The sequence below is a fragment of the Streptomyces sp. KL116D genome (assembly GCF_030766975.1).
Lineage (GTDB): Bacteria > Actinomycetota > Actinomycetes > Streptomycetales > Streptomycetaceae > Streptomyces > Streptomyces longispororuber_A.
Window position 1 is genome coordinate 1 of record NZ_JASERH010000146.1, and the last position, 56,128, is coordinate 56,128.

Annotated in this window: 45 protein-coding genes and 21 pseudogenes (1 of these 66 cut by a window edge); 41 read left to right on the forward strand and 25 right to left on the reverse strand. The window is 73.4% G+C overall.

Annotation, left to right across the window (positions count from 1 at the left end; genetic code table 11):
- Positions 1-259: pseudogene (locus tag RBJ77_RS57335) on the reverse strand (hypothetical protein); the annotation flags it as partial.
- A gap of 204 nt (positions 260-463) precedes the next feature.
- Here RBJ77_RS57335 and RBJ77_RS57340 point away from each other — a divergent pair.
- The 4 genes from RBJ77_RS57340 to RBJ77_RS57355 all read left to right on the forward strand — a co-directional run bounded on the left by RBJ77_RS57340 (position 464) and on the right by RBJ77_RS57355 (position 5,371).
- On the forward strand, positions 464-1,411 hold the full coding sequence (locus tag RBJ77_RS57340) for an SCO0930 family lipoprotein (protein WP_372352228.1): 948 nt from the start codon (positions 464-466) through the stop codon (positions 1,409-1,411).
- 296 nt (positions 1,412-1,707) lie between these two features.
- Positions 1,708-2,523, forward strand: coding sequence for an SAM-dependent methyltransferase (locus RBJ77_RS57345; protein ID WP_372352229.1), 816 nt, complete (start codon positions 1,708-1,710; stop codon positions 2,521-2,523).
- Positions 2,520-4,667, forward strand: a complete 2,148-nt coding sequence (locus RBJ77_RS57350; RefSeq protein WP_372352230.1) for a putative bifunctional diguanylate cyclase/phosphodiesterase — start codon at positions 2,520-2,522, stop codon at positions 4,665-4,667. Before RBJ77_RS57345 ends, RBJ77_RS57350 begins: the two co-directional genes overlap by 4 nt.
- Complete coding sequence (locus tag RBJ77_RS57355; RefSeq protein WP_372352231.1) at positions 4,664-5,371, forward strand: VOC family protein; 708 nt, start codon at positions 4,664-4,666, stop codon at positions 5,369-5,371. The genes RBJ77_RS57350 and RBJ77_RS57355 overlap by 4 nt, the downstream gene beginning before the upstream one ends.
- 414 nt (positions 5,372-5,785) lie before the next feature.
- Here the strand turns inward: RBJ77_RS57355 and RBJ77_RS57360 are convergent, their stop codons facing one another.
- Positions 5,786-6,676: a LysR family transcriptional regulator gene (locus RBJ77_RS57360; RefSeq protein ID WP_372352232.1), complete on the reverse strand. Its 891-nt coding sequence runs from the start codon at positions 6,674-6,676 to the stop codon at positions 5,786-5,788.
- A gap of 97 nt (positions 6,677-6,773) precedes the next feature.
- Here RBJ77_RS57360 and RBJ77_RS57365 point away from each other — a divergent pair, with 97 nt between their 5' ends.
- The 7 genes from RBJ77_RS57365 to RBJ77_RS57395 all read left to right on the forward strand — a co-directional run bounded on the left by RBJ77_RS57365 (position 6,774) and on the right by RBJ77_RS57395 (position 14,983).
- Entirely contained in the window at positions 6,774-7,481 is a 708-nt protein-coding gene (locus RBJ77_RS57365; RefSeq protein WP_372352233.1) for a succinate dehydrogenase, read from the forward strand.
- A 5-nt stretch (positions 7,482-7,486) separates the two neighbouring features.
- Complete coding sequence (locus RBJ77_RS57370) at positions 7,487-9,445, forward strand: fumarate reductase/succinate dehydrogenase flavoprotein subunit (protein ID WP_372352234.1); 1,959 nt, start codon at positions 7,487-7,489, stop codon at positions 9,443-9,445.
- On the forward strand, positions 9,442-10,188 hold the full coding sequence (locus tag RBJ77_RS57375; RefSeq protein ID WP_255980953.1) for a succinate dehydrogenase/fumarate reductase iron-sulfur subunit: 747 nt from the start codon (positions 9,442-9,444) through the stop codon (positions 10,186-10,188). Before RBJ77_RS57370 ends, RBJ77_RS57375 begins: the two co-directional genes overlap by 4 nt.
- 106 nt (positions 10,189-10,294) lie before the next feature.
- Complete coding sequence (locus RBJ77_RS57380; RefSeq protein WP_372352235.1) at positions 10,295-11,332, forward strand: hypothetical protein; 1,038 nt, start codon at positions 10,295-10,297, stop codon at positions 11,330-11,332.
- A 17-nt stretch (positions 11,333-11,349) separates the two neighbouring features.
- Positions 11,350-12,009 carry a hypothetical protein gene (locus tag RBJ77_RS57385; protein WP_372352236.1) on the forward strand — a complete coding sequence of 220 codons (660 nt, stop codon included), beginning with the start codon at positions 11,350-11,352 and terminating at the stop codon, positions 12,007-12,009.
- Complete coding sequence (locus tag RBJ77_RS57390) at positions 12,006-13,331, forward strand: nucleotidyl transferase AbiEii/AbiGii toxin family protein (RefSeq protein WP_372352237.1); 1,326 nt, start codon at positions 12,006-12,008, stop codon at positions 13,329-13,331. Before RBJ77_RS57385 ends, RBJ77_RS57390 begins: the two co-directional genes overlap by 4 nt.
- A 125-nt stretch (positions 13,332-13,456) precedes the next feature.
- The gene (locus RBJ77_RS57395; RefSeq protein WP_372352238.1) at positions 13,457-14,983 is read left to right on the forward strand and encodes an acyl-CoA synthetase; all 1,527 of its coding nucleotides are present in this window, start codon (positions 13,457-13,459) and stop codon (positions 14,981-14,983) included.
- On the opposite strand, the gene RBJ77_RS57400 is transcribed toward RBJ77_RS57395, so the two are convergent.
- Complete coding sequence (locus RBJ77_RS57400) at positions 14,960-17,329, reverse strand: ATP-binding cassette domain-containing protein (protein ID WP_372352239.1); 2,370 nt, start codon at positions 17,327-17,329, stop codon at positions 14,960-14,962. The genes RBJ77_RS57395 and RBJ77_RS57400 overlap by 24 nt on opposite strands.
- A gap of 81 nt (positions 17,330-17,410) precedes the next feature.
- Complete coding sequence (locus RBJ77_RS57405) at positions 17,411-18,151, reverse strand: SDR family oxidoreductase (RefSeq protein ID WP_372352240.1); 741 nt, start codon at positions 18,149-18,151, stop codon at positions 17,411-17,413.
- Positions 18,152-18,279: 128 nt separating this feature from the next.
- Here RBJ77_RS57405 and RBJ77_RS57410 point away from each other — a divergent pair, with 128 nt between their 5' ends.
- The 3 genes and pseudogenes from RBJ77_RS57410 to RBJ77_RS57420 all read left to right on the forward strand — a co-directional run bounded on the left by RBJ77_RS57410 (position 18,280) and on the right by RBJ77_RS57420 (position 21,605).
- A complete protein-coding gene (locus RBJ77_RS57410; RefSeq protein ID WP_372352241.1) occupies positions 18,280-18,762 on the forward strand; it encodes an Rrf2 family transcriptional regulator in 483 nt (160 codons plus the stop codon).
- 185 nt (positions 18,763-18,947) lie between these two features.
- Positions 18,948-20,543 carry a phosphodiester glycosidase family protein gene (locus tag RBJ77_RS57415; RefSeq protein WP_372352242.1) on the forward strand — a complete coding sequence of 532 codons (1,596 nt, stop codon included), beginning with the start codon at positions 18,948-18,950 and terminating at the stop codon, positions 20,541-20,543.
- Positions 20,544-20,612: 69 nt separating this feature from the next.
- Positions 20,613-21,605, forward strand: a pseudogene (locus RBJ77_RS57420) (alpha/beta hydrolase).
- Positions 21,606-21,618: 13 nt separating this feature from the next.
- On the opposite strand, the pseudogene RBJ77_RS57425 reads toward RBJ77_RS57420, so the two are convergent.
- Positions 21,619-22,587, reverse strand: a pseudogene (locus RBJ77_RS57425) (MsnO8 family LLM class oxidoreductase).
- A 240-nt stretch (positions 22,588-22,827) separates the two neighbouring features.
- Here RBJ77_RS57425 and RBJ77_RS57430 point away from each other — a divergent pair.
- Positions 22,828-23,238 (forward strand): annotated as a pseudogene (locus RBJ77_RS57430) (hypothetical protein).
- A gap of 60 nt (positions 23,239-23,298) precedes the next feature.
- Here the strand turns inward: RBJ77_RS57430 and RBJ77_RS57435 are convergent.
- A pseudogene (locus RBJ77_RS57435) lies at positions 23,299-23,510 on the reverse strand (dodecin); the annotation flags it as partial.
- 214 nt (positions 23,511-23,724) lie between these two features.
- Between RBJ77_RS57435 and RBJ77_RS57440 the strand changes: the two are divergent.
- A pseudogene (locus tag RBJ77_RS57440) lies at positions 23,725-24,972 on the forward strand (extracellular solute-binding protein).
- Between the two features lie 42 nt (positions 24,973-25,014).
- On the opposite strand, the pseudogene egtD reads toward RBJ77_RS57440, so the two are convergent.
- The 3 pseudogenes from egtD to RBJ77_RS57455 form a co-directional block, all read right to left on the reverse strand.
- Positions 25,015-25,989 (reverse strand): annotated as a pseudogene (gene egtD, locus RBJ77_RS57445) (L-histidine N(alpha)-methyltransferase).
- Positions 25,986-26,741 (reverse strand): annotated as a pseudogene (gene egtC, locus RBJ77_RS57450) (ergothioneine biosynthesis protein EgtC). The pseudogenes egtD and egtC overlap by 4 nt, the downstream one beginning before the upstream one ends.
- Before the next feature lie 19 nt (positions 26,742-26,760).
- A pseudogene (locus RBJ77_RS57455) lies at positions 26,761-28,083 on the reverse strand (SUMF1/EgtB/PvdO family nonheme iron enzyme); the annotation flags it as partial.
- Between the two features lie 5 nt (positions 28,084-28,088).
- On the opposite strand from RBJ77_RS57455, the gene RBJ77_RS57460 reads away from it, so the two are divergent.
- Positions 28,089-28,256: a hypothetical protein gene (locus tag RBJ77_RS57460; protein ID WP_372352243.1), complete on the forward strand. Its 168-nt coding sequence runs from the start codon at positions 28,089-28,091 to the stop codon at positions 28,254-28,256.
- A 340-nt stretch (positions 28,257-28,596) separates the two neighbouring features.
- On the opposite strand, the gene RBJ77_RS57465 is transcribed toward RBJ77_RS57460, so the two are convergent.
- From RBJ77_RS57465 to RBJ77_RS57475, 3 genes are read right to left on the reverse strand one after another with little or no spacing between them, the layout of a single operon-like run.
- A complete protein-coding gene (locus RBJ77_RS57465; RefSeq protein WP_372352244.1) occupies positions 28,597-28,950 on the reverse strand; it encodes a hypothetical protein in 354 nt (117 codons plus the stop codon).
- 33 nt (positions 28,951-28,983) lie between these two features.
- Positions 28,984-29,292: a glutamate-cysteine ligase family protein gene (locus RBJ77_RS57470; RefSeq protein WP_372352279.1), complete on the reverse strand. Its 309-nt coding sequence runs from the start codon at positions 29,290-29,292 to the stop codon at positions 28,984-28,986.
- Positions 29,187-29,438, reverse strand: coding sequence for a hypothetical protein (locus RBJ77_RS57475; protein ID WP_372352285.1), 252 nt, complete (start codon positions 29,436-29,438; stop codon positions 29,187-29,189). The genes RBJ77_RS57470 and RBJ77_RS57475 overlap by 106 nt, the downstream gene beginning before the upstream one ends.
- A 352-nt stretch (positions 29,439-29,790) precedes the next feature.
- Here RBJ77_RS57475 and RBJ77_RS57480 point away from each other — a divergent pair, with 352 nt between their 5' ends.
- Positions 29,791-30,036, forward strand: a complete 246-nt coding sequence (locus tag RBJ77_RS57480) for a poly(ADP-ribose) glycohydrolase domain-containing protein (protein WP_372352280.1) — start codon at positions 29,791-29,793, stop codon at positions 30,034-30,036.
- A complete protein-coding gene (locus RBJ77_RS57485; RefSeq protein ID WP_372352281.1) occupies positions 30,021-30,179 on the forward strand; it encodes a hypothetical protein in 159 nt (52 codons plus the stop codon). The genes RBJ77_RS57480 and RBJ77_RS57485 overlap by 16 nt, the downstream gene beginning before the upstream one ends.
- A gap of 351 nt (positions 30,180-30,530) precedes the next feature.
- Here the strand turns inward: RBJ77_RS57485 and RBJ77_RS57490 are convergent.
- The 4 genes and pseudogenes from RBJ77_RS57490 to RBJ77_RS57505 all read right to left on the reverse strand — a co-directional run bounded on the left by RBJ77_RS57490 (position 30,531) and on the right by RBJ77_RS57505 (position 33,569).
- Positions 30,531-30,985 (reverse strand): annotated as a pseudogene (locus RBJ77_RS57490) (type II toxin-antitoxin system PemK/MazF family toxin).
- Between the two features lie 9 nt (positions 30,986-30,994).
- Positions 30,995-31,354 (reverse strand): hypothetical protein, encoded by a 360-nt coding sequence (locus RBJ77_RS57495; RefSeq protein WP_372352245.1) that lies wholly within the window; start codon positions 31,352-31,354, stop codon positions 30,995-30,997.
- A gap of 477 nt (positions 31,355-31,831) precedes the next feature.
- Positions 31,832-32,341 (reverse strand): hypothetical protein, encoded by a 510-nt coding sequence (locus RBJ77_RS57500; RefSeq protein ID WP_372352246.1) that lies wholly within the window; start codon positions 32,339-32,341, stop codon positions 31,832-31,834.
- A gap of 394 nt (positions 32,342-32,735) precedes the next feature.
- Positions 32,736-33,569 carry an amidase family protein gene (locus RBJ77_RS57505; RefSeq protein ID WP_372352247.1) on the reverse strand — a complete coding sequence of 278 codons (834 nt, stop codon included), beginning with the start codon at positions 33,567-33,569 and terminating at the stop codon, positions 32,736-32,738.
- 105 nt (positions 33,570-33,674) lie between these two features.
- Here RBJ77_RS57505 and RBJ77_RS57510 point away from each other — a divergent pair.
- A pseudogene (locus tag RBJ77_RS57510) lies at positions 33,675-34,710 on the forward strand (LacI family DNA-binding transcriptional regulator).
- A gap of 72 nt (positions 34,711-34,782) precedes the next feature.
- Here the strand turns inward: RBJ77_RS57510 and RBJ77_RS57515 are convergent.
- Positions 34,783-35,171 (reverse strand): annotated as a pseudogene (locus RBJ77_RS57515) (thioredoxin family protein).
- 76 nt (positions 35,172-35,247) lie between these two features.
- Here RBJ77_RS57515 and RBJ77_RS57520 point away from each other — a divergent pair.
- Genes RBJ77_RS57520 through RBJ77_RS57530 form a run of 3 tightly spaced genes read left to right on the forward strand, consistent with a single transcriptional unit; the run spans position 35,248 to position 36,736 of the window.
- Positions 35,248-35,694: a hypothetical protein gene (locus RBJ77_RS57520; RefSeq protein WP_372352248.1), complete on the forward strand. Its 447-nt coding sequence runs from the start codon at positions 35,248-35,250 to the stop codon at positions 35,692-35,694.
- Entirely contained in the window at positions 35,691-36,437 is a 747-nt protein-coding gene (locus RBJ77_RS57525; RefSeq protein WP_372352249.1) for an FAD-dependent oxidoreductase, read from the forward strand. The genes RBJ77_RS57520 and RBJ77_RS57525 overlap by 4 nt, the downstream gene beginning before the upstream one ends.
- Complete coding sequence (locus tag RBJ77_RS57530) at positions 36,389-36,736, forward strand: hypothetical protein (protein ID WP_372352250.1); 348 nt, start codon at positions 36,389-36,391, stop codon at positions 36,734-36,736. The genes RBJ77_RS57525 and RBJ77_RS57530 overlap by 49 nt, the downstream gene beginning before the upstream one ends.
- A gap of 201 nt (positions 36,737-36,937) precedes the next feature.
- Here the strand turns inward: RBJ77_RS57530 and RBJ77_RS57535 are convergent.
- Positions 36,938-37,471 (reverse strand): annotated as a pseudogene (locus tag RBJ77_RS57535) (AIM24 family protein); the annotation flags it as partial.
- 687 nt (positions 37,472-38,158) lie between these two features.
- On the opposite strand from RBJ77_RS57535, the gene RBJ77_RS57540 reads away from it, so the two are divergent.
- The 4 genes and pseudogenes from RBJ77_RS57540 to RBJ77_RS57555 all read left to right on the forward strand — a co-directional run bounded on the left by RBJ77_RS57540 (position 38,159) and on the right by RBJ77_RS57555 (position 39,860).
- Positions 38,159-38,302: a hypothetical protein gene (locus RBJ77_RS57540; protein ID WP_372352251.1), complete on the forward strand. Its 144-nt coding sequence runs from the start codon at positions 38,159-38,161 to the stop codon at positions 38,300-38,302.
- A 190-nt stretch (positions 38,303-38,492) separates the two neighbouring features.
- Positions 38,493-39,116 (forward strand): annotated as a pseudogene (locus tag RBJ77_RS57545) (TOPRIM nucleotidyl transferase/hydrolase domain-containing protein).
- Positions 39,117-39,202: 86 nt separating this feature from the next.
- Positions 39,203-39,379 carry a hypothetical protein gene (locus tag RBJ77_RS57550; RefSeq protein WP_255976577.1) on the forward strand — a complete coding sequence of 59 codons (177 nt, stop codon included), beginning with the start codon at positions 39,203-39,205 and terminating at the stop codon, positions 39,377-39,379.
- 301 nt (positions 39,380-39,680) lie between these two features.
- Complete coding sequence (locus tag RBJ77_RS57555; protein ID WP_372348648.1) at positions 39,681-39,860, forward strand: hypothetical protein; 180 nt, start codon at positions 39,681-39,683, stop codon at positions 39,858-39,860.
- A gap of 41 nt (positions 39,861-39,901) precedes the next feature.
- Here RBJ77_RS57555 and RBJ77_RS57560 read toward each other — a convergent pair whose 3' ends face one another.
- Both RBJ77_RS57560 and RBJ77_RS57565 read right to left on the reverse strand, forming a co-directional pair.
- Positions 39,902-40,186 carry a hypothetical protein gene (locus RBJ77_RS57560; RefSeq protein ID WP_372352252.1) on the reverse strand — a complete coding sequence of 95 codons (285 nt, stop codon included), beginning with the start codon at positions 40,184-40,186 and terminating at the stop codon, positions 39,902-39,904.
- Positions 40,186-40,644, reverse strand: a complete 459-nt coding sequence (locus RBJ77_RS57565; RefSeq protein ID WP_372352253.1) for a hypothetical protein — start codon at positions 40,642-40,644, stop codon at positions 40,186-40,188. The genes RBJ77_RS57560 and RBJ77_RS57565 overlap by 1 nt, the downstream gene beginning before the upstream one ends.
- A 350-nt stretch (positions 40,645-40,994) precedes the next feature.
- On the opposite strand from RBJ77_RS57565, the gene RBJ77_RS57570 reads away from it, so the two are divergent.
- The 4 genes from RBJ77_RS57570 (at position 40,995) to RBJ77_RS57585 (ending at position 42,352) form a co-directional block, all read left to right on the forward strand.
- The gene (locus RBJ77_RS57570; protein ID WP_372352254.1) at positions 40,995-41,243 is read left to right on the forward strand and encodes a hypothetical protein; all 249 of its coding nucleotides are present in this window, start codon (positions 40,995-40,997) and stop codon (positions 41,241-41,243) included.
- Entirely contained in the window at positions 41,186-41,554 is a 369-nt protein-coding gene (locus RBJ77_RS57575; RefSeq protein WP_372352255.1) for a hypothetical protein, read from the forward strand. The genes RBJ77_RS57570 and RBJ77_RS57575 overlap by 58 nt, the downstream gene beginning before the upstream one ends.
- Positions 41,555-41,933: 379 nt before the next feature.
- Positions 41,934-42,086, forward strand: coding sequence for a hypothetical protein (locus RBJ77_RS57580; protein ID WP_372352256.1), 153 nt, complete (start codon positions 41,934-41,936; stop codon positions 42,084-42,086).
- Entirely contained in the window at positions 42,083-42,352 is a 270-nt protein-coding gene (locus RBJ77_RS57585; protein WP_372352257.1) for a hypothetical protein, read from the forward strand. Before RBJ77_RS57580 ends, RBJ77_RS57585 begins: the two co-directional genes overlap by 4 nt.
- Positions 42,353-42,762: 410 nt before the next feature.
- On the opposite strand, the gene RBJ77_RS57590 is transcribed toward RBJ77_RS57585, so the two are convergent.
- The 3 genes and pseudogenes from RBJ77_RS57590 to RBJ77_RS57600 all read right to left on the reverse strand — a co-directional run bounded on the left by RBJ77_RS57590 (position 42,763) and on the right by RBJ77_RS57600 (position 44,397).
- A complete protein-coding gene (locus tag RBJ77_RS57590) occupies positions 42,763-43,362 on the reverse strand; it encodes a class I SAM-dependent methyltransferase (RefSeq protein ID WP_372352258.1) in 600 nt (199 codons plus the stop codon).
- Positions 43,363-43,637: 275 nt separating this feature from the next.
- On the reverse strand, positions 43,638-43,826 hold the full coding sequence (locus RBJ77_RS57595; protein ID WP_372352259.1) for a hypothetical protein: 189 nt from the start codon (positions 43,824-43,826) through the stop codon (positions 43,638-43,640).
- Positions 43,827-44,106: 280 nt separating this feature from the next.
- A pseudogene (locus tag RBJ77_RS57600) lies at positions 44,107-44,397 on the reverse strand (tetratricopeptide repeat protein).
- Between the two features lie 344 nt (positions 44,398-44,741).
- Between RBJ77_RS57600 and RBJ77_RS57605 the strand changes: the two are divergent.
- The 3 pseudogenes from RBJ77_RS57605 to RBJ77_RS57615 form a co-directional block, all read left to right on the forward strand.
- A pseudogene (locus RBJ77_RS57605) lies at positions 44,742-47,901 on the forward strand (amidohydrolase family protein).
- Between the two features lie 188 nt (positions 47,902-48,089).
- Positions 48,090-48,837, forward strand: a pseudogene (locus tag RBJ77_RS57610) (N-formylglutamate amidohydrolase).
- A pseudogene (locus tag RBJ77_RS57615) lies at positions 48,834-49,326 on the forward strand (flavoprotein); the annotation flags it as partial. The pseudogenes RBJ77_RS57610 and RBJ77_RS57615, both read left to right, overlap by 4 nt.
- Positions 49,327-49,356: 30 nt before the next feature.
- Here the strand turns inward: RBJ77_RS57615 and RBJ77_RS57620 are convergent.
- Together RBJ77_RS57620 and RBJ77_RS57625 are read right to left on the reverse strand one after the other, a co-directional pair.
- A pseudogene (locus RBJ77_RS57620) lies at positions 49,357-50,490 on the reverse strand (alpha-hydroxy-acid oxidizing protein); the annotation flags it as partial.
- Positions 50,491-50,669: 179 nt separating this feature from the next.
- A pseudogene (locus RBJ77_RS57625) lies at positions 50,670-51,926 on the reverse strand (phytase).
- A 661-nt stretch (positions 51,927-52,587) separates the two neighbouring features.
- On the opposite strand from RBJ77_RS57625, the gene RBJ77_RS57630 reads away from it, so the two are divergent.
- The 7 genes and pseudogenes from RBJ77_RS57630 to RBJ77_RS57660 form a co-directional block, all read left to right on the forward strand.
- Positions 52,588-52,872 (forward strand): FCD domain-containing protein, encoded by a 285-nt coding sequence (locus RBJ77_RS57630; protein WP_372352260.1) that lies wholly within the window; start codon positions 52,588-52,590, stop codon positions 52,870-52,872.
- Complete coding sequence (locus RBJ77_RS57635; protein ID WP_372352282.1) at positions 52,820-52,978, forward strand: FCD domain-containing protein; 159 nt, start codon at positions 52,820-52,822, stop codon at positions 52,976-52,978. The genes RBJ77_RS57630 and RBJ77_RS57635 overlap by 53 nt, the downstream gene beginning before the upstream one ends.
- Positions 52,979-53,014: 36 nt before the next feature.
- On the forward strand, positions 53,015-53,401 hold the full coding sequence (locus RBJ77_RS57640) for a PIG-L family deacetylase (protein WP_372352261.1): 387 nt from the start codon (positions 53,015-53,017) through the stop codon (positions 53,399-53,401).
- 394 nt (positions 53,402-53,795) lie between these two features.
- Positions 53,796-54,362 (forward strand): annotated as a pseudogene (locus RBJ77_RS57645) (4-carboxy-4-hydroxy-2-oxoadipate aldolase/oxaloacetate decarboxylase); the annotation flags it as partial.
- 147 nt (positions 54,363-54,509) lie between these two features.
- Positions 54,510-54,989, forward strand: coding sequence for a PrpF domain-containing protein (locus RBJ77_RS57650; protein WP_372352262.1), 480 nt, complete (start codon positions 54,510-54,512; stop codon positions 54,987-54,989).
- Between the two features lie 25 nt (positions 54,990-55,014).
- Entirely contained in the window at positions 55,015-55,614 is a 600-nt protein-coding gene (locus RBJ77_RS57655) for a PrpF domain-containing protein (protein WP_372352263.1), read from the forward strand.
- Positions 55,611-56,128, forward strand: the 5' portion of a protein-coding gene (locus RBJ77_RS57660) for a catechol 2,3-dioxygenase (RefSeq protein WP_372352264.1). The gene runs 436 nt beyond the window's last position; 518 of the gene's 954 nt are visible here — the first part of the coding sequence; it begins with the start codon at positions 55,611-55,613; the stop codon falls past the right edge of the window. Before RBJ77_RS57655 ends, RBJ77_RS57660 begins: the two co-directional genes overlap by 4 nt.

Here is a 56,128-nt window from a genome sequence, read left to right on the forward strand (position 1 = left end):
GCGGTGCGGGTTTCGGCGGCGGCGCGGGGGCCGGCTTCGTCGGCGGGGGCGTGCTCGGGCCCGCGCTGCAGGTGACGCCGTCGCCGGAGACCGCCACGGCGCCGCCCGTCGCGCCGCCGTCGATCGAGGCGTACGCACAGCTGTCGGCGGGGGCCAGCGCCTGGGCCACGGGCGCGGCGGCGCCGCACAGCCAGGCGGTGGCCAGCACCGCGAGGACTCGTGTGACCAGGGCGGACCTGGCCCGACTGGTTCGATCCACGACCGAGATCATGGGCGGCACTGCCGTCCGGCACGCCCGCGTCGCCGTGGATTGCCCCGAACGTGGGGAGTGGGGGCACACGAGGTTTGCGCGCAAGAAATCTTGAACCGCGTTGAACGCACCCGCCGTCCACGCCCGTACCTAGGGCCATGTGCGGACCCGACCGGGATCGCACAACACCCAAGTAACAAGCGGGAGTTGACGATGAAGACCTCCTGGCGGAGCGCCTCGCTCGTAGCGACAGCTGCGGCCTTGCTGGCGCTGACGACGGCGTGCGGTCAGGACAAGGGCGACCAGAGCACGAACGGCCAGAACGTGGGCAACGCGGCCCCGGCGCAGGGCGGTTACGGCTCCGACGGCTACGGCGACGCGGGCGGCGGCGCCGAGAAGGACGCCGCCAAGGCCAAGTCCGCCGGACAGCTCGCCGTGTGGGACAGCAAGAAGCTCGGCCGGGTCCTCACGGACAGCGCCGGATTCACCATGTACCGCTTCGACAAGGACACCGCGCAGCCGCCCAAGTCGAACTGCGACGCCGCCTGCCTCAAGGCCTGGCCCGCCGTCCCCGCGAGCGGCGCGAAGGCCGCGCCGGGCGTCGACCCGGCCCTGATGGGCGAGGTGACGGCGCCGGACGGCACCAAGCAGCTGACCATCGACGGCTGGCCGATGTACCGGTACGCGATGGACACCGCGCCGGGCGACGCCAAGGGGCAGGGCGTGGGCGGCACTTGGTACGCCGCGGCGCCCGACGGGAAGAAGGCGAGCCCGGCCTCCGCCGCGCAGCCCGCCGACCTCAAGGGCCTGTCCACGCGCAAGGACCCCAAGCTCGGCGAGATCGTCGTCGACAAGAACGGCATGACCGTCTACCGCTTCCTCAAGGACTCGGCGTGGCCCATCAAGTCCAACTGCGTGGGCGCGTGCGCGCAGAAGTGGCCGGCGGTCCCGCCGGTCGCGAAGAACGACACCGAGAACATTCCGCTCAAGGGATACATGACCTTCGCCCGGCCCGACGGCACCAAGCAGCAGACCCTGAACTGCTGGCCGGTCTATACGTTCTCCGGTGACAAGAAGCCGGGTGACACCAACGGTCAGGGAGTCGGTGGTACTTGGTACGCCGCGGCTCCGGACGGAAAGCCGGTGGGCGCTCCCAAGTAACAACCGAGGAGGGGCCGGTGCGTCCGGCAAGCGGCTCACAGTAGAGTCGTCAAGGATTTGGCGAATCGCCGGTCCGTTCCTCACATGGCCCAGTGATGGTCATGTGCCGGGAACGGACCGGTTCTTTTCGGTTGGGAAAGAGATGGTTTCGGGGTGGTTTCGGATCACGGCCAATTGGCACGTGCCGCAGGCAGTGACCGAGAACGGACGGTCAATTTCCGTTTTGACTCGCTCCTTTGGCAGCTGATCAGTAGCCTCAGCTCGAACACCGGCTCGCCTACGCCTTGGAGAGATTGATGGAGCGTCCTGCCTGGGCCCCGCAGGGCATCGACATCTCGGTGCCCAGTGTGTCCCGGATCTACGACTATTACCTGGGCGGTTCGCACAACTTCGAGGTCGACCGGGACGCCGCCCGCAAGGCCATGGAGTTCATGCCGGGCCTGCCCAAGATCATGCAGGCGAACCGGGCGTTCATGCGGCGGGCGGTGCGGTACGCCGTCGACGAGGGCATCACCCAGTTCCTCGACATCGGCTCCGGCATCCCGACCTTCGGCAACGTGCACGAGGTGGCCCAGCAGGCGAGCCCCGGTGCCCGCGTCGTCTACGTCGACCACGACCCGGTCGCCGTCGCCCACAGCAGGGCCGTGCTCGAAGGCAACACGGACACCGCGGTCCTCACGGCCGACCTGCGCAAGCCGCGGGACGTCCTGAGCGGCGTCGAGGTCACCCAACTCCTCGACCTGCGGCGGCCGGTGGCACTGCTCCTGGTCGCCGTACTGCATTTCGTCGAGGACGCCGACGACCCGTACGCGGCCGTGGCCGAACTCGGCGAGGCGCTCGCACCCGGCAGCCTGTTGATCGTGACGCACGCCTCCTACGAGGGAATGCACATCTCGACGGAGCAGGCCGACGGTGCGGTCGACGTCTACCGGAAGGACGTCCGCAATCCGCTGATCATGCGGAGTCCCGCGGAGATCGGACGCTTCTTCGAGGGCTACGAGGTGGTCGAGCCCGGCATCGTGCCGATGCCGGTGTGGCGGCCGCAGACCGCGCCCGAGGACGAGGACCCGTACACATTCGCGGGCTATGTGGGAGTGGGGCGCAAGGCGTGAGCGGAGAGCCGGGCGGACCGGAGGACAGACTGCGCAGGTTCGCCACGATCTGGAGCCGGGCCATCTACCCGGTGACGGCGACGTCCCTGACCCGGCCCGAGTTCGAGGAGGAACTCGTGCCGGTCGTCCGGCGGCTGCGCGCGGCACTGGCCGCGCGGAGCCTGGACGCCGTGGAGGCCAGGGCGGTCGGCGCCGCCCTGATCGACGCACACTGCACCGACCCCGAGGCGCTGAGCCGCACCCTCGACGTGGTCGACGCGTACCTCGTCCTGTACTGCGGCGAAGAGGCGCGCACGGCCGAGCGCGAGGACGATCTGCGGGCCCGCTGCGCCCGCATCCAGCACGCCGTCGCGGCCGGGTTCGCGGCCGCGTTGCGCGAGCGCACCCTTGCCGAGCAGGAGGCGATCTCGCGGGCCGCGCTCAACGCGCGCAGTGTCGTCGCCGAAGCCCTGCACGCGAGCGAGGCCCGGTTCCGCGCGGTGTTCCACGGCGCCGCCATCGGCATCGGCATCGCCGACCTCGACGGCACCGTCCTGGAGGTCAACGACGCGCTGGTGCGGATGTTCGGCGGCGGCGAGGGCCTGCTGCGCGGCCGCAACGTCGCCGAGTGGACCCACCCCGAGGACGCCCCGCAGGTCTGGCACCTCTACAACGAGCTGGTCCGCGGCGAGCGCGAGCACTACCGGGTGGAGAAGGCGTTCTACCGGCCCGACGGCACCGCCCTCTGGACCAATCTGACGGTGTCGCTGCTGCGCGACAAGGACGGTGTCCCGCAGTACCAGCTGGCCCTGATGGAGGACACCACCGAGCGCAGGCTGCTCAACCTGCGCCTGCGCTACGAGGCCACCCACGACGCGCTGACCGGCCTGCCCAACCGCACCCTCTTCTTCGAGCGCCTGGAGAAGGTGCTCGGCGCGGGCGAGGGCATGCGCTTCGGCCTGTGCTACCTCGACCTCGACGGCTTCAAGACCATCAACGACAGCCTCGGCCACGCCGTCGGCGACCGGCTCCTCGTCGAGGTCGCCGACCGGCTGCAGGCCTGCGCCACGGCCCGCGGCGAGATGGTCGCCCGGCTCGGCGGCGACGAGTTCGTCGCCCTGACCACCGGCAAGGACACCGAGGCCGAGGTCGACGAGCTCGCGGGCCGCATCATGAACGCCCTCGCCACGCCGATCCGCATCGACGGCCGCGAACTGACCGTGCGCGGCTCCATCGGCATAGTGGAGGGACCGGCCGGCGAGCGCAGCCCCGCCGAGGTGCTGCGCAGCGCCGACATCACGATGTACCGGGCCAAGTCCGCGGGCGGCAACCGCTACGAGCTCGCCGACCCCGAGGCCGACGCCCGCGCCATCACCCGGCACGGCCTGACCACGGCCCTGCCCGCCGCCCTGGACCGCGGCGAGTTCTTCATCGAGTACCAGCCGCTCGTGCACCTCGGCGACGGCAGCGTGCGCGGCGCCGAGGCCCTGGTCCGCTGGCTGCACCCGCAGCACGGCGTCCTCGGCCCCGACCGGTTCATCCCGCTCGCCGAGCACACCGGCCTCATCGTGCCGCTCGGCCGCTGGGTCCTGGAGGAATCGGTACGCCAGGCCCGGGTCTGGCAGGAACGGCACGCGGACGCGGGCCCCCTGCGCATCAACGTCAACCTGTCCCCGATGCAGCTCACCCACCCCGGGCTCGTCTCCGACACGGTCGACATCCTGGAGCGGGCCGGGCTCGCCCCGGGCGCGCTCTGCCTGGAGGTCACGGAGTCGGCGCTGATCGGCGCCGACGACGATCTGCTCAAGCCGCTGCGCCGGCTGTCCGAGATGGGCGTGGACATAGCGCTCGACGACTTCGGCACCGGCTACTCGAACCTCGCGAACCTGCGCCGGCTGCCGGTCAACGTGCTCAAGCTGGACCGTTCCTTCACCCAGGGCATGCAGCAGTACCCCGCGGATCCCGTGGACCTGAAGATCGTGGAGGGCATCGTCTCGCTCGCCCACAGCCTGAACCTCGCGGTCACCGTCGAGGGCGTCGAGACCGGCGCGCAGGCCGAGCAGCTGAAGCAGCTCGGCTGCGACACGGCGCAGGGCTGGTACTACGCCCGTCCCGGCCCGCCGGACCGGCTGCACGAGCTGGCCCTCGCGGACGCCACGGGGTGAGCGCGGTCCGGTGGGCGTACGCGTTCATCGACCGGCCGTACGCGGAGTTCGGCGCGGCCTGCGACTTCTGGGCGCGGGTCACCGGCACACGGTTGTCCGAACTCCGCGGTGAGCGTGGAAAGTTCGTGACGCTCATGCCGTCCGGCGGTGATCCTTGCCTGAAGGTGCAGGGGGTGCTGGACGGGGCGGGCGGCGCGCACGTCGACCTCGCCGTCGAGGACGTGGTCGGCGAGGCGCGGCGGGCGCGGTCTCTCGGGGCCGGGGCGGTGTACTCCGAACCGGGTCTCGAGGTGCTGCGCTCGCCCGCGGGGCAGTTGTTCTGCCTGGTGGCGTGGCAGGGGGAGCGGGTGGTGCCTGGCGCTGTGCCGCCGCGCAGCCGTCTCGACCAGGTGTGCCTGGACACGCCGTCGGACGCGTTCGACGCGGAGGTCGCCTTCTGGGGCCGGCTCACCGGGTGGCCCGAAGTGGCGTGCGCCGGGCCGGAGTTCAGGGTGCTGGCGGCGTCGCCGGTGCGGTTGCTGTTCCAGCGGCTCGACTCGGGTGACGTGGCGTCGGCCCATCTGGACGTGGCCTGCGGGGACCGCTCCGCGGTGCGGGGCGTTCATGAGGGGCTGGGGGCGGTGCGGGTGCGGGAGGGGCGGACCTGGACGGTCATGCGAGACCCCTCCGGGGGCGCGTACTGCCTCACGGACCGCACCCCGTAGGGGCTCCTCCGGGTCGACCGTCTGCGCGCGGGTGGGGCCTCGCCCCTGTGTCCTTCGACCGCGGGCCGGTGGGGGCTGCTCGCGCAGTTCCCCGCGCCCCTGGAAACCCGACTCCGTCCGCGACTCTCGTCGTGGTCGCTCGCGCAGTTCCCCGCGCCCCTGGAAACCCGATTTCGTCTGCGGCTCTCGCCGTTCCCCGCGCCCCTGGAAACCCGACTGCGTGTGCGGGTCTCGTCGTGGTTGCTCGCGCAGTTCCCCGCGCCCCTGAAGGGCGCACTCCGTGCGCCTCCAGGAGGCCGCAGGCCTCCAGGGGCGCGGGGAACTGCGCGAGAAGCCCCACGCACCGGCACCCCGCGACGAAAGCCCGGCACGGCAGACGCACCCGCACAGGGCAACGCTCAGGACGGGGCAGCGCTAGCCGGCCTGTTGCAGCAGCATGCGCTGCAGCTCGCGCGCAGCCCGTGGCGGAGCCACGTCCGAGCGGTGGGCCAGCGCGATCGTACGGTGGAGACCGGGACGGGCCAGCGGCGTGACGTGCAGATCGGCCCCGGCCCGCGTCGCCACCATCCACGGCACCACGGCCACCCCCAACCCCGCCCGGACGAACCCGAGCGCCGCGTCCATCTCCCCGCCCTCCACCGCGAAGTCCGGCTCGAACCCCTCCGCCCGGCACGCCGCGACGGTCAGCTCCCGCAGGTCGTACCCGTGCCGGAACATGACGAGCCGCTCACCCTCCAGGTCGGAGATCCGCACCGTTTTCCGCCCCCGCCCCGGCCGCGGTGACCCGGCCGACGACACCACCACCAACTCCTCCCGCAACAGCTCGACCGTGGTGAGCGCGGGCGCCGGCGCCGGCAGCGGCAGGACGACCAGCGCGAGATCCAGCGCGCCGCGCGCCAGCTCCCGCACGAGGTCGTGCGAGCCGCCTTCCTCGATCATCAGCTGGATGCCGGGATAGCGGTCGTGGAAGGCGCGCAGCACGTCGGGCAGCAGGCCCGTGCAGAGCGACGGCGTCGCCCCGAGCCGCACCCGGCCGCGTCTGAGCTGCGCCAGCTCCTGCACCTCGTGCCGGGCCGTGTCCGCGTCGGCGAGGATCCGGCGGGCCAGCGGAAGGAGCGCCTCGCCGGCGTCCGTCAGCGTGATGTTGCCCCGGGCGCGCAGGAACAGATCCGCCCCCAGCTCCCGCTCCAGCGCCCGGATCTGCTGGGACAGCGACGGCTGGGCGACGTGGACCAGTTCGGCGGCGCGGGTGAAGTGCCTGGTCTCCGCGACGGCGACGAAGTAGTGGAGCTGCTGGAACTGCATGCGTACCAGAATAGTTCCCTCCATAGCGAACCTCTATGGAAATGAGGCGCACCATGTCTTGGACCGATCGGGCCCTTCGCCCCTACCGTCTGGAGACATGGCTCTGGCAACGCGGACGGACCGACGGTCCTCCATGACGCGCACGATCTGGGACAGCTCCCTCGGCAAGAAGACCGTGATGGCTGTCAGCGGCATCGTCATGCTGCTGTACCTGGTCGCGCACATGATCGGGAACCTCAAGATCTTCTTCGGTCCCGAGGAGATCAACCACTACGCCCACTGGCTGCGCACCATGGGCGGACCGGTGCTCCACTACGAGTGGGCCCTGTGGCTGGTCCGGATCGTGCTCGTCGTCGCCGTCGTGGCCCACGCCACGTCCGCGTACCAGCTCAGCCGCCGCGACATCAGGGCGCGCCCCAGCAAGTACGTGCACAAGAAGCCGTCCGCGAGCTACGCCACGCGCACCATGCGCTGGGGCGGCATCATCCTCGGCCTGTTCATCGTCTGGCACATCCTCGACCTGACGACCGGCACGGTGCACCCGGGCGGGTACGAGCACCTGCACCCGTACCAGAACATCATCGACACGTTCTCGACCTGGTACGGCAACGTCATCTACATCGTCGCGGTGGTCGCGCTCGGCTTCCACGTCCAGCACGGGTTCTGGAGCGCCGCACAGACCCTCGGCGTCGGCAGCCGCAGCCGGGACCGCGTCCTGAAGACCGTCGGCACCGTACTCGCCGTACTGCTCACGCTCGGTTTCGTCGCCGTGCCCGTGGGCGTCATGACCGGATTGGTGAGCTGAAGAACATGACTCTGTCCTCCGAGTACGCGGAGTACTCCACCGGCGAACCGGTCGTCGACACCAAGGCCCCGGCCGGACCCGTGCACGAGCGCTGGGACAAGCGCCGCTTCGAGGCCAAGCTGGTCAACCCCGCCAACCGCCGCAAGCACACCGTCATCGTCGTCGGCACCGGCCTGGCCGGCGGCTCGGCGGGCGCGACGCTCGCCGAGCAGGGCTACCACGTCGTCCAGTTCTGCTACCAGGACTCCCCGCGCCGGGCCCACTCGATCGCCGCGCAGGGCGGCATCAACGCCGCGAAGAACTACCGCAACGACGGCGACTCCGTGCACCGGCTCTTCTACGACACCGTCAAGGGCGGCGACTTCCGGGCCCGCGAGTCCAACGTCCACCGGCTCGCCCAGATCTCCGTCGAGATCATCGACCAGTGCGTCGCCCAGGGCGTGCCCTTCGCCCGCGAGTACGGCGGACTCCTCGACACCCGGTCCTTCGGCGGCGTCCAGGTCTCCCGGACCTTCTACGCCCGCGGCCAGACGGGCCAGCAGCTCCTGCTCGGCGCCTACCAGGCCCTCAGCCGCCAGGTCGCCGCGGGCAACATCGAGCTGCACCCCCGTACCGAGATGCTCGACCTGGTCATCGTGGACGGCAAGGCGCGCGGCATCGTCGCCCGGGACCTCGTCACCGGGAAGATCGACACGTACTTCGCGGACGCCGTCGTACTCGCCTCCGGCGGCTACGGCAACGTCTTCTACCTGTCGACCAACGCGATGAACAGCAACGCCACGGCGATCTGGCGGGCGCACCGGCGCGGCGCCTACTTCGCCAACCCGTGCTTCACGCAGATCCACCCGACCTGCATCCCGCGCACCGGCGACCACCAGTCGAAGCTCACGCTGATGAGCGAGTCGCTGCGCAACGACGGACGGATCTGGGTGCCGAAGGCCAAGGGCGACGACCGCCCGGCCAACGAGATCCCCGAGGACGAGCGCGACTACTACCTGGAGCGCATCTACCCGTCCTTCGGCAACCTCGTGCCCCGCGACATCGCCTCCCGCGCCGCGAAGAACGTGTGCGACGAGGGGAGGGGCGTCGGACCCGGCGGCCAGGGCGTGTACCTGGACTTCGCCGACGCCATCCAGCGCATGGGCCGCAAGGCCGTCGAGGCCAAGTACGGCAACCTCTTCGACATGTACCAGCGGATCACCGACGAGGATCCGTACCAGGTGCCGATGCGCATCTACCCGGCCGTGCACTACACGATGGGCGGCCTGTGGGTCGACTACGACCTGTCGACCACGATCCCGGGCCTGTTCGCCATCGGTGAGGCGAACTTCTCCGACCACGGCGCCAACCGGCTCGGTGCGAGCGCGCTGATGCAGGGCCTCGCGGACGGCTACTTCGTCCTGCCCGCCACCATCAACGACTACCTCGCCAAGCACCCGCACGAGGAGGAAGTGACCGCCGAGCACCCCGCGACCGTCGAGGTCGTGCGCGAGACGGAGGAGCGGCTCGCCCGGCTGCTCGCCGTCGACGGCGACCGGACACCGGACTCCTTCCACCGCGAACTCGGCGAACTGATGTGGGAGTTCTGCGGCATGGCCCGCACGGAGCAGGGCCTGCGCAAGGCCCTCGACCGGATCCCGCAGATCCGCGAGGAGTTCTGGCGCCGCATCAAGGTGCCCGGCACCGGCGAGGAGTTCAACCAGTCGCTGGAGAAGGCCAACCGCATCGTCGACTACATCGAGCTCGCCGAGCTCATGTGCCTCGACGCGCTGCACCGCGCCGAGTCCTGCGGCGGCCACTTCCGCGAGGAGTCGCAGACGCCCGACGGTGAGGCCGCCCGCCAGGACGAGGAGTTCTCCTACGCGGCCGCCTGGGAGTTCACCGGCACCGGCGCCTCCCCGGTCCTGCACAAGGAAGACCTGGTCTTCGAGTACGTCCACCCCACTCAGCGGAGCTACGCATGAAGCTCACCCTGCGCGTCTGGCGCCAGAAGAACGCCGACGCCGAAGGCGCCATGTCCACGTACGAGGTCGACGGGATCTCCCAGGACATGTCGTTCCTGGAGATGCTCGACACCCTCAACGAGGAACTCATCGTCAAGGGCGAGGACCCCGTCGCCTTCGACCACGACTGCCGCGAGGGCATCTGCGGCGCGTGCTCGCTCGTCATCAACGGCGACGCGCACGGCCCCGAGCGCACCACCACCTGCCAGCTGCACATGCGGTCCTTCCAGGACGGCGACACGATCGACATCGAGCCGTGGCGCGCCTCCGCCTTCCCGGTCATCAAGGACCTGGTCGTCGACCGCACCGCCTTCGACCGGATCATCCAGGCCGGCGGCTACATCACGGCCCCGACCGGTGCGGCGCCCGAGGCCCACAGCACCCCCGTGCCCAAGCCCGACGCCGACTTCGCCTTCGAGCACGCCGAGTGCATCGGCTGCGGCGCGTGCGTGGCGGCCTGCCCCAACGGCGCGGCCATGCTCTTCACCTCCGCGAAGATCAACCACCTCAACGTCCTTCCGCAGGGCGCCCCGGAGCGCGAGACCCGGGTCCTGGACATGGTGGCCCAGATGGACGACGAGGGCTTCGGCGGCTGCACGCTGACCGGCGAGTGCGCGACGGCCTGCCCCAAGGGCATCCCGCTGTTCTCCATCACCAGCATGAACAAGGAGTGGCTGCGCGCGAACCGCAAGGTCGCCCGCTGACCCACCGAAAGGCGTCCCGCGAACAGCGCGGGGTGGGCGGGACCGGGAGGTGGTGCTCTCCCGGTCCCGCCATCGCGTTGTCGGCGCCCCCGGATACGCTTCGCGCATGATCTTCAAGCGCAGGGGGAGGGAGCGGTTCCTCGACGCCGTCACCGGTTTCGAGGCCGCTCTGCGGCAGCAGGACAGTGCGGCGGCCGAGCGCGGCCTGCGGCAGCTGCACCGGCACTACGGGCGCGCGGGGGCGCAGGAGTTGGCGACGGGCGCGGCGCGCCTCGCGGGGGCACTGGCCGACGTGCCGCCGGGGCCGCGCGGCACGGTCGCGGTCGTCATCGGGGCGTGCGTCGAGCGCGGTGCCGACCCGCGCGCGTGCGCACCGGCCGTCCTCGACCGTCTCGAGGACGCCGTCCGCGCCGCGGGCGAGTTCTGCGAGCGCTGGACCGGCAGCGGGGACGACGACCTCCCCGAGCCCGAGGACCCGGGGCCGGACGAGAAGGTGATCGAGCGCACCGGCTTCGAGCAGGCGATGGCCTGGTGGTCGCTGCCGCAGTGGGAGATGGCGTCCGTCGCGATGCTCAGCCACGCCGCCGTCCGCACCGGCCTCGACCCGGCACGGCGCGCCGCGCTCCTGACGTCGGTGCGGGCCGTCGAGGAGGCGTCCGGACACGACTTCAAGTGCCTGAAGTACGCCCTGCTCGTCCTGGACGACGAGCCGCTGGTCGTGTTCGACCGGCCGAGCGGTACGGGCTACGCCCTGCGGATGAGCGGCATCGGCGACACCTTCCAGCTGCACACGCTGCTCGCCCACCGGCTGGTGGGCGGCGGGCACCTGCCCGGCTCCGCGCCCGCACCGCAGGAGGTCGCCGTGTGCCGGGACGCGCCGGGCCAGGTCCCGACCCGGGGCGCATTCAATTTGGTGGCGCCGGACGGCAGTTGGATATGGAATGAGGGCACACCCAGCGACATACCCGTCGTCGACGGCTCCCGCCTGCTCGTCCTCGACCCGCCGCCGTACGACCGCGGCTGGCCGGCCGGACGGTTCTTCCCGGGGATGACGGGCGACCTGGTCCTGGAGCGGGTGCTCACAGCGGAGGAGACGGCACAGTGGTCCGCCCACGTCGAACCGGCCAAGGAGCTGGACAACTAGAGCGCTACGAAGGCGAGTTGGAGACCCACCTCACCGTCGATGCCGACGGGCCCGACTGCTCCGAGCGCTCCGACGGTGCCGACGGCGGCCCGGTCGCGCGGCTCGCCTCCTGGGCGGCGGCCCGCGGACTCGGCTTCACGCCCATCGTGCTCGCCCGCGGCCGGCACCGCTCCCAGCCGATGGTGACGCTGCGCGGCCGGGAGCGGGCCGACGCGTGGATCGCCGGCCGGGTCGCGCGGACCGTCGAGGACCTCGCCCGGGACGGCTTCCCCGTCGTCCGGGCGAAGACGGAGGCCGCGCCGTGGGCCACCGGAGTTCCGGCGACCGACGCCGAGGCCGACGCCGCCCCGGCGCACCTGCACTTCGAGCACCACGTCAAGGTGCTCCTGGACGAGGGCAGCGCCCCGCGGGCGCTCGCCGCGCGCGTCGAGCGGCACACCGCCCACGTGTCCTGGAACGCCCGCCGCACCCGCGCCGACGGACGTCACGAGCGCTTCGTGACCCAGCGCTGCCACGGCGTCGGCCGGGCCACCGCAGGGCGGCGCCTCGACGCGCTCCTCGCGGACCTCGCCGCCGTCCCCGGCGTGCGGATCCTGGAGACCGAGCGCGAGTACGTCCTGCACGACACCCGCCTCGCCCTCGACGCGGGCTGGATCAGGGAGGGAGATCCGTCATGACACCGCCCCCGCAGTCCCCAGGACCGCCCGACGACCAGGTCTGGCGGCGCGCCCTGCACGCGCAGGACCCGATCCCGCACACCTCACCGGCGGCGGAGGTCCGCTGGGGCCTCGCCCTGCCGCGTACCCTCGTGCCGGCGCCCGAGGGCCTCGACCAGCGGGCCGTCTTCGACCCGGCGCTGGTCCAGTTCCCGTACGCGTACCGGGCGGGCGACCCCCGGTTCACGAGCGAGGACGAGGCGCGGGCCTGGTTCCTCGCCCGGCGCACCGCCCTCGACCTGGTGCTCGCCGCCGTCGCCGGCACCCCGCTCGGCGCACGTCTGGTGCTGCGCGGCAGTGCGCTGATGGCCACCTGGTTCGGTGCCGCCGCGCGCGAGCCGGGCGATCTCGACTACGTGGCGCCCGCCGACTGGGAGTTCGAGGGCACCGAGGCCCGGGAGCTGTTCGGGCAGCTCGCGGCCGCCGCGCAGCGCACCGCGCGCGACCGGCCCGACGGGGGCGTCCTCATCGACGCCGACGGCGCGGTGACCGAGGACATCTGGACGTACGACCGGGTGCCGGGGCGACGGCTGCTGCTGCCGTGGACCGCGCCGGGCACGGCGGGCGGCACCGTACAGATCGACGTCGTCTTCCACGAACTGCTCGCGTCCCCGGCCGTCCCCACCCCGCTGCGCCCGCTCGGCGCGGGACCGGGCACGGTCGTCGACGCGGTCACGCCGGAGCTGTCGCTGGCCTGGAAGGTCATGTGGCTGATCAGCGACGTCCACCCGCAGGGCAAGGACCTCTACGACGCCGTCCTCCTCGCCGAGCGTTCCGCACCCTCCTACGAGGTGCTGCAGGCCGCGTTCGTCCTCGCGGGCGACGAACTGCTGCGGCCGGGCGGGCGCTGGTGGCTGACGGAGATCGCCGAGTGCGCCGACATCGGGTGGGAGCACTTCCGGAGCGAGTATCCGCAGGTCACAGGGGAGGCGGCCGAGTACATCGACCGTCTGCGAGCCGTCCTCGAACCGTTCGCCGAGCGAGCCGAGGACGAAGCGGCGTCGGACCCGTACGAGCGGTGGGCGCGCTGGCTGGCCCCGCTCGTCGAGCACGTGCGGGCCACAGCGCCGGACGCGCCCGTGCCCGCCGTCGCGGCCCGGACGACGGAGGCCGGCCGCTGGGGGTTCCTGGCCTCGGTGGTCGTCGTCCGCGAGGTCGTCGGGCGGGAGGCGATGACGGTGGACCAGGCATGCGCCGCCGTGCTGGAGCGGACCGAGCGCTGGGCGCACCTGCGCGAGCGTTCCGACCTGTGGTCCCGGCTCCTGACGGAACTGGGCTCCTGACGGAACTGGGCTCCTGACGGAACTGGGCTCCTGACGGAACTGGGCTCCTGACGGGAGGGGTCTCCTGACGGAAGGGCGCTGACGACCCCTGACGTACCGTCACATCACGGGGGTACCTTCACCCCATGCATCCGGGAGCGTTCGACCCAGTCAGGGCCGCCGTCGTCACCGCCGACGGCGGCACCACGCTGACGTACGGCGAGTTGGAGGAGAACTCGCTGCGTCTCGCCGACCATCTGCGCGGGGCGGGACTGCGCAGAGGTGACCACGTGGCCCTCCTGTCCGACAATGATCCGCGCGTCATGGAGGTCTACTGGGCCACCATGCGTTCCGGGCTCTACCTCACCGCCGTCAACCACCACCTGACCGCCGACGAAGCCGCGTACATCGTGCGGGACTGCGGGGCGAAGGCGCTGATCGTCGCCGACGGCACGCTCGGTGAACTCGCCGCGCGGGTCGTGGAGTCGGTACCCGAGGTGGAGCACCTGCTCGGCTTCGGCGACGGGACGTACGCCGCCGCCCTCGCCGCCGCGTCCGCCGAGCCGCCCGCGGTGCAGCCGCGCGGGGCCGACATGCTCTACTCGTCCGGCACCACGGGCCGCCCCAAGGGCATCGAGCCCGCCCTGCCCGACGGTGACATCCGCACCGACCCGACCACGTACCAGCTGCTGTTCCAGCCCATGTACGGCTTCGGCGAGGACACCGTCTACCTCTGTCCGGCGCCGCTCTACCACGCCGCGCCGCTGCGGTTCTGCGGCACGATCACCGCGACCGGCGGCACCGTCGTCCTGATGAAGTCCTTCGACGCGCAAGGGGCGTTGGCGGCGATCGCCCGGCACCGGGTCACGCACAGCCAGTGGGTGCCGACCATGTTCGTGCGGATGCTGAAGCTCCCGGCGCAGGTGCGCGAACGGTACGACACCTCGTCGATGAAGGTCGCCATCCACGCCGCCGCGCCCTGCCCGGTGGAGGTGAAGCGACGCATGATGGACTGGTGGGGGCCGGTCCTGTACGAGTACTACTCGTCGACGGAGGGGAACGGGATCACCTTCATCGGCCCCGACGAATGGCTGCGCAAGCCGGGTTCGGTGGGGCGTGCCGGGCTCCTCGGCGAGCTGCGGATCTGCGACGAGGCGGGCAAGGTGCTGCCGCCGGGGGAGACCGGCGTCGTCTACTTCGAGCGCGACGAACTGCCCTTCCGCTACCACCGCGACGACGGCCGCACCCGCGAGGCCCAGCACCCCGACCACCCCAACTGGACCACCACGGGCGACATCGGGCACGCCGACGAGGACGGCTACCTCTACCTCACCGACCGCAAGGCGTTCACGATCATCTCGGGCGGGGTCAACATCTACCCGCAGGAGATCGAGGACTGCCTGGTGCTGCATCCGGCGGTCGCCGACGTGGCCGTCATCGGGGTGCCGGACGAGGAGATGGGGGAGTCGGTGCGCGCGGTGGTGCAGCCCGCCGAAGGCGTCGAGCCGGGGCCGGACCTCGGCGAGGAACTGACCGCGTACGTCCGGGACCGGATGGCGCGCTACAAGGTGCCGCGGCAGGTGGACTTCGTGCCGGCGCTGCCGCGCACCCCGACCGGCAAGCTCGCGAAGGGGAAGCTCCGGCAGGCGTCAGCCGCCCGTCCGTCGCCGTAGGTAGGGGGCGGTCCGGCTCGTCGGGTCGGCGGCCACCACGCCGGGCGGTCCGGCCACCACGACCCGGCCGCCCGCGGCACCGCCGCCCGGCCCCATGTCCACGACCCAGTCCGCCCCGGCGACCACCGCCATGTCGTGCTCGACCACCACCACGGAGTGCCCCGCGTCGACGAGCCCGTGCAGCTGCCGCAGCAGCACCTCCACGTCGGCCGGGTGCAGTCCGGTCGTCGGCTCGTCCAGCAGGTACAGGGTGTGGCCGCGCCGCACCCGCTGCAACTCACTGGCCAGTTTGATGCGTTGGGCCTCGCCGCCGGACAGCTCGGTGGCCGGCTGGCCGAGCCGCAGATAGCCCAGACCCACGTCGAGGAGCGTGCGCAGGCTCCGCAGCACCGATCCGGCCGCCTCGTCGTCCGCGAAGAACGCGGCCGCCGACTCCACGGTCAGGTCGAGCACCTCCGCGATGTTCCGCCCGCGGTAGGTGATCTCCAGGGTCTCGGGGTTGTAGCGGGCGCCCGCGCAGTCCGGGCACGGCGCGTACGTGCTGGGCAGGAAGAGGAGCTCGACGCTGACGAACCCCTCGCCCTGGCAGGTCTCGCACCGCCCGCCCGCGACGTTGAAGGAGAAGCGGCCGACGCCGTAGCCGCGGGCCCGCGCCTCGTCCGTGGCCGCGAAGACCTTGCGGACGACGTCGAACAGGCCCGTGTAGGTCGCCAGGTTGGAGCGCGGCGTGCGGCCGATCGGCTTCTGGTCCACGACCACCAGGCGTCCCACGCCGTTGAGCTCCTCGGTGATCTCGCCGATGAGCGTCGACTTGCCGGAGCCGGAGACGCCCGTGACGGCGCTGAACGCGCCGAGCGGCAGCTCCACGGTCACGTCCCGCAGGTTGTGCCGGGTCACCGGGCCGACCTTCAGCCACCCCTTCGGCTCCCGGACCCGGCGCTCGGGCGGCGGTGAGTCGTCGAAGAGGAAGCGGGCCGTCGCCGAGCCCTCGACGCCCGCGAGGTCGGCCACCGGGCCGCTGTGCAGCACCTGCCCGCCGTGCTCCCCGGCCAGGGGTCCCACGTCGACCAGCCAGTCGGCGCGGCGCACCACGTCCAGGTGGTGCTCGACCACGAAGACGGAGTTGCCCGCCGACTTGAGCCGGTCGAGGACCGTCAGGAGCGACTCGGTGTCGGCGGGGTGCAGCCCGGCCGACGGCTCGTCGAGGACGTACACGACACCGAACAGGCCGGACCTCAACTGCGTTGCCAGGCGCAGGCGTTGCAGCTCGCCCGCCGACAGGGTCGGGGTCGGCCGGTCCAGGCTGAGGTAGCCGAGGCCGAGCTCGGTGACCGTCCCGATCCGGGCGCACAGGTCCTCGGTGAGGACCCGCGCGGTCTCCGAGTCGTCCCCGGACTCCGTGAGGAGCCGGGCCAGTTCGGCGAGGGGGAGCCGGGCGAGCTCCGCGATCGTCCGGCCCGCGAACGTGACGGCGAGCGCCTCCGCGCGCAGCCTCGCCCCGCCGCACGTCGGACACGGCTCGCTCGCCAGGAACCGCTCCGCCTTCGCCCGCAGCGTCGCGCTCTTGGAGTCCGAGAACGTCTTGAGCACATAGCGGTTCGCGCTCATGTACGTGCCCTGGTACGGGCGTTGGATCCGGTCCGCGTCCCGCACCGGGTGCACGGTGACCACCGGCTGCTCGTCCGTGAAGAGGATCCAGTCGCGGTCCTCCTGCTTCAACTCCCGCCAGGGGCGGTCGACGTCGTAGCCGAGGGTGTCGAGGATGTCGCGCAGGTTCTTGCCCTGCCAGGCGCCCGGCCAGGCCGCGACGGCGCCGTCCCGGACGGACAGCGACGGATCCGGGACGAGCAGCGCCTCCGTCGTGCGGTGCACCAGGCCCAGGCCGTGGCACGCCGGGCACGCCCCGGCCGCCGTGTTCGGGGAGAAGGCGTCCGAGTCGAGCCGTTCGGCGCCCTCCGGATAGCGCCCGGCCCGGGAGAACAGCATGCGCAGCGAGTTCGACAGCGTCGTGACCGTGCCGACCGAGGAGCGCGACGTCGGCGCCGAGCGGCTCTGCTGCAGCGACACGGCCGGCGGCAGACCGCTGATCTCGCCGACCTTCGGTGCGCCGACCTGGTGAATCAGACGGCGGGCGTAGGGGGCCACCGACTCGAAGTAGCGGCGCTGCGCCTCGGCGTAGACGGTGCCGAAGGCCAGCGACGACTTGCCCGATCCGGAGACCCCGGTGAAGACCGCCAGGACATCGCGCGGGATGTCCACGTCGACGCCCCGCAGGTTGTGCTCACGGGCGCCGCGCACCCGCACGAAGCCGTCGTGGCGGGGGTCCGGCGATGCGGGGTGGGGCATGGGGCGCGGCTCCTGGTGGTACGGCGGTCGGCGTCCCGGCGCCCGGGACAAACCCCATGATTCCAGGCCCCCGGGCCGCGCTCAGCGCGGGGTGGCGAGCCAGTCGGCGTAGTGGGTGGGGGTCAGGCGCGCGCCGGGGCCCGCGATGAGCTCGTCGCCGGTGACGGCCGCGAACAGGCCCGCCGAGGGGTCGGTGACGACGGTGCGGTCGTCCTTCCGGGCGGCGAGCGTGCGGCGGCCCAGCTCGTCGAGTGTGAAGACGTCGGGGCCCGCCACGTCGAGGATGCCGTCGAGCGGCGCGGCGGTCGCCACGTCGGCGAGCGCCGCGACCACGTCGGCGGTGGCGATCGGCTGGATCCGGGTGGCGGGCAGCCGGACGGTCCGCTCGTCGGACGTCCAGGACATGGTCGGTTCCATGAACTCGAAGAACTGGGTGGCGCGCACGATCGAGTACGGGGTGGGCCCCTGGCGCAGCAGCTCCTCCTGGAGTGTCTTGGCCCGGTAGTAGTCCAGCTGCGGCACCTGGTCGACGCCGACGATGGACAGGATCACCTGGTGGCGCACGCCCGCCCGGTCGCCGGCCGCCAGCAGGTTCCCCATGGTGGTGCGGAAGAACGCGGGGGAGTCCTGGTCGAAGGTCGGCGAGTTCGTCACGTTGACGACCGTGTCCGTGCCCTCCAGCGCCCCGTCGAGGCCCTCGCCGGTGAGCAGGTCGACGCCGGTCGACAGGGAGACGGGGAGCACGTCGTGGCCCCCCGCGCGCAGGGTGTCGACGAGCTGGGAGCCGATCAGGCCGGTGCCGCCGATGACGGTGAACCTCATGGCCGTGTCCTTTCGTGGGGGCCGAGTGCCGTCCGGTCGCCCCGGTCGCAAACTCGGATATCTGATGTCCGAGATCATACTCGGATAGTCTGTGTCCGAGTCAAACGGGAGGGCGAACGGGAGGGCGCATGAAACTGTCCGGTGGCGTGGAGTGGGCGCTGCACTGCTGCGTGGTGCTCACGGCGGCGACCGAGCCGGTCCCGGCCGCCCGGCTGGCGCAGCTGCACGACGTCTCGCCCAGCTATCTGGCCAAGCAGCTGCAGGCGCTGTCCCGGGCCGGTCTCGTCCGCTCCGTCCAGGGCAAGACGGGCGGGTACGTGCTGACCAGGGAGGCCGCCGAGATATCGGTCCTCGACGTGGTGCAGGCGGTCGACGGGGCGACGCCCGCGTTCGTGTGCACCGAGATCCGGCAGCGCGGCCCGCTCGCGACCCCGCCCGAGAAGTGCGGGAAGCCCTGCGGCATCGCCCGGGTGATGGGCGCCGCCGACGCCGCCTGGCGGGCCTCGCTCGCGGGCGTCACCATCGCGGACCTTCGGGACTCGGTGGAGCGGGACAACGGGCCCGGCGCGCTGACCGGCGTCGGCGCGTGGCTCGGCGGGGCCGAAGGCTGACCGGGGCTCGACCGGGCTGACGGGGGCTTGACCGGGCTGACCGGGGCTTGACCGGGCTGACCGGCGGCGGCCCGGGGCGCGGTTTCCGGTGCGTGGCCGCCGAGTGAATGATGTGCACATGCCTTGACGGGCGGTCGGGCCCCCGCGCACCGTTGCTGGGGCCGATTCCGTCCAGTGGGGGGCAAGTGAACAGCAGACTGTTCGGCGCGGGAGCGGTGCTGTCCGTTCTCGCCCTGGTGAGTGCGGTGCCGGCACCGGCGTCGTCGGCGGAGCGGCACGGCCTTCCCCTGGGGGCCGCCGACCTGACCGAGACGCGGACGACGCGCACGCTGCAGCCCGGCGTCACCCTCACCCGCATCGTGCGCGGCGCCGACGCCCCCGCGATGGCCTGGACCGTGGAGGTCTCCATCCCCGGCGGGACCGGCTCCCCGGACCCGGACGCCCCGCCGACGGCCCTCAAGGACCGGGTGAGCGCGGCGGAACTGGTCGACGAGCTGACGGGCGACGGCTTCGCCGCACGGTCCGAGGAGGTCACCACCGCCGCGACCGCCGACGACCCGGGCGGCACGCTCGGCTGGCGGGTCCGCGTCGGCAGCTTCGGCTCGGAGGCCGCCGCGACCGCCGAACGCACCCGGCTGCGGACGGCCGGATACACCGGATCCGCCGTCTACACCGGATGGGACGGCGACGCCACGGACCGCGGCCCCTGGCGGATCGACGTGCTCACCATCGACCCGAAGCGGTTCCGCGGCACGCTCACCGCCTCGTACGGACCCGACCTGGAGAACCGCGAGACGACCAGCGCGCTCGCGGGCGCGGCGGGTGCCACCGCGGCGGTCAACGCGGGGTTCTTCGTGCTCGACCCGCGCGCTGGCGCCCCCGGCGACCCGGCCGGCACCGGCGTCTACGACGGACGGCTGCTGAGCGAACCCGTGAACGGCCGCCCCGCCCTGGTGGTCCACGACTCAGGGCGGCGCAGCGAGGTCACCCGGTTCACCTGGCGGGGCCGGGTCACCGCCCGGAACGCGTCACTGCCGCTGGACGGCATCAACCGCGTGCCCGGCCTGATCCGGAACTGCGGAGGCACCGCCGACGACAGCCCGACTGCGGCCCCGCTGCACGACACGACCTGCACCGACCCCGACGAACTCGTCGCCTTCACACCGGAGTTCGGCGCCTCGACACCGGCGGGCGACGGCGCCGAGGCCGTCCTGGACAGCCGCGGCCGGGTCACCGAGGTGCGCACGCCGCGCGGCGGGCCGCTGCCGGCGGGCGGCCGTTCCGTCCAGGCGACCGGGACGTACGCCGACCAGTTGAAGGGTCTCGCCCGGGTCGGTCAACCGCTGCGCGTCCAGGGCGGGTTGACCGACGCGAAGGGGCGCCGGGTCACCACTTCGCCCGGCACCGACATCGTCAACGGCGGCCCCGAACTCGTCCGCGACGGACGCCTGCACGTCACCCCGGCCGCCGACGGGATGGTCCAGCGGGACAACCCGAGCTTCTACTACGGCTGGGTCCACAAGCGGAACCCGCGCACCGTCGCCGGGGTGGACGCCGCCGGACGCACCGTGCTCGTCACCGCCGACGGCCGCGCCACGAACGCGCTCGGGCTCAGCATCCCGGAGAGCGCCGCGGTCGCCAGGGCGCTGGGCCTGCGGGACGCCATCAACCTGGACGGCGGCGGCTCCACCACCATGGTCGCCGACGGGCAGGTGATCAACGACCCGTCGGACGCGGCCGGTGAACGCCCCGTCGGAGACGCCCTGTTGGTCCTGCCCTGACCCCACTCCCCGCCGAGCTCCAGCCTCGTCCGTCGTCCGTCGTCCGATCGCCGCACCACGGGAGCCGCCATGACCGTCGCCACCGTCCGCCGCGTCAGATCCCTGCTGCTCGTCCTCGCCGCACTGCTGGTCACCCTGGCGCCCGCCCCGGCGGCGCTCGCCGCCCCGGTCGCGAAGCCGGGCGCCGAGGTCGTCTCCGTGACGCAGGTGACCGACCGTCAGGTCGACCTGGGCTGTGCGGTCGGCGGCGCTCGGCGGCCGGACCGTGCACGTCCGGCTGCTCACGCCCGACGCCGCTGGGACCGGAGGACCGCGGCCGGCACTGGCCGACGCTGTGGCTGCCGCTGCTGCATCGGCTGCTGCGGCGACTACACCTCGTGGACGAGCCGCACCGACGTCGCCGGCATCGAGAGCCGCGCGACGTCCTCGTGGTCATGCCGGAGGCGGGCTGGAACGCTGGTACAGCGACCGGTGGAACAACGGCGCGGGCGGCGACCCGGCTCTGGGAGACCTTCCACACTCCAGGAGTTGCGCCGCCTCCTGGAGAGCGACTGGGGCGCGGGCAGCCGCCGCGTCGTGGCCGGACCGTCCATGGGCGGCCAGGGCGCGCTCCTGTACGCGGCCCGGCACCCGGGCATGTTCCGGGCGACCGCCGCGTACTCCGCTCCGTGCACCCGCTCCTGAACGACGAGCCGGTGAACCGCATCATGGGCTTCTTCGCGGGCAGGGCGACGACCCGCGGCGCGTCCGGGGCGACCCCGTCGCGCAGCGCGACATCTGGCGGCGCACGACCCGTACCACCTGGCGAAGCGGCTCAAGCCGCCGCCCGTGTACCTCTCTCGTGCGGCGACGGCACCACCGCCGCTCGACGCGCCGGGTGCGTCACCAGCGCCCTCGAAGCGGACTTCAACCGGCAGAACCAGGCGCTCGCCGCCGAGCTGGACCGGTCGGTGCCCGGCACGTCACCACGAACTCTACGCCCGGACGCACGGATGGGCCTACTGGCAGCGGGAGTTGCACGCCTCGCTGCCGATGCTGCTGCGGGCGCTGAAGGTGGCCTGAGCGTCAGCCGGGGTCAGCCGCGCGATCCGGCCAGCCGCCGAACGACTCCAGGAGGCCCTGCGCGGTCGTACGTACCGGTCGTGACCAGCACCTCCGGGCGCCGCTCTCCTGATCACGGTCTCCAGCTCGTCCGCGACTCTGCTGCTCTGCGCCGACGATGTGACCGCGCAGACCGGACTCGTAGAGTTCGCGCTCCTCTCGCGAAAACGTCATGTCCAGCGCCCGCGACGCGCTCGGTCGGCGGCAGCGGCGGGAACGATGCCGTGCGTGCGGGAGTGCGCCATCGACCAGGCCTCGGGGACGAGGAGACGGCGCGCCTCCGGTTCGCTGCCGGCGACCGCGACGGTCCCGGAGATCATCACGTACGCCGGCTCGGCGGCCCACGCGGACGGGCGGAACTCGGCGCGGTACCGGTCGATGCCGCGCAGCATCCTCTCCCGGCCGCGGAGAGTCTGACCGATGACCGTCGGCAGGCCCGCACGGGCGGCGATCGAGGCGCCCTCGCCCGTCGCGAGCAGGCTGAACGGCGCCACGGTCGGGCCCTCGGTGGGGCGGGCGTGGACGCGCGTCGGCGACGCGCCGTCGGAGCCCGTGAAGTACGCCAGCAGTTCCCAGTCGAGCTGGCCGGCGAAGTCGTCGGCCACGTCCTGTCCCGGCCCAGCGCCCTGCGGACGCCGTCCGTGAAGCCGAGCCGAGCGGCCGAGACCCATGTCGATCCGCGGGAGCAGCGACTCAGGACCCCGAACTGCTCTCGGCCACGACCAGGGGTTCGGTGGTTGGGCAGCATCACGCCGCCGGTGCCGGCCGCGGATGCTCCGGTCGCGCGACGGCGACGGCCGCCGCGAGCGGTCGCGCGGACCCGGCGACGCCCGGCACACCGTGGTAGCTCGCAGACCCACACCCGGTGGTACCCGAGGCGCTCCAGGTCTGCTGGGCGAGCGACGCGACGGTGTCCCGCAGGAGCCTCGGAGGCCGGTGGGATCTCGCGGGTGCGGGAGCGGTCCCGGGTCGGAGAAGCGGGTCTGCCTCGATCACGGTGGTCACGCTGTGGGCCAACGCGGAAGCGCTCCGCCGGGATTCCCGGGGCCCGCGCACCCTTCGCGCCCGGCCGGGAGATCTCCTTAAGGTGAGGCCGCGTGGCTCTGCGACGGGCTTCACTCATACGCCGTCTTCGAAGGCCACTCGACAGACCCTCGCCGAAACCGCGCACCGCCGGCACTTCCTGGAGGCGCGGCCGGGTCTGGGACGCCTTCTCTCGCCGCCGCGCCGGGCGATCCGCCGCTCATGCCGAGAGCATCGCGCTCGCCCGCGGCAGCGCCGGGGAGTGCGAGGTCGTGCACTGACCGGGCGGCCGAGCGGTGCCTGCACGGACACGTGGCCTGGCTCATGCCGCGCAGGAGCTGCCCGAGGGACGGCTGCACATGCGGCGCAACGACGACCGCAGGCCCGCCCGGCGCACGAGCTCGACGTGCTGCGCCGGATCACGCGCGGCCGTGAGCTGCGCATGCTCGTCGACGACGACGAACTCGTCTGCGACGAGGCGGAGCGCGCCGGGTTCCGCGTCGTACGGGCCCGCTGGGCGAGCACGTCGACGGCGCTGAAGGACGCGCAGGAACGCGACGGCCGGACCTGAGGGATCGGGACCGCCGGGACTTCCCGGGGCCTCGGGATCCCTGGGCCTCCGGGCGGTCGAGTCGCCCTCGTCGAGGCGGAAGCCGACCTTCAGGCCCACCTGGTAGTGCTCGACCTCCCCGTCGACGATCTGGCCGGACCTGGGTGACCTCGAACCAGTCGAGGTTGCGCAGGGTCTGCGAGGCGCGCGCGATGCCGTTGCGGATCGCCTGGTCGACGCTCCTCGTGCGAGGTGCCGACGATCTCGGTGACGCGATACGTGTGGTTCGACATGCTTCACGGTGCCGCAGGGCGACGGATCCGCGAGGGGCGGTGACCCGTGGGGCGGGACTTACTTCCCGGTAACTCTGACCCGCGCATTGGTATCTGTACCAAAATCCAGCAACACCCGGTACGAGCAGCGCGCTCTTCCCCACGTCGGGCCGACCCTCCCTGTCCGCAGGCAGAAAGTCGACCCCGTGAGCTCCCGCCGTGCCGTGCTGTCCCTCTGTTCCTCAGCCGTCGTGTCGGCACGCTCCTCACGGCGTGCGGCGCCCTGCCGCGATGAACCGGGCCGTCGCACGGTCACCGCGTGGCTGATGCAGGGACAGCGCGTCCGACGCCTTCCTGAAGCGCTTCACGAAGGCGTACGAGGCCGAGCACACCGACGTCACCCTCGACCTCCGCATCAGGACTGGACCGGGATCGCGAGAAGGTCACCAGGGCCCTCGACGCCAAGGACGGCGGCGACGGCGGCCCTGACGTCATCGAGGTCGGCAACACCCAGGTCCCGCAGTACGTCGACGGGGGCGGACTGCTCGACCTGTCCCTGGAGTCCGCGCGCGGGACCTCGGCATGGAGGACTGGCTGCCCGGACTCGCCGAGCCCGGCGTCGACCACGGCCGCCAGTTCGGCATCCCCTGGTACGCCGCCAACCGCGTGGTCATCTACAACAAGGACCTCTTCGCCGCGGCGGGCATCAAGAACCCGCCCACCACCCGCGACGAGTGGCTCGACCTGACCCGAAGCCTCGACTCCGACGGCCGGCAGGGCATCTACCTCGCCGGACAGGACTGGTACACCCTGTCCGGATTCATCTGGGACGAGGGCGGCGAGCTGGCGCACGAGTCGGCGGGCACCTGGACCGGCGCCCTCGACACCCCGAGGCGCTGCGCGGCATGGACTTCTACCGCCGCCTCCAGGCGCTCGGGCAGGGGCCGCGGAACGCCGACGAGGAACACCCCTCGCAGGCCGACCAGTTCGCCCGCGGGGACATCGGCCAGATCATCTCGACGCCGGGCACAGCGCAGCGGATCGTCCAGAAGAACCCCGCGCTCAAGGGAAGCTGGGGTTCTTCCCCATCCCGGGCAAGACCGCCCACCGCGCCGGATCGGTCTTCACCGGCGGCTCCGACCTCGTCATCCCCGCGAACACCGGCGACCGGGCGAGCGCCGTCGCCGTGGTCAGGCCCTGGCCGGCGAGAAGTGGAACACCGAGCTGGCCAGGACCATGAACTACGTGCCGAGCAAGACGACCCTCGCGAGCGCCGTGGCCGGCGAGCCGGGCGTCGCCGCGATGGCCGTCGGCGCCGCCCACGGCAAGGCGAGCGCCTCGCCCCTGGCTGGGCGACGGTGAGGCCGCCGACAACCCCATCAAGGCGTACATGTCCCAGGTCCTGTCCGGCGCGGACCCGGCCACCGCGGCGAAGAAGGCGTCCCGCACGATCACCGAGCGGCTGGACGAGAGCGGAGAGTGACACCCGGCGGCCCGGCCGACCGGGCGGCTGTCGGCTGTCCGGCTATGCGGTGGTGGGCGTGCTCAGCGACAGGGCGAACCTGCCCGCCTCGTCCGTCCACCACCGGGTCAGCTCGAGACCGGCCGTGCCGAGTTCTCCCGCACCCGCTCCCGGCGGAACTTCGCCGACACCTCGGTGCGCATGTCCTCGCCCGCCTCGAAGTCGACCGCGAGATCCAGCGCCGGGATCTTCACCGTCTGCGGCACCGCGGAACGCAGCCGCATCTCGATCCACTCCTCCCGCGGATCCACGGCGCGACGTGCTCGAACGCGCCGGGGTCGAAGTCGGCGCCCAGCTCCCGGTTCATCACCGACAGCACGTTCTTGTTGAACGCGGCGGTGACGCCCGCCGCGTCGTCGTACGCCGCGACCAGCGTCGACTCGTCCTTCACCAGGTCGGTGCCGAGCAGGAGGAAGTCGCCGGGGGACAGCAGCTCCCGCACGGCCTTCAGGAACGCGGTGCGCTCGTCCGGCAGCAGATTGCCGATCGTGCCGCCGAGAACGCCACCAGCCGCGGCCCGGGCGTCGCGGGCAGGTCGAGGCCGCGGGTGAAGTCGGCGACCAGCGCGTGCACGGCGAGCCCCGGATGCTCGGCCCGCAGGGTCCTGGCCGCGCCCGCAGCGCGCTCTCGCTCACGTCCACCGGGACGTACGCCGCCAGGTCCGTGAAGGACTCCAGCAGGTGGCGGGTCTTGTCGGACGAGCCCGAGCCGAGCTCGACCAGGGTGCGGGCCCCGGTCGCCGCGGCGATCTCCGGGGCGCGCGCGACGAGGATCTCGCTCGGCCCGCGTCGGGTAGTACTCCGCCAGCGTCGTGATCTCGTCGAAGAGTTCACTGCCGCGCGCGTCGTAGAACTTTCACTTCGGCGGCAGCGTCTTGGGCGTGCGGTTCAGCCCGTGCAGGACGTCGAACCGCAGCGCGGCGTCCGTCGCGTCCTCGGGCAGGGTGCGGGTCAGCTGAAAAGGGAGGTTCGTGCTCACGCGGACGGCTCCTTGAGCGGGGTCAGCAGGACGTCGGTGCGGCTGGCCGCGAGCAGCGTGCGGTCGGGCACCTCGGTCCAGTACGGATCGTCGTCGTACGGCTCGGAGGCGACGACTGGGTGCGGCGGCCGGAGCTCGGCGAGGTACCAGAGGTGTCGCCCCAGGCGGTCGCGGTGATCGTCTCGCCGTTGGTGAGGAGGAAGTTGAGGCGCGCGCCCGGCGCCGCCTCGGCGACCTCCACGACCGTGTCGGCCAGCGCCTGCGCCTCGTCGTCGCCCGCGCGCAGCCGGTGCAGGACGAGCGCCCACAGGAACTGCGGCGTCGCAGCGCGCCTCCATGGCGAGAGGTCGGCCGCGGGCAGCGTGTGCGCCAGCGGCGTCAGGGAGCGCGGCCAGCCCGGCACCGCCCCGTTGTGGCTGAACAGCCAGGGCCCGGACGCGTACGGCGCCGCCGCGGCCTCCCCGTCGGCGCCCGCGAGCGTCGCGTCCCGGACCGCCGCGAGCAGCGCGCCCGAGCGGACGACCCGGGCCAGGTCCGCGTACGCCTGGTCGCCCCAGATGGGCACGGCGCGGCGGTACCGGGCGGGGACCGTCCCCGTCCGCGTACCAGCCCACCCCGAAACCGTCGGCGTTGACCGTGCCGTGCCGCTGCCGCCGTGGCTCCCACGACCGCCGGAACAGGCTGTGCGGCGGCGCGTCGACGACCTCGCCGAGCGGCACCGGAGGCCCCAGATAGGCCAGGTGACGGCACATCAGGAACCCTCTGCGGCGCGGCGTCGCACGCCGTGCGGAAGCCGGCGACGATCTCGCCGCTTCGGATCGCAGTCCCAGTTGCGGAACGCGCCCGGCAGGCCACCTCGCCACCGCGAACGAACCGCCGCGCAGCACCTTGTGGTCGGACCCGAAGAAGACCTCCGAGTACTCGCGGTAGGGATACGCCACGAAGCCCGGGTAGCAGTGAAGTCGCTGGCCGTCCACTCCCACACACGTCACCGATCAACTGCCGCGCCGCCGAGCGGGGACTCGCCCATCGGGTAGCTGCCGGCCGGGGCGGGGCGCAGATGCCGCTGGCTCCAGGTTCGCCCGGCTCGGCGCGCGTCGGGTCGGCATCGCCCCACGGGAAGCGCATCGTGCGGCCCGACGCGGGCCGAAGCGGGCCGCCTTCTCCCACTCGGCCTCGGTCGGCAGTGCCGGCGCCCGCCCAGCGGGCGTAGGCGTCGGCCTCGTACCAGCTGACGTGCAGGACCGGCTCGTCCGGCGGCACCGGCTCCGTCACCCCGAAGCGCCTGCGCAGCCACTGGCTCCGCCTGCGCGCGCGCCAGAACAGCGCGCCTCCAGGCCGTGTTCGCGGACCATCGCCCAGCCCTCGGCGCCCACTCAGCGCTCCGTCCGGTAGCCGCCGTCCGCGATGAACTCCAGGTACGCCGCGTTCGTCACCGGCGTCGTGTCGATGCGGAACGGCGCACCAGGCGGGCGTGCGCGCTGGGCGTTCGTTGTCCAGGGCCCACGGCTCCGCCGTCGTGCCCATCGTGAACGGCCCGCCCGGGACGAGGACGTCGGCCGGGCCCGAAGCGCCCGTCCATGCGGCTCCGGGTCCGGCGCGGTGAGCGCCGCGGCCCCCTTCCTGAGCTGATGGGTGATCAGCATCGTCTCGTCGCTGCCGCTGCTCGTGCTGCGCGACCATCCGAAGGCGAATCCCGAGCGGGTCAGCAGCGCCGCGTCCGCGTACCGAACGGCGTCCTGCTCCAGCACGTCGAGCGCCGCGGCCGCGGACCTCGGCCGCGTACGTCCGCGCTCTCGGCCGGCGCGAGCAGCGGCAGTCGACGGACGCTCGGCGTTCGCGGGTGCTCGAACGCGTCGTACAGCGGGTCGATCTCCGGCCGCAGCGCCTCCCGGCCGCGACTCTGCCCGCAGCAGCCACTGCTCCTCCTGGCTGCGCGATGTGCGCCAGGTCCCACGTACCAGCGGCGACATCAACGGCGAGTGCCGCGCGGTGCAGTTCGGCCTCGTCGACGCAGCTCGTCAGCAGCGTCGTGCGGCGCCTGCGCCGTCTCCAGCCTCGTCGGCGCGCCTGGCGCCTGAGCGCCTCGCGGATCCGTGGTGACGTTCTCCTCGGTGGTCACGGAGCGGACGGTCCTCCCGCTGACGGCGGAGTTCGCGTGCGTCGGAGCGGCGGTCGGCGCGCCGTCGGCGGGGCAGCGGCCCGCAGCGACGTACGCGGTGCGTGAAGTCCGCGGCGCGCGCCGCCGGACGTCGGGGCGCGCCTGAGCCTGCAGCGCGTCGAGGGCCAGCCGTGAAGCAGGCCGGCGCGGCCTCGCGCAGCTCCGGGCGCGGCGAGCCCGCCCGTGGCCGCGCCCGCCACAGCGCGCGTGCGGCGCGGGCAGCGGGCCGCGGCCCGGCTGTTCTCGGCGCGAGCGGCTCCAGCGGCCCGGTACGCGCCGTCGTCCGCGGCCTCCGGGCCGTCGAGCAGCGCCGTCGTCACGGCGAGCGGCACTCTGATGCCAGCCCGTCGTCGCCGGGCTGGGCGTCGAGCATGCGGAGTTCGAGGTGGTTCCTGGCGCGGCCGCACCGCGCGGGAACAGCGTGGCCGCGGTGGTAGTCGAGGTCCTCAGGAGCGGGTGCGCGCGGCCGCGGCGCGCCCGCGCGAGCCACTCCGGAAGGTCAGCCCGTCCGGCGCCGTGCCACGCCGCTCGGCGCTGCGCACGCACATCACGAGCGCGTAAACCAGGACGTGCCGCAGCGCCCAGGCGCGCGCGCGGCTCCGCGTCGCGCGGCGCGTGCGCCCGAGCGCCCGAGCCGATCCGCCATCCCACAGCACCTGCCGCGCCGACTCGCCAGCCGGTCGGACGGCCGCCAGCATCGGTGAGTTGGCGAACGCCGCGACCAGCACCGCGCCCAGCAGATGGCGAGCCGCCAGCGCCGCCGTGCCCGAGCGGGCCGGCTCCTCGCGCCCGCAGTCCACAGGCACACCTGCACCGACGCCGACGTCGCGGCATCATGGAGCGCCCGGCGGGCCCGGCGGTCGAGCGAGGCTTCCATGGGCTGTCGTAGCGGGGCTGGTCGCGCAGCACGGCGCGCGCGCCACGCGTGCCGTGAGCCGGTGAGGCGAGCCCGCGCGGCGCAGCGCGGTGCGCACGGCGGTCAGATCGGCCGTCATGGCCGAGACGCATTCCGTCAGCGTGGCGGCGGGGAGCGAACTCAGCTCCAGCTGTCCGCCGTTCCACTGGTCAGCGCCGAGCTCAGGGGCAGGGCGCGCAGTGCGACATAGGCCGCGTCGAGTCGCTCGGGCGGTAACGGGGCCCAGGGAGTCGGACGCGGCTCGTGAACGATCCACTCCAGCTCCACGACCCACCGTGCGGGCGGGCCGTCTTGAAGCAGATGCCCGTACCAGGCCTCCACCTCGGCCTCGGTGACCAGGTCACCGGGCGCCGTACAGTCTCCCTCGCTCATACCGCGATCCTCCTGGTCCTCACGCTTCCCATGGTCCCTGGTGACCCTGGCGTCGATTCGGCCCGGTCGGGCCGTCTCTCGCGACGCCCGTCCCACCCAAGACGGTCGAGCCGGATCGCACAAGAGCGCCCCGGCGTTCTCGGCCGGGCTCGGCGGGGCGAAAACCTGTTGCCGCGCGGTCACCGGGCGCACACGATGAATTCATGAGCACGACGGGGAGCGGGCGTGAGCGCCCGCCTGCGCGAGATCGCGCAGAGCACGGAGAAGATCGTCGAGACGGGGAGTACGCGCTGGAAACGGCCGCACCGTCCGATCGGCGACGCGGTGGCGCGGGCCAGGGCGGGCATCGCGGATGCACTGGCCGGACCCGGTGGAGGTGCCGCCGCTACCGCCGTCGCGGCGCCGTCCGCGGCCCGTCCGTCGAGGTCACGGGGAGAGCGGCCTCGACGCGGCGCGCCGTCTGACGGCCGGCGGTCCGGGGCCGGTCGCGGTCCTGAACTTCGCGTCGGCACGGAACCCGGGCGGCGGGTACCTGAACGTGGCGCGCAGGCGCAGGAGGAGGCCGTCTGCCGCTCCTCCGCGCTGTACGCGTGCCTGACCGAGGTCCCGGAGTTCTACGCCCACCACCGCGCCGACCGGGACGTAGTTCTACAGCGACCGCGTCATCCACGCACCGGGAGTGCCGGTGTCCGGGACGACCGCGCCGCCTGCTCGACGAGCCGTACGAGGTGGGCTTCCTGACCTCGCCCGCGCCGAACGCGGGAGTGATCGCGCGCAGTACCGCTCCCGGAGCGGGTCCATACGCGATACCGCCGCCCTGGCGGCCCGCGCCGAGCGGGTGCTGGAGGTCGCCGTCGCGGAGGGTTACCGGCGGCTGGTCCTCGGCGCGCGTGGGCTGCGGCGTGTTCCGCAACGACCCGGCCGATGTCGCCGAGGCGTTCCGCACCTGCTCCTGGGCCGTTTCCGCGGCCACTTCGACCAGGTCGTCTTCGCCGTCCTGGACCGCACCGCGACGCGGCCACGCGCACGGCCTTCGAGCGGGTCGTCGGCGGGGCGTGAGCGGGCGGCGCCGAGGGCGGTGAGCCGTCCGGCTCAGCGCCAGCCGTAGCGCTCCCGCAGCCGCAGCACCACGGTGTTGAACCGGCCGCGGTCCAGCGCGCACGCCTCGCGGCGCATCCCGTTCTCGTGGACGCGCAGCATCGGTCCAGGTCCACCCACGACTCGCGGCCGTCCCGGTCCCAGGGGCCGGAGCCGAGCGCCACCCACTCGCGGTCGCGGTCGTGCCGCTTGCTGACAGCCGCACGGCGAGCAGCGTGCCGGCCGCCTCACGGGCGACGACGAGAACCGGCCGGTCCTTGCCCCGCCCGTCGTTCGTCCTCGAAGGGCACCCAGGTCCAGACGATCTCGCCGGGGTCCGGCCGTCAGCCGTCGTGCGCGGGCGCGTACTCGGTGCGCACCCGGCCCACCTGGTGCGGCTCGGCCTCCACCGTCGCCGTCGCGCCGGTCCGGCCGGGGTGGTCGTATGCGTGGTCATCCGTAAAGCGCAGTCACGCGGGTCACGCTAGAGCCTGGACGGCCCACATCCGCGCGGCGGGTGCGCCGGACCCGCTCCACGCTCGGCACATGGCACGACGACGAATAACCCGAAGCGCGCTCTGTCCGCCCTGGCTCGCTCTGCTCGCCGCGACGACCGCGACCGCCGCCGCAATCCCCGGCCGCGCGGCGGCGCCACCGCCGCGCACCGTCTCGGCCTGGCTGCCGTACTGGGCCACCAGGAGGCCGCCTACCGCGACGCCCTTCTCGCGCACGCCGAACAGCTCCGCTCCATCAGCCCCTTCTGGTACGAGACGAAGTCCGCGACCCGCGTCACCGCACTGCCCGGCGCGGGCGAACGCCGCATCGTCGACGGGCTGCACGCGAAGGGCATCCAGGTCGTCCCGACCGTCATGGAACAGTGCTGCGGCCCGGCGCCCTCGCGGCCGTCCGACCAGCGCCGAACGCCGCGCCGAACACATCGAGGCGCTGCTCGCCGTCGTCCGCAGCCGCGCCTACGACGGACTCGACCTCGACTACGAGACCATCGCACCTACCCCTGAAGCGTACCGCGCCGTACGCGCCGGTTACGCCACCTTCGTCACCGACCTGTGCGCCCGCCTGCACGCGCCCTGGACAAGCAGTGCTTCGTCACCGTCACCCCGGACGCGCACCACGGGCCGCGTCTCGGGACTACCGCATCGCTGGGCGCCGTCGCCGACCGGATGCGCATCATGGCCTACAACCTGCACCACGCCGAAGGGCGACCCGACCGATCGCCACCCCGCAGTGGTACGACGAGATCCGGCGACCGCCACCGCCCAAGTCCCGCCCGCCAAGCTGGAGATGGGCCTGCCCGCCTACGGCGCTGGGACTGGGTGGTCGGCAGCAAGGACCGCGCCCACCACGTCACCTGGAAGGACGCCGAGGCGCTGCGCGCGTCGCAGGTCGGGGCGCCCTACGTCCTCGACCCCGGCTCCCGGACCCCGCACTTCACGTACGAGGCAGGGAAGACCCGCCACACCGCCTGGTACCAGACGCTCCGCGGCACCGCCGCCCACCTCCCCGCACCGCGCACGTACGGGGTGCGGAACACGGTGCCGTGGGCGCTGAACTTCGAGGACCCCGCCGTGTGGCGGCGGCTCGCGGACGGCTCGTCGGCGGAAGGCCCTGAGCCGAAGACAGGGCGGCCGGCGCTCGAACCAGCGCTGGTCCGCCTCCAGTTGGGCCGCCAGCGAGATCAGCAGCGGCTCGCTGTGGGCGGGCCCGAGGAGTTGCGCGCCGACCGGCAGACCGTCGCCGACCAGACCGGCCGGCACGTTCACCCCCGGCCAGCCGAGCACGTTCCACGGCCAGGCGTAGCCGGACACGCGGCGACCAGCGCTGCGGTCCGTGCGCCAGCTTCGCTCAGCCGCGCCAGGTCCCCGATCCGCGGCGCGAGCGGCCGTGGTCGGCCAGCACCACGTCGTACGTGCCGAAGAGCGCCCGATCCGGCGGTGCAGCGTCCGCCTCCGACCGCTTGGCGAGGCGCAGCGGCGCACCGGCGAGCGAGCCGGCCCATCCGCCGCCTCCCGGGTCCGCGGATCCAGCCGGGCCGATCGGGTATCCGCTCCACCCACTCCGCGGTCCCGGCCGTCGCGCGCGGCACGAACGCGAGACACCGATCTGCCCTCGTAGCGCGGATCGGCCTCCTCGACGTCGTGGCCATGGTGCGCCGCGAGCCGCCCGCGCGAGTGCGACGACGCGCGCCCGCACGGCGCGGGCTCAGCCGCTTCGGCGTGGCCGTGAACGGCATGCGCAGCGACAGGGCGATCCGCAGCCGGCCCGGGTCGCGCCGCGCGGCTCTCCGCGGCCTGCATCGGCGGGCGGCCGCGCAGGTCGCGCGGCTGCCGCTCGCTCGCGTCGAGCAGCAGCGCCGCGTCCTCGACGCTGCGGGCGAGCGTGCCGTTCACCGTAGATCCCGTGGAACGCCTCCGCCCACGGCCACGTCGCCGAGATCCGGCCCCGCTGCGGCTCGGATGCTCCACCAGATGCGTGCGGTGCCGCCGGGATCCGACGCGCGCCCGCCCCGTCCGAGCCGAGCGCCGCCGGGACGAGCCTCCCGCCGCGACGGCCGCGGCCGAACCACCGGCACGAGCCGCCCGGCGTGTGCGCGGGCGCCCACGGATTGCGGGTGTCACCGAACGCGGGACCTCGGTGAGGCGCGGGCCACTGCAGCTCGCACGTGTTCGTCTCGCCGAGATCTTCGACCAGCTGGCTCCCGCGGCCGCAGCGCTCTGCGCACCGCCTCCGCGTCCTCGCTCCGCACGGGGAACTCCCGGCGCAGCCGAACGCGGTCGGCTCCGGCCACGTCCGTGTCGTCCTGACCGCCACCGGCGCGCCGAGCAGCGGCAGCCGCTTCCCGGCCGCCAGCTCACGGTCCGCCGCGTCCGCCTCGGCGAGCGCGCCTCGCCCCGCACCCGGCGGAACGCGTTCAGCACCGGCTGGGTCCGCTCGATCCGGTCGAGGGCCTGCTCGACCAGCGCGCGCGACGACACCGTCCCTCGGCGAGGGCCCGCGCCGCGGCGCCGAGCTCCCGGCAGCGTCTCTGGTGGCCATGGACACCTCCAATCCCCTGTGGTGAACGCATCGTTAGCCGCCGGCGGCCACCGTGGCACGCCCGGGGCAGGGCGCCCTGACCGGTCTGGAAGGATGCCGTACGTCATGGTGCAGATACCGAAGCAGCAGCCCGCCAAGCCCCGGCCCGCCGAGCCCGCCCGGGGCGCCGTGCCGACCAGTGCCGACGTCGCGCGCCTCGCCGGGGTCTCGCGCGCCACCGTCAGCGTTACGTCCTGAACAACACCAGCGCCGTCCGCATCAGCGAACCCACCCGGCGCCGCGTCCACGACGCCGCCAAGAACTCGGCTACGTCCCGCACGCCGCCGCCCGCAGCCTGCGCGCCGGACACACCCGCATCGTCCTCATGCCGACCCCGAGGTCCCGGTCGGCCCGCTCTACAGCGGCTTCCTCAACGCGTTGCAATGGGCGCTCAGCCGCCTGGACTACACGGTCGTGCAGTACGGCAGCGTCGGCCTCGGCGGCGACGACGCGGCCCGCGCCTGGGCCGCAGCTGCGCCCCGTCGCCGTGCTCGCCCCGGTCGGCATGGGCCCCGCGACGGGATCGCGCTGCTCAAGCGGTCCGGCGCCCGGGCCGTCATCACCCTGGGACCCGCCCCGGTCGACGGCGCGCACGCGCTGCTCATGGACCACCGCGAGGTCGGCCGTGTCGCGGGGAGCACCTCGTGACCCGCGGCCACCGGCGCGTCGGGGTCGTCGTACCGCGCGAGCCGGGCCTCGGCGTGTTCGCCGAGCCCCGGCTCTGCGGGCGTGCGGAGAGCGGCGCGGAGGTGGTGCCGCTGCCGCTCGCGTACGACGCAGGAGAGCGCGGCGCAGGTCGCCGCGCAGGTGAGGGAGTCGGGCCTGGGCGCCGTGTTCGCCTACAACGACGAGTGCGCGATGCTGCTGATGCGCGCGCGCTCCAGGACGCCGGCGCCACCGTCCCCGGTGACGTCGCCGTGATCGGTGCCGACGACCTGATGCTGGGCCGGCTGCTGCGCGCCCCGGCTCAGCACCGTCGGATCGACCTGCCGTCGGGCGAGGAGCTCGCCGAGCTGGTCGACCGGCTGGTCGGGACCCGGCCGCGGAGCCCGAGGTGCACGACGTGCTCGCGGCGACCGTGGTCGCCCGCGCCTCGACCTGACCGGACCCGCCCCGGGACACCGCGGGGCGGCCGCCGTCGGCGACCGCCCCACCCATCCGCTGTCCCGGCAGGTCAGCCCTCGTCGGACGGCTGCTGCGCCTGCTGCTCGGCGATCGACTTGCGGACCTCGTCCATGTCCAGCTTGCGCGCCTGCCCGATCACGTCGTCCAGGGCCTCCTGCGGCAGCGCGCCCGGCTGGGCGAACACGGCCACCTGGTCACGGACGATCATCAGCGTCGGGATCGACTGGATGCCGAACGCGGCGGCCAGCTCGGCTGCGCCTCCGTGTCCACCTTGCCGAAGACCAGGTCGGGATTGGCCTCGGCGGACTTCTCGTAGACGGGGGCGAACTGCTTGCGGGGCCCGCACCAGGACGCCCAGAAATCGATCAGCACGAACTCGTTCTCCGTGACCGTCTGATCGAAGTTCTCCTTGGTCAGCTCCACGGTGGTGCTGCTCATGGTGCTTTCCCTCTTCCTGCTTCCTGGGTTCGGGGCGAAGCCGCAGGGGGCAATGCCGCTGTGCACAACGGTCCGCATGACGGACGTATTCCGCGCTCGTACCCATGTGGCCCGTACGCACACCTACCACCAGACTGGGCCCTATGACGGAAGCCAACGAGTACGACGTAGTAGTGGTGGGGCGGGACCGGTCGGCGAGAACGTCGCCGACCGGGCACGGGCCGGTGGACTGAGCGCGGCGATCGTGGAGAGCGAGCTCGTCGGCGGCGAGTGCTCGTACTGGGCGTGCATGCCCAGCAAGGCGCTGCTGCGCCCGGTGCTCGCCCGCGCCGACGCCCGCCGGCTGCCCGGCCTGCGCCAGGCCGTGCAGGGCCCCCTGGACACCCCCGCCGTACTCTTGCCCATCGCGACGACTTCACCTCCCACTGGAAGGACGACGGCCAGGTCGGCTGGATCGAGTCCATCGGCGTCGACCTGTACCGCGGCCACGGCCGCCTCGCCGGGCCCCGCACGGTCACGGTGACCGCCGACGACGGCACGGTCACCACGCTCACCGCCCGGCACGCCGTCGCCGTCTGCACCGGCACCCGCGCCGCCCTGCCGCCGCTGCCCGGCCTCGCCGACGTCGCGCCGTGGACGAGCCGCGAGGCGACCAGCGCGGAGCAGGCCCCCGGCCGTCTGATCGTGGTCGGCGGCGGCGTCGTCGCCACCGAGATGGCCACGGCCTGGCAGGCACTCGGCTCGCAGGTCACGATGCTCGTACGCGGCGGCGGACTGCTGAACCGGATGGAGCCGTTCGCCGGGGAGCTGGTGACGGACGCGCTGCGCGAGGCGGGCGCCGACGTACGGACCGGGGTCTCGGTGACGGCCGTCGAGCGCAAGGGCGGCACGGTCACGGCCACGCTCGGTGACGGTTCGACGGTCGAGGCCGACGAGATCCTCTTCGCGACGGGCCGCGCACCGCGCACCGACGACATCGGCCTGGAGACGGTCGGCCTGGAACCGGGCTCGTGGCTCCCGGTCGACGACTCCTGCGGGTCGAGGGCAGCGACTGGCTGTACGCGGTCGGTGACGCCAACCACCGGGCGCTCCTCACCCACCAGGGCAAGTACCAGGCCCGGATCGCGGGCGCCGCGATCACCGCCCGCGCGCAGGGCGTGCCCCTCCTGGAGACCGACCGCTGGGGCGCGCACGCCGCCACCGCCGACCACGACGCCGTGCCCCAGGTCGTCTTCACCGACCCGGAGGCGGCGAGCGCGGGCCTGACCTCGCCGAGGCGGAGGCGGCCGGGCACCGCGTCCGCGCCGTCGACTACGACCTGGCGAACGTGGCGGGGGCGAGCCTCTACGCCGAGGGCTACACGGGCCGCGCCCGCATGGTCGTCGACCTCGACCGGAGGTCCTCCCGGCGTCACCTTCGTCGGCCCCGGCGTCGGCGAACTGATCCACGCGGCGACGATCGCCATCGCCGGCGAGGTCCCCATCGGCCGGCTGTGGCACGCGGTCCCCGCCTACCCCACGGTGAGCGAGGTGTGGCTGCGTCTGCTGGAGACGTATCGCGGCTAGGGACCGCGTCGGACTCCCGTCGTCGCCCGCGTGGGCGGACGGGAGTCCGACGGCAGCCGTCAGTGCTGCTGCGGCTTCTGCGGCGTCGCCTCGCTCGGGCGCACGACGACGAACCCCTCGCCCTCCAGCATGAGTTGGACCGCCTCCCGAACCGCCGCGGATCATCGAGCCGATGGACCGCGATCGGTGCAGCGACGTACGGAGGTCGGCGGTCCAGCCGACGATCGCGTCGGTGTCCACGTACACCGGCTGCTGCGCCGACACCGGCAGCACCAGCGGATTGCCCTCACACACGAGGCCGAGCTTCCCGCGCCCGCTGAAGACGCTGTTGAACAGGCCGCCGCCGCTCATCCCCGCGCCCTTCACCGTCTTGATGTCGTACGACAGCGTGGCGTCGAAGCAGAGGACGTTGCGGCCGTTGACCGTGAACAGGTCGCCGGGCTCGATGTCGACGACGAACACGTTCTGCGCCTCCTGCGCGAACCAGGCCTCGCCCTGCCCGCGCACCTTCATCAGCGGCAGCCCTCCCCGGTGACGGCCCGCTTCAGCATCCCGCCGACACCCTGCCCCTTCCGTTCGAACTGCAGCGCTTCCCCGGTAGGCGATCATCGCCCCCTGGCGCGCCAGCATCTCGCCGTCGACCACGTACCGGATCGACTTGGCGTTCTGAACACTCATGCCCGGCGCGACCGCGGCCTGGACCATGTACTCACGCGCGAAAAGATCACCCTTCATGCGGGCATCGTGGCCGGAGGGATCCCTTCCGACAAGGCCGGGGACGGGGAGGCGGACGGGTCCGCGGCCCACGGTTTCGAGAAGCGCAGCTCCTTCCTGCCGCCCCGGAAGCCCGCCCAACGGCCGGGCGGGCACGTGATGGTGGGCGCGCGCCCGGAAACGGAACGGATTCACGGTGATTCCGCGTCAGACCGCGAGTGCCACGCGCGTCGGCCGGTAACAATGGCTACAGCGCCCTGCCGGAAATCGGGTTCGAACGTCGGCAGGGGCGCTCGCGAGGCAGTGCGGCTCCCCTTCACACACTCCCTCGCACGCTCCATCCGGTGGCGCGGGGTCCGCGGAGTACCGACCCGGTCGCGCCACGGATGGAGGGCCGGAGCCGCGTAGTCGGCGATGCGGCTCCGGCTGTCCATACGTCACGTCGTTCGGCCCGGGGTCTCAGCACGGGGGAGGCGTCCTCCCCGATCCACACCGTAAGGCATATGCCGGAGTACCCTCAAGGTCGCCGACGCCGTCAACCCGGGGCGACGGCCCGTCCGCAAGGCCTATGGAGAACCGCGGCTGCCAGGTGTTCCATAGGACGGGACGCCGGAGGCACATGCCCCGGGCAGTGCGAACGTCCCGAGAGCGACTGATGGTTGGGGGTGGAGAGCGTGAACACGCCTCTTCTCGATGTCCAGTTGGTCGATGCCGGAGAGACGGTGCTGCTGCGGATCTCGGGGAGCTGACCTGCTCACCGCTCCCCAGCTCGACCGGGTGCTGGCGGCGCTCCACACCCGCAACTGCGAACTCGACCTCGCCGAGGTGCCGTTCACCGACTCGACCGAGTGAACCTGCTGGTGCGGCACCAGCGCCACGCGATGCGCGCGGGGGGCGCCCTCCGGCTCGTCGCGCCGTCACCCGGCCGGTGCGGCGCGTCCTGGAGATCACGGGGACGGCGGGTCCGCTGCTGGGCGGCGCGCGTAGGCGGGCGGCCGTATATCGCGTGCGGTGCCGGGCGTCGGGCGTGCAGACTCGGTCCATGGCGGACATGTGGGCGTTCCGGGAAGCGGTCGACCGGTGGGCGGCCGGCGGCCCCGGCGGGCCGGCGGGTGAGCTGGCCGGGCGGCTCGGTCTGCGGACGGCGGTGCTGCTGGAGGGGCCGAGCGACCTCGCGGCCGTCGAGACGCTGGCGCGCGCCGGGCCCGCGACCTGGCCGCCGAGGGGGTGGCCGTCGTGTCGATGGGCGGCGCCATGAGCGTCGCGCGGTACGCCTCGCTGCTCGGGCCGCCCCACTCTCGGACTGCGCCTCACGGGACTGTGCGACGAGCGGGAGCGGGGCTACTACGAGCGTGGCTGGGAGCGGGCCGGGGCGCAGGGCCGCGACTTCTTCGTGTGCGAGGCCGATCTGGAGGACGAGTTCATCCGCTGCGCTGGGCGCGGCACGCGTCGAGGAGATCGTCCGCGCCGAGGCCGACGACCTGCGGGCCTGGCAGACGTTCCTGCGGCAGCCCGCCCATCAGACCGGCCCCTGGAAGCCCGGCTCCGGCGTTTCCTCGGCACGAGGAAAGGCCGCAAGATCCGCTACACGGGACCCTCCTGGCGGAAGCCCTCGACCTCGACCGGGTCCCGGCCCCGCTGCGACGGCCTGCTCGCGGCGCTGTGACCCGTCGCCGGTCCGCGGCCGGCGGGGCCGGTGGGGCCGGACGGAAATCCGGTGCCCGATGTCAGTGACGGGGATAGGCTCTTCACATGATCCCCACCGAGCGTTCTGGTTCCGCGCGGTCCGCCGACGAGCTCAACGAGCAGATCCGCGGCCTTCTGGCGCGCAGCCGTGGGCAGTTGAGCGCGGAGCAGCGCCGGGAGTACGAGGTGCTCGTCGTCGAGTGGGCGGCCGCCGTCCGTGGCGAGATCGTGAAGGCCGCCTAGGGGCGCGTCGCGGGGTCCTGGTCGCCCGCGTGTCCGGTTGCGACCCGATTCGAACGTGTGCTCTAGTTGGCGTCATGAGTCAGGTCGTGGGGCGCGTCGTGCGCGCGGATGCCGGTGAGACGGCGTCCGGCGGTCCGCCGCCCGCCGCACCGACACCCAGCCGGACACCTGCGTCGACTCCGACTCCGACTCCGACTCCGACGCCTGCGCCGACTCCGGCACCTGTGCCGAAGGCGACGCCGGCACCGGCTCCCGCGCCCGCCCTCACCCGCCCCGGCCGCTGCACCACCTGACGCTCACCGTGCGCGGCCTGGTGGTCCTGCACGGATGGTGGGACGACGCCGACGTGGCCGAGGCGAAGTGCGCCGGCCTCGTGCGCGAGCACCAGGACCACGGCGGCGTCGAGGTGCGGCTCACGGAACTGGACGACGACGAGCGGGAGTGGCCGCTGAGCGAGTGGGTCTCGCCCGGATCCGCGTAGAGCGGCCCGTCACCCGCCGGTGTACTGGTCCCCGGTGACCGTCACCTGTCGACCCGCCGAGGTGTCCGTCGACGCGTACTGCTGAGGCAGCTCCCCGACGTCGGATCGGTGACCGTGGGAAGCCCGCCCGTGTACGTGACGCCGCCCTCGGTGCCGGTCGGCGTGCCGTACGTGACCGTGACCCGCTGCGCGCACCCGCCGTCAGATACGGCTCGACGAAGCCCGCGTCCGACGCCTTGAAGCGGCCGAGAGGCGATAGGCAGCCGGAAGCTGCCGATGTGGGCGACGGTGGCGCCGGTCGAGCGGTTCACGACGTCGCCCGTCATCAGCTGCGTCGTCCCGTCGTCGCTCGCGCGCTGCAGCACGAGCGCGTACATCGTGCCCTCTTCGTGTAGTCGAAGCGGACCGCGCAGCTGACGCCCGCGCCGCCGTCCGCGCCGTAGGAGCAGTTGCTGTCGGTGGTCGTCGCGTTCGCGTTGAACGAGCTGAAGACCGCCTGGAGTTGCGGATGTCCCGCGGCGCTCGCCGGCTTGGGCTGGAAGCCCGCGTACGGGCGGGTGCCGCTCTCCAGGGTCGTGTAGTACGCGAAGTAGATGCCGGACGCGTCGGGTGCCGACTCGAACGACATCGGCAGGGTCACCTTCGTGACCGGGGTCGGCGCACCCGTCGACCAGCGGACGGTGGGGGTGGAGGCCCAGCTCTGGCCGGCGGCGCCCAGGGTGAGCAGCGCGGCGGCGCCGACGGTGACGAGCAGGCGGCGGGTTCGTGCGGCAGGGATTCTCATGGGCGGCAGGATGCTAAGCGGTTGCTATCAACTCGCAAGAGGGAAGGCCGAGTTACTGGTTTTTACTATGGCCGGAGCCGGTCTGCCCGACAGTAATCGCTAACTATCGCTCCGATCGCGGCGAGTTGTTCGCGAAGAACTCTTCGCGAACAACTCTTCCGGAAGAAGTGTTCGCGTTCTAGGGTCGGGCGCATGACGCAACCTCGAACGGAACCTTCGGAGGGCAACTCCCGATCCGCTCGGGACGACATCGCCCTCGACACCGCCGCGCTGCGCGTCCTCGCCACATCCCGTCCGGCTCGCCACTCCTCAACCAGCTGCGGCGACAAGGGCCCGCGACCGCGCGGCAGTTGGCCCGGCAGTTCGACCTCGACTCCGGCGCCGCCAGCTATCACCTGCGCAAACTCGCGGAGGGCGGTCTCATCGAGGAGGACACCGGGCGGGGCAACCGGCGCGACCGCTGGTGGCGGGCCCTGCACGCGGGCTCCCAGCACGATCCGGCCGAGAGCGGCGGGGCGGAGGGCGCGCCTACAGCCGGGCCGTGGCCCTCGCCGCCGCGGAGACCCTGCGTCGCGCGGCCACGCAGATCGTGCCCGTGATGGCGGACGAGTGGTTCGCGGAGTCGACGTTCAGCGACTTCACCGTCCACGTCACCCCGGACGAACTCGCGGTACTCAAAGGTGAGGTGCTGGCGGTCGTGGCCCGCCACCGGGAGCGTCCGCCGACCGACGGCTCCGCGCCGGTCGTCGTGCAGTTCCAGGCCTTCCCCGCGGAGGGGCCCGCCGCCCCGAGCCGGCCACGGCCCCGTGACCGCGCCGACGCACACCCGGCACGCCCCCGTCGCACCCGCCCACCGCGACCCGAACGTGCTGCGCTGGCTCGGCGCCTACACCACGTCCGTCACCGGTGACGTCATCTACTTCACCGCCCTGACCTGGGCCGTCGCCGAGGCGGCCGGCCCCGCGCAGGGCCGGGCTCGTGCTCGCCGCGGGCGCCGTGCCACGCGCCCTCCTCATGCTCGGCGGCGGTGTGCTCGCCGACCGGTTCGGACCGCGCCGGGTCCTCATCGGCAGCGACCTCGTGCGCTGTCTGACCGTCCTCGCCGCCGCCCTCGCCACGTACACGCGCGGGCCCGAGACTCTGCGTCCTGTGCGTGCTCGCCGTCTGCTTCGGCGTCGCCGACGCGCTGTTCATGCCCGCTGTCGGGGCGCTGCCGCCGAGCCTGACCGCGCGCGAGGAACTCACCGCGTCCAGGCCTGCGGTCGCTCGCGGTACGGCTCGCCAACACGGTGGGGCCGCTCGCGGCCGCCGCGGCACTGACCGCGGGTGGGGCCGCGGGCGCGTTCGCCGGCGTCGGCGCCCTGTTCGCGGTGTCGCTCGTCCTGCTCGCCGTCCTGCGCACTCCCCGGGCCGCCCCGCGCCGGCGGCCACGCCCGTCATGACCCAACTGCGCGACGGACTGCGGTACTTGCGCGGGAGGCGGGCCCTGGTCCGGCTCGTCGTGGTCATCGGACTCGGTGAGATGTGCTTCAGCGGCCCCGTCGGCACCGCCCTCGTCCTGCTCACCGGCGAGCGCGGCTGGAGCCCCGGCACCCTCTCGCTGCTGCTCGGCGCGTTCAGCGTCGCGGGCGCCGCGGTCGGCATCGCGCTCAGCGCCGTGCCCCGGGTGCCCGCACCCGCGCCGTCCTCGCCGTGTGCCTGGCCCTGACCGCCGTGTTCGTCACCGTCCTGGGCCTGGCCCGGCCGGGACCGGGCGCGGCCGTGGCGCTGTGCGCGCTGCTGGGCGCGGCCGGCGGATCCCGGCGGTCTCGGTCACGCGCTCCTCCAGCAGGACACCGACCCCGCCTACATCGGCCGGGTCACCTCGGTCACCTCCCTGTGCACGCTCGGCCTCAGCCTCCGCTCCTGTTCCCGCTCGCCGGCGTCGTCGCCGAGGTGTGGGGGCCGGCACGTGTTCCTGGCCGGGTGCGGCGGTGTGTGCCTGCTGGCCGCCGCGTTCGCGACGGTGAAGTGGCCGCGTACGGTGGTGGATTGACGCCACGGCGCTCTCGTGCCCACCCGCATCGGCCCACGCGTCGCGCCGGCCCTCGGGCCGCGAGGGCAGGATCGGGGTGGCGCCTAAGCGCCACCGCGGCGAGAAGGCCGCTTGACGGCCTTCAGCACCACGAACTTCGTCGCTCGCGACGAGTTCACTGTTGCCGAACAGGCGGCGCAGCTTGACGTGGTAGCCGAGGTGCCGGCCCCGACGACCCACAGCTCGCCGCCGGGTGCGAGAGCCGCATCGGGCCTGCGCGAACATCCGCGTCGCCGTCGCGTCCGTCGTCGCCTGGTGCGAGTGAACGGCGGGTTGTTCAGGACCAGGTCGACGCTGTCCGGTTCGGCCTCGGCCAGACCGTCGCCCACCTGGAACACGGCGCCGCCGGGCCGGTCGCCCGCGTTCGCCGCGTACGTCGCCCGCGCGGACGCCACCGCCTGGTGCGACTCGTCCGTGAAGAGGATCTCGGCGTCCGGGTGGGTGAGCGCGGCGCTCGTGCCCACGACGCCGTTTCCGCAGCCCAGGTCGACGATGCGGCGGGCACCGGAGCCGTCCGGCAGGTGCTGGAGGAAGAACCGGGTGCCGATGTCGAGGTGCTCCGCGCAGAACACCCCCGCGTGGTTGACGACCGTCCGGCCGCCAGGACGCCGACGTCGTCGGGGAGCCGGTAGCTGTGCGGCCACGGGTTCGGGCCGGGGGAGCGGGCGAGCCAGGGTGCCAGGGGAGCCAGGGAATCAGCAGATGGGGCCAGGTCGGGCGTGGTGAAGATCAGCCGCGACTTCTGCTCGGCGAGCGAGGTGCGGTGGGGCCGATGATCCGCTCGAACAGCTTCAGGGTGGAGGTGTGGATCTCCTTGACCATGCCCGTGCCGACGACCACCGTGCCCGCGCGTGCAGCGCGGGCCGCACCCGGTGCAGCTGGTCCTCCAGGAGGGCGAGGCTCTTCGGCACCCGCACGATCAGCACGTCGATCCGGTCCGGCGGCGCGTCCTGCGTGGTGAGCAGCCGCGCCCCGTGTGCCCGGCCCGCTCCAGGTTCGCCGCCGTCGCCCGCTGCAGGTACGAGTCGGAGATCAGCACCGGCGCGCACCCGGGCGCGCCCGCGAGCGCGGTGGTGCCCAGGGCGCCCCAGCGGTCACCGACCACCACGACGGAGCCCGTCAGGTCGGTGCCGTCGGCGGCGAGCCGGCGCAGCAGATACGCGTCGGCCGCGTCCCAGGCGCGCAGCGCCGGTCACGGGGTCCACCGGGAAGCGGGTGAGGTCGAGGTCTCCCCAGGTCGTGCGCAGACGGGGGTGGGCTGATCGGTGTGGTTCATCGTCCGGCAGGCTAGCCGAGGGCCGGAACGCGACGGTGCGGCCGGGGCGTCGTGCCCCGGCCGCACCGTCGGTCCGGCCCTCCGGCCGGTCCCCGGTCGTCTGACCGGTCACTCACTCCTGCGGGAAGTCCCCGGCGAGCGCCGCGGCCATCCGCAGGTGCGGCGCCGCCTCGGCGTCCCTGCCCTGCCGCTCCAGCGTGCGGCCGAGCATCAGACGCGCGTAGTGCTCGACCGGGTCGCGCTCCACGATCGTGCGCACTCCGTCTCGGCGCGCCGCAGTTGGGCCGAGTGGTAGTAGGAGCGGGCCAGCAGCGAGACGCGGGCCCGTCTGCTCCGGGACCTCCTCGACCAGACCGTCCAGGATCCGCGCGGCCGTCGCGTACTCCTTCGCGTCGAAGAACATCCGCGCCCGCTCCCAGCGCTCCGCGGCCGTCCCCTGCGTGTAGTACTTCTGCTCCACTGTTGCCTCCTTCGACGCGGTCAACCACAGGAGGCGTACGGCATATTCCCGGGCATCGCGGGGCCGGTACCGCCGCCCCCGGCCACCCGGACCCGTTGTCCTGAACACGCCCGCCCGGCCCCGGCCGCGCCCGGTCGAGCAGGGGCGCAGCCGCCGCACGGGGACCGATCCGGCCGTACTCGCCACGGGCGGGGCCGTCCGTCCGCCCCGCCCCGTATGTTGCTGTGCGTCACCAGCCGACACACGCACCTTCGGTCCGTCCCACCCCTCCGCGTCCCGGGAGCCTCATGGACACCACCCCCGTCACCGGCCCCTCCTTCTCGCGTCGCAGATTCCTCCGACGGGCACCGCGACCGCGGCCGGCGTCGCCGCGGAGTCACCCTCGATCCGGGTGCCGTGGCGGCGCCCGCCACCCGGGCCACCGCGCTCTCCTTCACCGAGGCCACCAACGGGGCCGCCACCCTCGCGGCCGGCGACCGTTCGTCGCCGAGATCCAGAACGTGCTCTGGTCGATCCCCGCAAGGGCGGCACCGCGACCCGGCTCACCACGCCACGGCTGGAACCCACCCGGCCGCAGTTCGCCCCCGACGGCAGATGCCGTGGTCGTCTGCGCCTACCAGGGCGGCGGCTTCACCTGTGGCTCCTGGACGCCGACGGCGGCACCCCGCGACAGCTCACCGAAGGCCCCTGGGACGACCGCGGCCCCGCTCTGGTCCCCGGACGGCACCCGCATCGCCTTCGCGTCGGAGCGCGGCGGCGACCCGGTGAGCGGCAGCCCCTACCGCGTCTGGGTCCTCCACGTGCGGGACCGGACGCTGACACCGCTCACCGGTCTCGACGGGCAGGACGGGCCGGGACAGGACGGCGCCTGGGAGGACTTCGACCCGACGTGGTCGGCGGACGGCGAGCGGGTGCTGTTCGTCCGCGGCGTCGTCGGCGCGGCCGGCACCCTCCAGACCTCGATCCTCGCCTCCGTCGCCGCCGACGCGCTACGCCCGGTCGCCGTCGAGCACACCGACACCTCCGGCGCGCAGATCATGACCCCGGCGGTCTCCCGGAGGGCCGCGTCGGCTATCTGCGGACCACCCCGGCGCCCGCGGCGGGCTGCACCCTCGTCGTCGACGGCACACCCGTCGACGTGCCGGGCGACCTCGCCGCCAGTGCCGCCGCGCTGGACCGGCCCCGACACCCTGCTGCTCACGGTCGACGGCCGGTTCCGGCTCGTCCGACCCGCCGAGCCCCGCGGCGGCGAGGACATCCCGTTCACCGCACGGCTCGCCGTCGACCGGCCCCGCTACCGCACCAAGCGCTACGACTTCGAGGCCGGGGAGTGCGCCCGTCCGTGCCCCGCACCTGCCCGCCCTGTCGCCCGACGGGACACAGGTCGCCTTCGCCGCCCTCAACTCCCTGTGGATCGGCGGGGTTTCGGGCGGCGGTGCGCCACGCAGGATCGTCCAGGCGCCGCCCACCCGCTACGTCCTCGCCCCGACCTGACCCCGGACGGCCGTGGCCTGCGTGGACGCGGACGACCGCGCCGGACTGTTCTCCGTACGCCGCCACGACCTGGCCACCGGCAAGGAGACCGTGCTCGCCGAGGGCGGCCGGGTCTTCCCGCCCTGTCGCCCGACGGCGCCCGCCTCGCCTGCCTCGACATGACCGGCAACCTCGTCGTCCGCGACCTCGCGGCCGGGACCGAGCAGGTCCTCGCCCCGCCGCTGGGCAGCGGCGGACTGCCCGGCAGACCCTGCTGGTCGCCCGACGGCCGGTACGTGGCGCTGTGCGACCGCGGCCGCCTCAACCAGCGGTTCCGCGAGGGCTACAACCTGATCCGCGTCGTCGACACCACCACCGGCGACGCGGCCGTGCACGCCGTCGCCCCGCACGTCTCGCTCGCCGACCGCTACGACTCAGGGCCCGCCTGGTCACCGGACGGCCGCCACATGGCCGTCGTCGTCGAGTCCGCGCTGTGGCTGCTGCCGGTCCGCCCCGACGGCAGTCCGGACGGCGCGCCCCGGCAGCTCACCGATGAGGCGGCCGACCACTCCGAGCTGGGCCGCCGACGGCCGCCGGCTGCTGTAGCCTGTCCGGCGGCCGGTTCCGGCTCGTCGACGTCGCGGCCGGCGCGGTCCGCACCGTCCGCATCCCGCTCGACCACCGCAGGCCGCGCCCCGCCGACACGGTCGTGCACGCGGGCCGCCTCTGGGACGGCACCGGCGACACCGTCAGGGACGACGTCGACATCGTGGTCGAGGGCGGCCGGATCACCGACGTCACCCCGCACCGCGCCGTTCACCGCCGCGCCGTCCGCCGCGTCGACGCCTCGGACAGGACCGTCGTACCGGGCCGTGGGACGCCCACACCCACCCCTGGCAGTCGACCTACGGCGGCCGGCAGACCGCGCTGCAACTCGCCTACGGCATCACGACCGCCGTCTCCTCGGCGGCTTCGCCTACGAACAGGCACGCATCCGGGAGGCCGTGAACGCGGGCGCGCTCGCGGGCCCCCGGCTCCTCGCCACCGGCGAACTGCTCGACGGCGCCCGCGTCGCCTGCAGCATGGGCCGTGCCCACCGCACCCGAGCCGGCCTGCGCCGCTCCTCGACCGGGCAGCGGCCCTCGACTGGGACTTCGTCAAGACGTACGTGCGGGCGCCGGGCTGGGTGATGGAGGAAGCGGCCCGCTTCGCCCACGAACGGCTCGGCGTGCGCAGCGGCAGCCATCTGTGCACCCCGGGAGTCCAGCTCGGCCAGGACCTGACGACCCATCTGCAGGCCACCCAGCGCCTGGAGTCCGGGCACGCCACCACGGCAGGGGGCCGAGCCGGGCAGGACGTCGCGGAGATCTACACGCGCGCCGGGTTCCACCTCGTCGCGACGCCGTTCACGGCGCAGCCGCTGCTCGGCGCCGCCCCGGCCCTGGCCGAGGACCCGCGCGTCACCACCCTCATGCCGCCCTGGGACACCGCCGTGGTCGAGAAGGCGGCCGGCACCCCGCCCACGCCCGGCCAACTCGCCACCCTGGACCGGGAGACGGCGGTCTACCGGCGGATCCTGGCCGCCGGTGGCCTGGTCGCGCTCGGCACGGACCAGCCTCTCGTGCCCGTCGGCCTCCATCTGCACCTGGCCCTGCGCGCCCTGCACCGGGCCGGCCTCTCCCGGCCCAGGCGCTGAGCACCGCGACGGTGCTGCCCGCCCGGGTCTTCGGCGCGGCCGCGGACCTCGGCACCGTGCGGGTGGGCCGCCTCGCCGACCTCACGTTCGTCGACGGCGACCCGTTCACCGACTTCGACGACCTGATCCGTACGACGTCGGTGCTGCGCGGCGGCGTCGAGGTCCGGCAGGCCGATCTGGTGGGCGCGTTCGAGACCGCGACCGTCCGCGCGGGCACGACGGACTGGCTGGAGGTGGGACGCCACATGCGGCGCGAGGGCTGCTGCGACCGCCACTGACCGCCCCGCGTGCACCACGGACCGGGCGCCCGCCCCCTGTTCCCGAAGTCGGTTCCACAAGGCGGGCCCCGCGCGGGAGAGTAGGGCCATGGACACCCCGGACAGATCCGTACACGCCGCCGCACCCGACGACGGCCCCGACGACGGACCCTGCGTACCGGCTCGTCGCGGGCGACCCGGCCTCGCCGGTGCTGCTGCACGTGCCGCACGGCTCGCGCACGATCCCGCCCCGGGTCCGCTCCGGCCTCCTGCTCGACGACGCCGCCCTGGCCCGCGAGGTGGACCTCATCACCGACGCGCACACCCAGGAGATCGCCGCCGCGCGGCCGGTGCGGCCCCGCTGCGGCCCTGGCAGTTCGTGAACGAACGGTCCCGGCTCGTCGTCGACCCCGAGCGGTTCCCGACGAGCGGGAGGAGATGCGCGCGGTCGGCATGGGCGCCGTCTACACCCGCACCACCCACCGCGCGCCGCTGCGCCCCGATCCGCCCGCCGACGAACCCGAGCTGCTCGCCGCCTACTTCGCCCCGTACGCCGAGGCGATGACCCGGGCCGTCGACGACCGGCTCGCGGCGACCGGCCGCGCCGTGATCATCGACGTGCACTCCTACCCGAGCCGCGCCCTGCCCTACGAATCACTGCACGGGACCGGACCGAGGCCGTCCGTCTGCCTCGGCACCGATGCGTTCCACACCCCCGCCGAGCTCCTCGCCCGGGCCCGCGACGCGTTCGCCGCGCTCGGCGACATCGCCCTGGACACCCGTTCGCCGGCACCTACGTCCCGCTGCGCCACTACGGCCGGGACCGCCGGGTCAGTGCCCTGATGCTGGAACTGCGCCGGGACGCTCTACCTCGACGAACCGGTCACGCCGCACGACGGCCTGACGAAGGCGGCCGACGCGCTCGCCCGGCTCGTCGCGGAGGTGGACCGTGGCTGAGCCGACGCCCGCCCCGCCCACGCGGCCGTTCCCGGTACGTCATCGCGTGCGCGGCCGGAATAGCCGACGGCGTCGGCAAACTGATCGACGACGCGCAGGGCAACGGCTGAGGTGGGCGTCATCGCGACGCCCACCGCGCTCGGCGGATTCTTCGACCTGGCCGCGGTGGAGTCGCAGACGGGCCGGCCGGTGCGGTCCGCCTGGCGCACCCCGGCGGACCCGCGCCCGTTCCCGCCCGCGGACGCGGTCGTCGTCGCCCCCGCGACCTTCAACACGATCAACAAGTGGGCCGCGGGGATCGCCGACACCCTCGCCGTCGCCACCCTCTGCGAGGCGTTCGGGGCGGGCGTCCCGGTCGTCGCGCCGCCCTGTGTCAACGACCAGCTGGCCACCCACCCCGCCTACCAGGACAGCATGCGCCGGCTGCGCGGCATGGGCGTGCGGCTGGGCGAGGGGCCCTTCCGCTGGGAGGCGGCGACGGAGCTGCTGGCCGAGATCGTCAGGCCCGGGGACGGTGACCAGGGCCTCGGGCGTCAGGTCCGCGAGCGCGGCACCCGTCGACCGCCATGACCAGATCGGCCTCGGCGAGCAGCGAGCGCAGCACGTGGACCAGCCGTCCTCGCCGCCGACCGCGAGCCCGTACGCGTACGGCCGCCCCACGCCCACCGCGGTCGCGCCCAGGGCGAGGGCCTTGACGACGTCCGCGCCCGAGCGGACACCGGAGTCGAAGAGCACCGGCAGCCCGTCCGCCGCCTCGACGACGCCGGGCAGCGCGTCGAGCGCGGGCAGGCCGCCGTTCGCCTGCCGGCCGCCGTGGTTGGAGCAGTAGACGCCGTCCACGCCGCCGTCCCGGGCCCGCCGCACGTCCTCGGGGTGGCAGATCCCTTGAGGATCAGCGGCAGATCGGTGAGGGACCGCAGCCACGGCAGGTCGTCCCAGGTGAGCTGCCGAAGATCCCGGCCCAGGTGCCCACGACGTCCTGCGGATCACCGGACGGGGTCAGCTCCTTGAAGCGCGGGTCCGACGTGTAGCTGGCGAGGCAGTGACCGCGCAGCTGCGGGAAGTTGGCCGTCGCCAGGTCCCGCGGGCGCCAGCCGGTCACCCAGGTGTCGAGGGTGACGACGATCCCCTTGAAGCCCGCCGCCTCGGCCCGCCGGACCAGGCTCTCGGCGAGCGCCCGGTCCGTCGGCGTGCACAGCTGGAAGAAGCCGGGGGTCTCGCCGAATCCGGCGGCCACGTCCTCCATCGGTCGACCGACAGGGTCGAGGCCACCATCGGCACGCCGGTGCGCGCCGCGGCCCGTGCCGTCGCCAGATCGCCGTGCCCGTCCGGCGCGCACAGCCCGATCACGCCGACCGGCGCCATGAACAGCGGCGCGGCGAGCCGCATCCCGAACAGGTCGACGGACAGGTCGCGTCGGGCCGCGCCGACCATCACTGCGCGGCATCAGGCCGTACCGTTCGAAGGCCCGGACGTTGGCCCGCTGGGTGTGCTCGTCGCCCGCGCCGCCGCCACGTACGACCACACCGACGGGGGCAGTGCGGCCCGGCCCGTTCCTCCAGTTCGGCGAAGTCCACTCGGCATCGTGGGCACGACGCCGCGCAGCCCGTCGAGGTAGATCTCGAACTGGTAGTCACCGAACTGCGGGCTCATCGCACACCTCGTCGTCGAAGTCCTGGCAGCTTCCGGAGAAGCTCGGTCGGGGTTTCTGAAGCTGACACCGATCCGGAATCCGGGGCCGGTGAGCCCCAATGTGCCAGGTCACCGGCGCCGGGCCAGAGAGGTCGGCCCGGGCGCGGGGCGGCGGCGCGGGAGTCGTGCGCCGAGGGTCGTCAGTCGTCGACCGCGGCGGTGACCTTGCGCAGGTCGACGAACTTGAAGCTCGTGGCGGGGCGGTCCGGGTCGCCGGGGCGTCGTGACCGTCCTGGACGACGAGGAGGCCGTGCGGGTAGCGGCGGCCCAGCGGCTGAGTTCAGCGCGGCGGCGCCGTCGCACTCCTCCGAGCCGTCGAGCGTCGTCGAGGCGGGACCGACGCGGAAGCCGCCCTCGTACTCGTTGGCGTCGGACACCTCGCGGTCGTAGGCGGCGAAGGTGTCGTCGCCCTGGCTGGAGGCGAGCAGCAGACCGTCGCCGCCCTTCTCCTGGACGAGGGTCAGGCCCTCCACGTCGGCCGTGAGGTGCGTGCCGCCGAAGCCGGGGTCGGCACCGGGGTGCACTCCTCGGTCGTCTCGTCGTAGCTGCCGGGGACGCCGAACTCGCGGACCTTGTCGACCAGTCGGGGCGTCCCTGGTGAGGTCGGCCCGCAGCCGCCAGATGCCGATGTCCTCCTGGCCCGCGTACAGCGTGCCGTTCGCCGGGTCCACCACCATGCCCTCGACCTGCGGGAGTTCGCGCGGGCTCCCGCACGGCGACCATGAAGTGCCGTTCGGGAGACGGAAGTTCGCGGGCAGGGCGAGGGTGCGGACCTTCGTGTAGCCGATGGTGCCGCCCGCGCGGGCCGTCAGCGCCCAGCAGGGCGAGGCGGGTGCGCTCCCGCTGACTGACGAGCGCGTACGAACGGCCGGTCGCCGGGTCGGTCCAGGTGGCGAGGCCGTACGCGGTGCGCTGCTCGTTGATCTCGTCCTGGGAGGCGGAGAAGACCGGCGCCGCCTTCGGGTCGGTCGCGTCGGTGAGCGGGCCGCCGGGGTGGTCGCGGTCGATGCGGTAGACGCGCAGCCGGTCGCTGCCGCGGTCCGTGGTGACGGCCAGGTCGCCGAGACGGGCGCTGTGCACGAGGTCCACGTTGTTGAACCGGCCGGGCGCGTCGTCCGCGCCGGCCCCGCGGGCGCCGGGACGGACTGCACCTCGCGGGCGTCCAGGTCGTACACGCGGAGCCCGCCCTGCTTGGCGGTGGCGACGACGAGGCTGCGGTCCGGGTCGGCCGCTGCGCCAGATCGCCGGGTCGTCGGCGCTCCGCGTCGCCGCCCGCAGCGTCGTCGTGCAGGGCCGTGGTCTCGGCGCGCGGCGTCACGACGGGCAGCGGCGCGGCGGCTCTGCACCGGCCCGGTCGCCGAGGCGGCGAGCGCGGCGACGGCCGTGGCGAGGACCAGCAGGGGCGTCCGGGAGGTCCGGAGGGTGGCCACGTGAGGGCTCCTTCATGTCGGGGGCACGGCGTCAGCATCCTGTGATCTTGGCGTGAGGAGGGAGGGGGCGGTGCGTGGCGCGGGGCGTACGGGAGTGAACTCGCGGTTCCTGGACGGCTGTTGACGCACTGCGCCCTGGCGACTCAGCGCCGGACTCGGGCGGCCCGCCGGCTGACGCCCCGCCGCGGACGGCCGTCGGGCGACGGAAGCGGCGCCTTCCGGTCCGCCCGCGCACGGACGCTCGACGTGCGAGGCGTTCCGTGGCGACCGGATCCGGGACCTGCATCTGCAAACAAAATCGCTGACAATTCTGTTCGCCTAGATTTAGCGTCGACAGGCACTCACTCAGGGAGGGCAGATGCCGAAGGAAGCCCGTCCAGGCTCCGGAGAGCAGGCCGAAGCAGTACGCGCTGGAGCAGTTGCGACGGCGTATCCTGCGCGGCGAGAGATAGGCACCGGCCCAGCGGCTGGTGGAGCAACGAACTCGCCGAGCAGTACGACGTCACCCGCGCCAGTCATCAGGGCGGCACTGCTCGACCTCGCCGCCGAGGGACTGGTCGAGCGGATCCGCAATCCGCGGATCGCGAGTGCGCGTGGTCACGGTCGAGGAGGCCGTGGAGATCACGGAGTGCCGGATGGTGCTCGAGGGCTGTGCGCGGCCAAGGCCGCGGTGGACGCCACCGACGCACAGCTCGACGAGCTGACCGAGCTGGGCAGAGCCATGTCCAAGGCGGTCGCGGACGGCGATCCGATCACCTACTCCGAGCTCAACCACGATCTGCACGCCCGGATCCGGGACGTCTCCGGCCAGCAGCACGGCCGTCGGTCTCCTGGAGCGGCTCAACGCCCAACTGCGCGCCATCGCTTCCAGTTGGCGCTGCGCCCGGGCCGGCCGCAGCAGTCCTCTGGGTGAGCACCTGGCGGTGATCGAGGCGATCCGCGCCAGGGACCCGCAGGCGGCCGAGACGGCCGCCCGCGCCCACCTCAGCAGCGCGATCGACGCCTTGCGCGCCGGCTGACGCGGCCCGGGCGGGCGCACCCCTGTCGGCAAGGAGATGCAGCATGACCCACGGCAACGCGCCCGCCGCCCGCCACGATCCACCCTCGTCGTCACCGCGCACGCGGGGGACTTCGTGTGGCGGGCGGGCGGCGCCATCGCCCTGGCCGCCGCGCGCGGCGAGAAGGTCACCGTCAGCGCGCCTGACCTTCGGCGAGCGCGGCGAGTCCGCGAAGGCCTGGCGCGAGGGGAAGAAGCTCGACGAGATCAAGGCGCTGCGCCGCGACGAGGCGGAGCGAGCGCCGCCGCCGCCCTCGGCGCCGGGGTCCGCTTCTTCGACGCCGGTGACTACCCGCTGGCGCCACGAGCGGAGCTGACCGACCGGCTCGTCACCGTGTACCGGGCAGCATCGCAGCCCGACGTCGTCGCTGCACCCACGTCGTGACCGTACAACGGCGCACCTCACCCGGCCGCGCTGAACCGCATGGTGCGCTGGAGGCCCGCGTCCCGCGCAGGCCATCGGCTACCTCCCGGCGACGGCGAGATCATCGGCGCCCCGCCCGTCTTCTTCTACTTCGAGCCCCACCTCAGCCCGGAGAGATGAGCGGCTTCTAGCCCGATGAGCGCTGCTCGACATCACCGAGGTCTGGGACACCAAGCGCGAGCGGCGATGGAGCGCCTCGAGCGCGCGCGCGCACCTGTGGACTACTACACCGACCTCGCCAGTCCGCCGCGCGTCCAGCTCAAGCGGAACGCCGGACCGAACCTGGGGCTTCGCCCACACGACCATGGCCGAGGCGTACATGCGCCGTACCCGCAGATCGCGAAGGAGCCGCCTGATGCCCGGAGTGACCGTCACCGACCTCCGCCCCGCGCGGACGCCATGACGCCGAGACCCTCGCCGGATTCGGCGTCGCCACCGTCCACGAGGCGATGGGCCGCACCGGCCTGCTCGGCCACCACCTGCGGCCCAACCACAGCAGGACTGCCGGGTCGCGGGCACCGCCGTCACCGTCCTGTCCTGGCCGGCGACAACCTCATGATCCACGCGGCGGTCGAGCAGTGCGGCCCGGGCGACGTCCTGGTCGTGACCACCACGTCGCCGTCGACGGACGGCATGTTCGGCGAGCTCTTCGCCACGGCGCTGCAGCGGCGCGGCGTACGCGGCGTCGTCACGAACGCGGGCATCCGCGACACCGCCGAACTGCGGGCGATGGGCTTTCCGCCTGGTCCGCCGCCGTGTCCGCGCAGGGCACCGTGAAGCGGCGACCGGCGCAGCGTCAACGTCCCCGTTGTCGTCATCGGCGGCCAGGTGATCCGGCCGAGTCGAAACAAACAGTGATCGATCGCCGACGACGACGGCGTCAGTGGTCGTCCCGCGCGAGGGCGCCCGCGCGGCCGGCGAGAAGTACCTCTGAGCCCGCGTGTGACAAGAGGCCGCCACGCGCCGCCTTCGTCGAGCCAACTCGTCTGGACCGCTGCGATTGCGCGACACGCTCGTTGCATGTCTGAAGGCGTCACCTGACCGGACGTCGAGCAGTACACGAGGAGTCGTGACCGGGCCCGCGGAGGCGCGCTGCATGCCGATGCGCGGCGGCACCTCCAAGGGCGCCTACTCCTGGCCGACGACCTCCCCGCCGAACCGGCCGTCCGTGACGCCTGCTGCTGCGGATCATGGCAGCTCCCGACCCGCGCCGCAGATCGATCGGCCTCGGCGGCGGCCACCCCTGACGAGCAAGGTCGCCGTGGTGTCGCCGTCGGCCGACCCCGAGGCCGACGTCGACTACCTCTTCCTCCAAGTGGGCGTCGACACGCCGGAGGTGTCGGACCGTCAGAACTGCGGCAACCTGCTCGCCGGTCGGACCCTCGCGGTCGAGCGCGGCTGGTCGAGCCGGGCGACCGACACCTCCGTCCGGATCCGCATGGTCAACACGGGAGACTCGCGAGGGCGACGTTCACGCCGGGCGGCCGCGTCGACCCACCGGGCTGACGCGGAGATCTCCGGCGCACCGGGCGCGCGGCCGCGGTCGTGATCGAATTCCCGCCGGGGCGGGCCCGTTGCTGCCCACCGGACGCGCCCGTCAGACACCGTCGCGGGCACCGAGGTGCACCTGCGTACGACAACGGATGCCGACCGTGCTGATCCCCGCCGAATCCCTCAAGCTCACCGGCTACGAGGACCCGGCGGACCTGAGGCGGACCGATTCCTCGCCGCCCGCCTCCACGAGAGATCCGGCTCGCCGTGCAGGGGAGTTGATGGGCCTCGGCGACATCACCGGCACCACCGTGCCCAAACTGACCCTCCTCGCCGCGCCCCGGCACGGCGGCGCGGTCACCACCCGCACCTTCATCCCCGTCCGCGCCCACACCTCCATCGGCGTCCTCGGCGCCGCGAGCGTGGCGGCGGGACTGCGGATCGACGGCGGCGTCGGCGCCCCCGTCGCCGTGCTGCCCGAGGACGGCGACCGGCTGCGCATCGAGCACCCCACCGGCTTCCTCGACATCGAGAGCAGCGTCGGCGCCGGCCCCGACGGCCTGCCCGCCGCACGCCGCACCGCCGTGGTGCGCACCGCCCGCAAGATCTTCGACGGCACCGTCTTCCCCCGCGCCGCCGACCCGGCCCGCCCGCCCGCACCGACCTCAGGAGGTCAACGATGACTCCGCCCCTCGGCGACATCGCCCACATCGGCCACGCCCAGCTGTTCACCCCGGACCTGGACGCCTCCGTCGCCTTCTTCACCGACTTCCTGGGCCTCACCGTCAACGGGCAGGACGGCGACACCGTCTATCTGCGCACCTTCGACGACTACGAGCACCACAGCCTCGTCCTCACCGCCCGCGACCAGCCGGGACTCGGCCGCCTCGCCCTGCGCACCTCCAGCGAGGAGGCGCTCCGGCGACGCGTGAAGGCCGTCGAGGACGCGGGCGGCACCGGCCACTGGACGGAGGACGAACCCGGCCTCGGCAAGCTCTACGTCACCACCGACCCGGACGGCCACGAACACGCCCTGTACTGGGAGAGCGAGCACTACCGGGCCCCGGACGAGCTGAGGCCCGCCCTCAAGAACCAGCCGCAGGCCAAACCCGACCGGGGCGTCGGCGTCCGCCGCCTCGACCACGTCAACTTCCTCGGCGCCGACGTCCTCGCCAACGCCGAGTTCCAGCAGAACGT

Bases quoted from the DNA above. Each gene is read 5' to 3' on its own strand.
- RBJ77_RS57565 (WP_372352253.1), bottom strand. From the start codon at position 40,644: ATGAGAATCCCTGCCGCACGAACCCGCCGCCTGCTCGTCACCGTCGGC.
- RBJ77_RS57640 (WP_372352261.1), top strand. From the start codon at position 53,015: ATGCAGCATGACCCACGGCAACGCGCCCGCCGCCCGCCACGATCCACC.
- RBJ77_RS57400 (WP_372352239.1), bottom strand. From the start codon at position 17,329: ATGCCCCACCCCGCATCGCCGGACCCCCGCCACGACGGCTTCGTGCGG.
- RBJ77_RS57520 (WP_372352248.1), top strand. From the start codon at position 35,248: ATGACGGACGTATTCCGCGCTCGTACCCATGTGGCCCGTACGCACACC.
- RBJ77_RS57585 (WP_372352257.1), top strand. From the start codon at position 42,083: ATGACCCAACTGCGCGACGGACTGCGGTACTTGCGCGGGAGGCGGGCC.
- RBJ77_RS57395 (WP_372352238.1), top strand. From the start codon at position 13,457: ATGCATCCGGGAGCGTTCGACCCAGTCAGGGCCGCCGTCGTCACCGCC.
- RBJ77_RS57550 (WP_255976577.1), top strand. From the start codon at position 39,203: ATGATCCCCACCGAGCGTTCTGGTTCCGCGCGGTCCGCCGACGAGCTC.
- RBJ77_RS57365 (WP_372352233.1), top strand. From the start codon at position 6,774: ATGGCTCTGGCAACGCGGACGGACCGACGGTCCTCCATGACGCGCACG.
- RBJ77_RS57360 (WP_372352232.1), bottom strand. From the start codon at position 6,676: ATGCAGTTCCAGCAGCTCCACTACTTCGTCGCCGTCGCGGAGACCAGG.
- RBJ77_RS57475 (WP_372352285.1), bottom strand. From the start codon at position 29,438: ATGAGCGAGGGAGACTGTACGGCGCCCGGTGACCTGGTCACCGAGGCC.
- RBJ77_RS57560 (WP_372352252.1), bottom strand. From the start codon at position 40,186: ATGACGGGCGACGTCGTGAACCGCTCGACCGGCGCCACCGTCGCCCAC.
- RBJ77_RS57340 (WP_372352228.1), top strand. From the start codon at position 464: ATGAAGACCTCCTGGCGGAGCGCCTCGCTCGTAGCGACAGCTGCGGCC.
- RBJ77_RS57375 (WP_255980953.1), top strand. From the start codon at position 9,442: ATGAAGCTCACCCTGCGCGTCTGGCGCCAGAAGAACGCCGACGCCGAA.
- RBJ77_RS57345 (WP_372352229.1), top strand. From the start codon at position 1,708: ATGGAGCGTCCTGCCTGGGCCCCGCAGGGCATCGACATCTCGGTGCCC.
- RBJ77_RS57370 (WP_372352234.1), top strand. From the start codon at position 7,487: ATGACTCTGTCCTCCGAGTACGCGGAGTACTCCACCGGCGAACCGGTC.
- RBJ77_RS57390 (WP_372352237.1), top strand. From the start codon at position 12,006: ATGACACCGCCCCCGCAGTCCCCAGGACCGCCCGACGACCAGGTCTGG.
- RBJ77_RS57380 (WP_372352235.1), top strand. From the start codon at position 10,295: ATGATCTTCAAGCGCAGGGGGAGGGAGCGGTTCCTCGACGCCGTCACC.
- RBJ77_RS57505 (WP_372352247.1), bottom strand. From the start codon at position 33,569: ATGGCCACCAGAGACGCTGCCGGGAGCTCGGCGCCGCGGCGCGGGCCC.
- RBJ77_RS57410 (WP_372352241.1), top strand. From the start codon at position 18,280: ATGAAACTGTCCGGTGGCGTGGAGTGGGCGCTGCACTGCTGCGTGGTG.
- RBJ77_RS57405 (WP_372352240.1), bottom strand. From the start codon at position 18,151: ATGAGGTTCACCGTCATCGGCGGCACCGGCCTGATCGGCTCCCAGCTC.
- RBJ77_RS57480 (WP_372352280.1), top strand. From the start codon at position 29,791: ATGCACTGGCCGGACCCGGTGGAGGTGCCGCCGCTACCGCCGTCGCGG.
- RBJ77_RS57540 (WP_372352251.1), top strand. From the start codon at position 38,159: ATGCCGGAGAGACGGTGCTGCTGCGGATCTCGGGGAGCTGACCTGCTC.